The sequence below is a fragment of the Streptomyces sp. SDr-06 genome (assembly GCF_003324565.1).
GTDB lineage: Bacteria > Actinomycetota > Actinomycetes > Streptomycetales > Streptomycetaceae > Streptomyces.
In genome coordinates this window covers 285,626-340,661 of sequence record NZ_QOLA01000002.1, presented here as the reverse complement: position 1 = coordinate 340,661, position 55,036 = coordinate 285,626, and the positions used below count along the sequence as shown (strand labels likewise).

Annotated in this window: 55 protein-coding genes and 1 other RNA gene (1 of these 56 only partly in view); 30 read left to right on the top strand and 26 right to left on the bottom strand. The window is 73.2% G+C overall.

What is annotated here, in order from left to right:
- From panB to DT019_RS05920, 3 genes are all read left to right on the top strand, one after another.
- On the top strand, positions 1 to 335 hold the 3' portion of the coding sequence (panB, locus tag DT019_RS05930; protein WP_114035566.1) for a 3-methyl-2-oxobutanoate hydroxymethyltransferase. The gene continues 544 nt to the left of window position 1, outside the view; 335 of the gene's 879 nt are visible here — the last part of the coding sequence; the start codon falls outside the window, past its left edge; the stop codon is at positions 333 to 335.
- A 157-nt stretch (positions 336 to 492) separates the two neighbouring features.
- A complete protein-coding gene (locus tag DT019_RS05925; RefSeq protein ID WP_114035565.1) occupies positions 493 to 1,530 on the top strand; it encodes an ATP-binding cassette domain-containing protein in 1,038 nt (345 codons plus the stop codon).
- The gene (locus DT019_RS05920) at positions 1,527 to 2,381 is read left to right on the top strand and encodes an ABC transporter permease (RefSeq protein WP_114035564.1); all 855 of its coding nucleotides are present in this window, start codon (positions 1,527 to 1,529) and stop codon (positions 2,379 to 2,381) included. The genes DT019_RS05925 and DT019_RS05920 overlap by 4 nt, the downstream gene beginning before the upstream one ends.
- A 13-nt stretch (positions 2,382 to 2,394) precedes the next feature.
- On the opposite strand, the gene DT019_RS05915 is transcribed toward DT019_RS05920, so the two are convergent.
- Positions 2,395 to 5,694, bottom strand: coding sequence for a BTAD domain-containing putative transcriptional regulator (locus tag DT019_RS05915; protein WP_114036030.1), 3,300 nt, complete (start codon positions 5,692 to 5,694; stop codon positions 2,395 to 2,397).
- A 139-nt stretch (positions 5,695 to 5,833) separates the two neighbouring features.
- On the opposite strand from DT019_RS05915, the gene DT019_RS05910 reads away from it, so the two are divergent.
- A complete protein-coding gene (locus DT019_RS05910) occupies positions 5,834 to 6,637 on the top strand; it encodes a site-2 protease family protein (RefSeq protein ID WP_114035563.1) in 804 nt (267 codons plus the stop codon).
- On the opposite strand, the gene DT019_RS39420 is transcribed toward DT019_RS05910, so the two are convergent.
- Both DT019_RS39420 and npdG read right to left on the bottom strand, forming a co-directional pair.
- Positions 6,621 to 6,797: a hypothetical protein gene (locus DT019_RS39420; RefSeq protein ID WP_189389198.1), complete on the bottom strand. Its 177-nt coding sequence runs from the start codon at positions 6,795 to 6,797 to the stop codon at positions 6,621 to 6,623. The genes DT019_RS05910 and DT019_RS39420 overlap by 17 nt on opposite strands.
- Before the next feature lie 113 nt (positions 6,798 to 6,910).
- On the bottom strand, positions 6,911 to 7,624 hold the full coding sequence (gene npdG / locus DT019_RS05905) for an NADPH-dependent F420 reductase (protein WP_114035562.1): 714 nt from the start codon (positions 7,622 to 7,624) through the stop codon (positions 6,911 to 6,913).
- A 93-nt stretch (positions 7,625 to 7,717) separates the two neighbouring features.
- On the opposite strand from npdG, the gene DT019_RS05900 reads away from it, so the two are divergent.
- Positions 7,718 to 8,320 carry a hypothetical protein gene (locus DT019_RS05900; protein WP_114035561.1) on the top strand — a complete coding sequence of 201 codons (603 nt, stop codon included), beginning with the start codon at positions 7,718 to 7,720 and terminating at the stop codon, positions 8,318 to 8,320.
- A gap of 21 nt (positions 8,321 to 8,341) precedes the next feature.
- On the opposite strand, the gene DT019_RS05895 is transcribed toward DT019_RS05900, so the two are convergent.
- Positions 8,342 to 8,572 (bottom strand): hypothetical protein, encoded by a 231-nt coding sequence (locus DT019_RS05895; RefSeq protein WP_114035560.1) that lies wholly within the window; start codon positions 8,570 to 8,572, stop codon positions 8,342 to 8,344.
- 76 nt (positions 8,573 to 8,648) lie between these two features.
- Between DT019_RS05895 and map the strand changes: the two genes are divergently transcribed.
- A complete protein-coding gene (gene map / locus DT019_RS05890) occupies positions 8,649 to 9,518 on the top strand; it encodes a type I methionyl aminopeptidase (protein WP_114035559.1) in 870 nt (289 codons plus the stop codon).
- 156 nt (positions 9,519 to 9,674) lie between these two features.
- A complete protein-coding gene (locus tag DT019_RS05885) occupies positions 9,675 to 10,334 on the top strand; it encodes a heme oxygenase (biliverdin-producing) (protein ID WP_114035558.1) in 660 nt (219 codons plus the stop codon).
- Here the strand turns inward: DT019_RS05885 and DT019_RS05880 are convergent.
- The gene (locus DT019_RS05880) at positions 10,324 to 11,028 is read right to left on the bottom strand and encodes a PhzF family phenazine biosynthesis protein (protein ID WP_114035557.1); all 705 of its coding nucleotides are present in this window, start codon (positions 11,026 to 11,028) and stop codon (positions 10,324 to 10,326) included. The genes DT019_RS05885 and DT019_RS05880 overlap by 11 nt on opposite strands.
- Before the next feature lie 191 nt (positions 11,029 to 11,219).
- On the opposite strand from DT019_RS05880, the gene efeO reads away from it, so the two are divergent.
- Genes efeO through DT019_RS05860 form a run of 4 tightly spaced genes read left to right on the top strand, consistent with a single transcriptional unit; the run spans position 11,220 to position 15,497 of the window.
- Complete coding sequence (efeO, locus tag DT019_RS05875) at positions 11,220 to 12,365, top strand: iron uptake system protein EfeO (protein ID WP_114035556.1); 1,146 nt, start codon at positions 11,220 to 11,222, stop codon at positions 12,363 to 12,365.
- Between the two features lie 26 nt (positions 12,366 to 12,391).
- The gene (efeB, locus tag DT019_RS05870; RefSeq protein WP_114035555.1) at positions 12,392 to 13,654 is read left to right on the top strand and encodes an iron uptake transporter deferrochelatase/peroxidase subunit; all 1,263 of its coding nucleotides are present in this window, start codon (positions 12,392 to 12,394) and stop codon (positions 13,652 to 13,654) included.
- Between the two features lie 9 nt (positions 13,655 to 13,663).
- Positions 13,664 to 14,638 carry an iron uptake transporter permease EfeU gene (efeU, locus tag DT019_RS05865; protein WP_114035554.1) on the top strand — a complete coding sequence of 325 codons (975 nt, stop codon included), beginning with the start codon at positions 13,664 to 13,666 and terminating at the stop codon, positions 14,636 to 14,638.
- A complete protein-coding gene (locus tag DT019_RS05860) occupies positions 14,526 to 15,497 on the top strand; it encodes a hypothetical protein (protein WP_114035553.1) in 972 nt (323 codons plus the stop codon). The genes efeU and DT019_RS05860 overlap by 113 nt, the downstream gene beginning before the upstream one ends.
- A 220-nt stretch (positions 15,498 to 15,717) precedes the next feature.
- Here DT019_RS05860 and DT019_RS05855 read toward each other — a convergent pair whose 3' ends face one another.
- Entirely contained in the window at positions 15,718 to 16,455 is a 738-nt protein-coding gene (locus tag DT019_RS05855) for a bifunctional DNA primase/polymerase (protein ID WP_114035552.1), read from the bottom strand.
- Positions 16,456 to 16,800: 345 nt separating this feature from the next.
- Between DT019_RS05855 and ddaH the strand changes: the two genes are divergently transcribed.
- Complete coding sequence (gene ddaH / locus DT019_RS05850; protein ID WP_388975216.1) at positions 16,801 to 17,700, top strand: dimethylargininase; 900 nt, start codon at positions 16,801 to 16,803, stop codon at positions 17,698 to 17,700.
- A 14-nt stretch (positions 17,701 to 17,714) separates the two neighbouring features.
- Here the strand turns inward: ddaH and DT019_RS05845 are convergent, their stop codons facing one another.
- A complete protein-coding gene (locus tag DT019_RS05845) occupies positions 17,715 to 18,734 on the bottom strand; it encodes a small ribosomal subunit Rsm22 family protein (protein WP_114035550.1) in 1,020 nt (339 codons plus the stop codon).
- 9 nt (positions 18,735 to 18,743) lie between these two features.
- Positions 18,744 to 20,072 (bottom strand): Bcr/CflA family multidrug efflux MFS transporter, encoded by a 1,329-nt coding sequence (locus DT019_RS05840; RefSeq protein WP_114035549.1) that lies wholly within the window; start codon positions 20,070 to 20,072, stop codon positions 18,744 to 18,746.
- 190 nt (positions 20,073 to 20,262) lie between these two features.
- On the opposite strand from DT019_RS05840, the gene DT019_RS05835 reads away from it, so the two are divergent.
- Positions 20,263 to 21,024, top strand: coding sequence for an SDR family oxidoreductase (locus tag DT019_RS05835; RefSeq protein WP_114035548.1), 762 nt, complete (start codon positions 20,263 to 20,265; stop codon positions 21,022 to 21,024).
- A 90-nt stretch (positions 21,025 to 21,114) separates the two neighbouring features.
- Complete coding sequence (locus DT019_RS05830; protein ID WP_411292688.1) at positions 21,115 to 21,993, top strand: PhzF family phenazine biosynthesis protein; 879 nt, start codon at positions 21,115 to 21,117, stop codon at positions 21,991 to 21,993.
- Positions 21,994 to 22,022: 29 nt separating this feature from the next.
- Here the strand turns inward: DT019_RS05830 and DT019_RS05825 are convergent, their stop codons facing one another.
- The gene (locus tag DT019_RS05825; RefSeq protein WP_114035546.1) at positions 22,023 to 22,346 is read right to left on the bottom strand and encodes a nuclear transport factor 2 family protein; all 324 of its coding nucleotides are present in this window, start codon (positions 22,344 to 22,346) and stop codon (positions 22,023 to 22,025) included.
- Positions 22,347 to 22,482: 136 nt separating this feature from the next.
- On the opposite strand from DT019_RS05825, the gene DT019_RS05820 reads away from it, so the two are divergent.
- Positions 22,483 to 22,815, top strand: coding sequence for a MazG-like family protein (locus DT019_RS05820; protein ID WP_114035545.1), 333 nt, complete (start codon positions 22,483 to 22,485; stop codon positions 22,813 to 22,815).
- A gap of 92 nt (positions 22,816 to 22,907) precedes the next feature.
- On the opposite strand, the gene DT019_RS39090 is transcribed toward DT019_RS05820, so the two are convergent.
- Both DT019_RS39090 and rnpB read right to left on the bottom strand, forming a co-directional pair.
- Entirely contained in the window at positions 22,908 to 23,102 is a 195-nt protein-coding gene (locus DT019_RS39090) for a hypothetical protein (RefSeq protein WP_147267279.1), read from the bottom strand.
- 215 nt (positions 23,103 to 23,317) lie between these two features.
- Positions 23,318 to 23,717: RNase P RNA component class A (rnpB, locus tag DT019_RS05815), an RNA gene on the bottom strand.
- A 108-nt stretch (positions 23,718 to 23,825) separates the two neighbouring features.
- On the opposite strand from rnpB, the gene DT019_RS05810 reads away from it, so the two are divergent.
- The gene (locus DT019_RS05810; protein ID WP_114035544.1) at positions 23,826 to 24,605 is read left to right on the top strand and encodes a MerR family transcriptional regulator; all 780 of its coding nucleotides are present in this window, start codon (positions 23,826 to 23,828) and stop codon (positions 24,603 to 24,605) included.
- Positions 24,602 to 25,210, top strand: a complete 609-nt coding sequence (locus DT019_RS05805; protein WP_114035543.1) for a hypothetical protein — start codon at positions 24,602 to 24,604, stop codon at positions 25,208 to 25,210. Before DT019_RS05810 ends, DT019_RS05805 begins: the two co-directional genes overlap by 4 nt.
- 13 nt (positions 25,211 to 25,223) lie before the next feature.
- Here DT019_RS05805 and DT019_RS05800 read toward each other — a convergent pair whose 3' ends face one another.
- Complete coding sequence (locus DT019_RS05800; protein WP_114035542.1) at positions 25,224 to 26,666, bottom strand: RNB domain-containing ribonuclease; 1,443 nt, start codon at positions 26,664 to 26,666, stop codon at positions 25,224 to 25,226.
- A gap of 159 nt (positions 26,667 to 26,825) precedes the next feature.
- Between DT019_RS05800 and yaaA the strand changes: the two genes are divergently transcribed.
- Together yaaA and eda are read left to right on the top strand one after the other, a co-directional pair.
- Complete coding sequence (gene yaaA, locus DT019_RS05795) at positions 26,826 to 27,626, top strand: peroxide stress protein YaaA (protein ID WP_114035541.1); 801 nt, start codon at positions 26,826 to 26,828, stop codon at positions 27,624 to 27,626.
- 67 nt (positions 27,627 to 27,693) lie between these two features.
- Positions 27,694 to 28,338 (top strand): bifunctional 4-hydroxy-2-oxoglutarate aldolase/2-dehydro-3-deoxy-phosphogluconate aldolase, encoded by a 645-nt coding sequence (eda, locus tag DT019_RS05790; protein WP_114035540.1) that lies wholly within the window; start codon positions 27,694 to 27,696, stop codon positions 28,336 to 28,338.
- A gap of 170 nt (positions 28,339 to 28,508) precedes the next feature.
- Here the strand turns inward: eda and DT019_RS05785 are convergent, their stop codons facing one another.
- Genes DT019_RS05785 through DT019_RS05770 form a run of 4 tightly spaced genes read right to left on the bottom strand, consistent with a single transcriptional unit; the run spans position 28,509 to position 32,533 of the window.
- Positions 28,509 to 29,813, bottom strand: a complete 1,305-nt coding sequence (locus DT019_RS05785) for a bifunctional RNase H/acid phosphatase (protein WP_114035539.1) — start codon at positions 29,811 to 29,813, stop codon at positions 28,509 to 28,511.
- Positions 29,814 to 30,557, bottom strand: coding sequence for a zinc ribbon domain-containing protein (locus DT019_RS05780; protein ID WP_114035538.1), 744 nt, complete (start codon positions 30,555 to 30,557; stop codon positions 29,814 to 29,816).
- Entirely contained in the window at positions 30,554 to 31,414 is an 861-nt protein-coding gene (locus DT019_RS05775) for a Nif3-like dinuclear metal center hexameric protein (protein ID WP_114035537.1), read from the bottom strand. The genes DT019_RS05780 and DT019_RS05775 overlap by 4 nt, the downstream gene beginning before the upstream one ends.
- Positions 31,415 to 31,462: 48 nt before the next feature.
- Positions 31,463 to 32,533 carry an ABC transporter substrate-binding protein gene (locus DT019_RS05770; protein ID WP_114035536.1) on the bottom strand — a complete coding sequence of 357 codons (1,071 nt, stop codon included), beginning with the start codon at positions 32,531 to 32,533 and terminating at the stop codon, positions 31,463 to 31,465.
- A 227-nt stretch (positions 32,534 to 32,760) separates the two neighbouring features.
- Here DT019_RS05770 and DT019_RS05765 point away from each other — a divergent pair, with 227 nt between their 5' ends.
- Both DT019_RS05765 and DT019_RS39415 read left to right on the top strand, forming a co-directional pair.
- Complete coding sequence (locus tag DT019_RS05765) at positions 32,761 to 33,879, top strand: hypothetical protein (protein WP_114035535.1); 1,119 nt, start codon at positions 32,761 to 32,763, stop codon at positions 33,877 to 33,879.
- 55 nt (positions 33,880 to 33,934) lie between these two features.
- The gene (locus tag DT019_RS39415) at positions 33,935 to 34,078 is read left to right on the top strand and encodes a hypothetical protein (RefSeq protein ID WP_189389192.1); all 144 of its coding nucleotides are present in this window, start codon (positions 33,935 to 33,937) and stop codon (positions 34,076 to 34,078) included.
- Between the two features lie 65 nt (positions 34,079 to 34,143).
- Here DT019_RS39415 and DT019_RS05760 read toward each other — a convergent pair whose 3' ends face one another.
- The 3 genes from DT019_RS05760 to DT019_RS05750 are packed head-to-tail and all read right to left on the bottom strand — an operon-like array spanning position 34,144 to position 37,097.
- Positions 34,144 to 35,088, bottom strand: a complete 945-nt coding sequence (locus DT019_RS05760; RefSeq protein WP_114035534.1) for a 3-oxoacyl-ACP reductase — start codon at positions 35,086 to 35,088, stop codon at positions 34,144 to 34,146.
- A gap of 43 nt (positions 35,089 to 35,131) precedes the next feature.
- Entirely contained in the window at positions 35,132 to 36,208 is a 1,077-nt protein-coding gene (locus DT019_RS05755) for a Zn-dependent alcohol dehydrogenase (RefSeq protein ID WP_114035533.1), read from the bottom strand.
- 34 nt (positions 36,209 to 36,242) lie between these two features.
- A complete protein-coding gene (locus tag DT019_RS05750) occupies positions 36,243 to 37,097 on the bottom strand; it encodes a MaoC/PaaZ C-terminal domain-containing protein (RefSeq protein WP_114035532.1) in 855 nt (284 codons plus the stop codon).
- 321 nt (positions 37,098 to 37,418) lie between these two features.
- Here DT019_RS05750 and DT019_RS05745 point away from each other — a divergent pair, with 321 nt between their 5' ends.
- The 4 genes from DT019_RS05745 to DT019_RS05730 are packed head-to-tail and all read left to right on the top strand — an operon-like array spanning position 37,419 to position 40,974.
- Positions 37,419 to 38,324, top strand: a complete 906-nt coding sequence (locus DT019_RS05745) for an ATP-binding cassette domain-containing protein (protein ID WP_114035531.1) — start codon at positions 37,419 to 37,421, stop codon at positions 38,322 to 38,324.
- A complete protein-coding gene (locus DT019_RS05740; RefSeq protein WP_114035530.1) occupies positions 38,324 to 39,049 on the top strand; it encodes an ABC transporter permease in 726 nt (241 codons plus the stop codon). The genes DT019_RS05745 and DT019_RS05740 overlap by 1 nt, the downstream gene beginning before the upstream one ends.
- A 54-nt stretch (positions 39,050 to 39,103) precedes the next feature.
- Positions 39,104 to 40,306 carry a sensor histidine kinase gene (locus DT019_RS05735; protein WP_114036029.1) on the top strand — a complete coding sequence of 401 codons (1,203 nt, stop codon included), beginning with the start codon at positions 39,104 to 39,106 and terminating at the stop codon, positions 40,304 to 40,306.
- A gap of 35 nt (positions 40,307 to 40,341) precedes the next feature.
- The gene (locus DT019_RS05730; RefSeq protein ID WP_114036028.1) at positions 40,342 to 40,974 is read left to right on the top strand and encodes a response regulator transcription factor; all 633 of its coding nucleotides are present in this window, start codon (positions 40,342 to 40,344) and stop codon (positions 40,972 to 40,974) included.
- A 3-nt stretch (positions 40,975 to 40,977) separates the two neighbouring features.
- Here the strand turns inward: DT019_RS05730 and DT019_RS05725 are convergent, their stop codons facing one another.
- From DT019_RS05725 to DT019_RS05715, 3 genes are all read right to left on the bottom strand, one after another.
- A complete protein-coding gene (locus tag DT019_RS05725; protein WP_114036027.1) occupies positions 40,978 to 42,408 on the bottom strand; it encodes an MFS transporter in 1,431 nt (476 codons plus the stop codon).
- 146 nt (positions 42,409 to 42,554) lie between these two features.
- Positions 42,555 to 43,742, bottom strand: coding sequence for a lipid-transfer protein (locus DT019_RS05720; protein WP_114035529.1), 1,188 nt, complete (start codon positions 43,740 to 43,742; stop codon positions 42,555 to 42,557).
- 14 nt (positions 43,743 to 43,756) lie between these two features.
- A complete protein-coding gene (locus tag DT019_RS05715; RefSeq protein ID WP_114035528.1) occupies positions 43,757 to 45,919 on the bottom strand; it encodes an acyl-CoA dehydrogenase in 2,163 nt (720 codons plus the stop codon).
- Positions 45,920 to 46,142: 223 nt separating this feature from the next.
- Here DT019_RS05715 and DT019_RS05710 point away from each other — a divergent pair, with 223 nt between their 5' ends.
- The 4 genes from DT019_RS05710 to DT019_RS05695 all read left to right on the top strand — a co-directional run bounded on the left by DT019_RS05710 (position 46,143) and on the right by DT019_RS05695 (position 49,904).
- Positions 46,143 to 46,736 (top strand): class I SAM-dependent methyltransferase, encoded by a 594-nt coding sequence (locus tag DT019_RS05710; RefSeq protein ID WP_114036026.1) that lies wholly within the window; start codon positions 46,143 to 46,145, stop codon positions 46,734 to 46,736.
- A gap of 105 nt (positions 46,737 to 46,841) precedes the next feature.
- Positions 46,842 to 47,801: an N-acetylmuramoyl-L-alanine amidase gene (locus DT019_RS05705; protein WP_223279318.1), complete on the top strand. Its 960-nt coding sequence runs from the start codon at positions 46,842 to 46,844 to the stop codon at positions 47,799 to 47,801.
- A 144-nt stretch (positions 47,802 to 47,945) separates the two neighbouring features.
- Complete coding sequence (locus DT019_RS05700; protein WP_114035527.1) at positions 47,946 to 48,794, top strand: hypothetical protein; 849 nt, start codon at positions 47,946 to 47,948, stop codon at positions 48,792 to 48,794.
- A gap of 99 nt (positions 48,795 to 48,893) precedes the next feature.
- Positions 48,894 to 49,904, top strand: coding sequence for an LLM class F420-dependent oxidoreductase (locus tag DT019_RS05695; RefSeq protein ID WP_114035526.1), 1,011 nt, complete (start codon positions 48,894 to 48,896; stop codon positions 49,902 to 49,904).
- A 23-nt stretch (positions 49,905 to 49,927) separates the two neighbouring features.
- On the opposite strand, the gene DT019_RS05690 is transcribed toward DT019_RS05695, so the two are convergent.
- The 4 genes from DT019_RS05690 to DT019_RS05675 form a co-directional block, all read right to left on the bottom strand.
- Positions 49,928 to 50,497: a hypothetical protein gene (locus DT019_RS05690; protein WP_114035525.1), complete on the bottom strand. Its 570-nt coding sequence runs from the start codon at positions 50,495 to 50,497 to the stop codon at positions 49,928 to 49,930.
- A 215-nt stretch (positions 50,498 to 50,712) separates the two neighbouring features.
- Positions 50,713 to 51,789 carry a prenyltransferase gene (locus DT019_RS05685; protein WP_114035524.1) on the bottom strand — a complete coding sequence of 359 codons (1,077 nt, stop codon included), beginning with the start codon at positions 51,787 to 51,789 and terminating at the stop codon, positions 50,713 to 50,715.
- The gene (locus DT019_RS05680) at positions 51,786 to 52,529 is read right to left on the bottom strand and encodes a class I SAM-dependent methyltransferase (RefSeq protein ID WP_114035523.1); all 744 of its coding nucleotides are present in this window, start codon (positions 52,527 to 52,529) and stop codon (positions 51,786 to 51,788) included. The genes DT019_RS05685 and DT019_RS05680 overlap by 4 nt, the downstream gene beginning before the upstream one ends.
- Before the next feature lie 156 nt (positions 52,530 to 52,685).
- Positions 52,686 to 54,008, bottom strand: coding sequence for a glycosyltransferase family 4 protein (locus tag DT019_RS05675; protein WP_114035522.1), 1,323 nt, complete (start codon positions 54,006 to 54,008; stop codon positions 52,686 to 52,688).
- A gap of 235 nt (positions 54,009 to 54,243) precedes the next feature.
- On the opposite strand from DT019_RS05675, the gene DT019_RS05670 reads away from it, so the two are divergent.
- Complete coding sequence (locus DT019_RS05670) at positions 54,244 to 54,861, top strand: TetR family transcriptional regulator (RefSeq protein ID WP_114035521.1); 618 nt, start codon at positions 54,244 to 54,246, stop codon at positions 54,859 to 54,861.
- The last annotated feature ends 175 nt before the right edge of the window (positions 54,862 to 55,036 follow it).

Sequence of the window (55,036 nt, the reverse complement as noted above, 5' to 3'; positions counted from 1 at the left end):
GCCGCGGCGACGAGGCTGCGCACCAGCTGCTGCGCGACGCCAAGGCGGTCCAGGACGCGGGCGCCTTCGCCATCGTCCTCGAACTGGTCCCGGCCGAGCTCGCCGCCGAGGTCACCCGCACCCTGCACATCCCGACCGTCGGCATCGGCGCGGGCGCCGAGTGCGACGCACAGGTGCTCGTCTACACGGACATGGTGGGCCTGACCCCGGGCAGGACACCGCGCTTCACCAAGCAGTACATGAACCTGCGGGAGTCGCTCGGGGACGCCGCCAAGGCGTTCGCGGGTGAGGTCGTCGGCGGGGCGTTCCCCGCCGAGGAGCACACCTTCCACTAGCCACTGCGGTCACGACGACAGTCCGCCGACTTCCCCCATCGGCGGGCTGTCCGTCGTCCGCGGGCCCGGCCGCTGTCGGCGGACCGTCCCCGGCCTGTCGGTGCTCTGTCGGTGCTCTGTCGGTGGATTGTCGGTGGCCCCTGGCACCTTGGTGTCCATGACGCGAATCGACAAGAACCCCATGAGCGGCAAGGCCGGCACGGCCGCCGGCATCGCCGTCTCCGTACGGGGGCTGGTGAAGCACTTCGGCGACACCAAGGCGCTGGACGGCGTCGACCTGGACGTCCGCGAAGGCACCGTGCTCGGTGTCCTCGGACCGAACGGCGCCGGCAAGACCACACTCGTACGCTGCCTGTCCACCCTGCTCGTGCCGGACGCGGGCACCGCCACCGTCGCCGGCTACGACGTGGTGAGGCAGCCCCGCCAGCTGCGCCGCACCATCGGCCTGACCGGGCAGTACGCCTCGGTCGACGAGAAGCTCTCCGGCCGCGAGAACCTGTACATGATCGGCCGGCTGCTCGACCTGTCCCGCAAGGACGCGCGGGGGCGCGCCGACGAGCTCCTGGAGCGGTTCTCGCTCACGGACGCCGCCAAGCGGCCCGCGATGACGTACTCGGGCGGCATGCGGCGCCGGCTCGACCTGGCCGCCTCCATGATCGGCCACCCCGCCGTCCTCTACCTGGACGAGCCGACCACCGGCCTGGACCCGCGCACCCGCAACGAGGTGTGGGACGAGGTGCGCCGGATGGTCGCCGAGGGCGCCACGGTGCTGCTCACCACGCAGTACATGGAGGAGGCCGAGCAGCTGGCGGGCGAGCTGACCGTCATCGACCGCGGCAAGGTCATCGCCAACGGCGGGGTCAACGAGCTGAAGGCGAAGGTCGGCGGCCGCACCCTGCAGATCCGCCCGGCCGACCCGGACCAGCTGGGCTCGATGGCGCGGGCCGTCACCGAGGCCGGCCTGGACGGCGTGTCCGGCACCCAGGTCGTCCCCGACGAGGGCGTGCTCAACGTGCCGATCCTCAGCGACGGGCAACTGACCGCCGTGGTCGGCCTGTTGGGGGCGCGCGGCTTCTCCATCGCCCACATAGGCACCCATCTGCCCAGCCTGGACGAGGTGTTCCTGGCCATCACCGGCCAGAAGACCGCGGACTCCCAGGACGCCACCCGTGAGACCGAGGAGGTCGCGGCATGAGCACCACCACCACTGTCGACGCGCCCGTGCAGCCGTCCCCTTCGCGCCCGCGGCCGCCCGCCGGGTCCGACGACGTACGGATCGGGCTGCGCGCCAACCTGCGCCACATCGGCGCCCTGGCGCGCCGCAACATGCTCCAGATCAAGGCCGACCCGGAGTCGATGTTCGACGCCGTCCTGATGCCGATCATCTTCACGCTGCTGTTCGTGTACGTCTTCGGCGGCGCGATGTTCGGCAGCGGCAACCAGGGCGCGTACGTCGACTACCTGATCCCCGGCCTGATGGCGATGATGGGCCTGAACATCGCCATGGCGGTCGGGACCGGCGTCAACGACGACTTCAAGAAGGGGGTGATGGACCGCTTCCGGACGATGCCGATCGCGCGGTCCTCCGTCCTCATCGCCAAGATGCTGGTCGAGGTCGGCCGCATGCTGGTCGCCGTCACGATCCTGCTGACCATGGGGTTCATCCTCGGGCTCACCATCCACACCTCGGTGCTCGCCCTGTTCGCCGCCATCGGCCTGTCGCTCCTGTTCGGCGCCTCGCTGATGTGGATCTTCATCCTGCTGGGACTCACCATGAAGACGGCCCAGGCCGTCCAGGGAGTGGCCATGCTCGTGCTGATGCCGCTGCAGTTCGGCTCGTCCATCTTCGCCAAGCCGACCACCATGCCGGGCTGGCTCCAGTCCTTCACCCACTACAACCCGCTGTCCAACCTGGCCGACGCGGCCCGCGGCCTGATGATCGGCGGCCCGGTGGCCCACTCCGCGCTGATGACGCTGGCCTGGTCCGTGGGGATCACCGTGGTGATGGCTCCCCTGGCCGTCGCCAAGTTCCGCAAGCGCACCTGATCCTGACGGCTCGTCAGTTCTTGCGATCGCGCCGCACGAGGGCGGTGGCCTCCTCCACACGGAGACCACCGCCCTCGGCGTACGCGGCCTCGTACGCCGCGTCGTCGAGGGCGGCGCGGACGACCCGCTCGGCCTCGGCCCGCTCCTCGGCCTGGACGGGCGCCATGAAGTGACCCACCGGGAGCAGCGCGTCGTGCGCGCCGACCAGCCGGGCGGCGTCCCGGAGGTTCTCGTCGCCGCCGAGCCCGGCGATCGCGCGGGCCGCGGTGAGCATGTGCACCGCGAACATCTCGGGCGCGACCATTTTCGAGAGCGGCGCCTGGGCCCGGTCGAGCGCGATCCGCGCCCCGGCGAGCGCTTCGGCGAAGCGGCCCTGCTCGTTGTCCAGCCAGGCGCGCACGCCCACGACGAACCCCTCGAACAGGACGAGGTTGGCGGCGGTGAACTCCGCCAGCATCACCTCGACCTGCTCGCGCGCCTCGTCGATCCGGCCGGTGCGGCCCAGCCACATCGTGAGGAAGAGCCGGGCCGCCGGCCGCGCCTCGATGCCCGCCCGATTCCCCTGGGCGAGGATCTCGCGCAGCATGGCCTCGCCCCGCTCGGCCTCCCCCATCTCCAGCAGCATCGCGGCGAGCCTCGCCCGCAGCAGCGTCACCTGGGCCTGGGCGCCGAGCTGCTCGGCGTACTGGAGGGCGGCGGTGAAGTCCTCCGCGGCCAGGGCGAACTCGCCCCGCTTCTCCCGCGCCTCACCCCGGGCCCCCAGCGCCTCGGCCGCGCCCCAGGCGTCCCCGAGGCGCTGGAACAGCACGAGACTGGCGTCCGCGTCGGCCCTCGCGTCACCGGCCCACTCGGTCCGGTTGGCCAGGATGTTGGCGCGCATCTGGAGCGCGGCGGCCAGCTCCCACTCGTCGCCGAGCTCCTCACAGGTCCGCACGGTCACGTCGAGGACCTCCTGCAACCGGGCGTGGTCCCCGGTGAGCACCACGGGGAAGAACCAGAGCGAGCCCGGCATCCGGCAGGTCTGCGGCAGGCCCGGGCGGTAGGCGGAGGCGATCGCACGGAGCCGTTCGAGGGCCTCGGGGGTGATCCACTGGTCCATCTCGTGGTCCATGGAGGCCAGTTGGACCAGCCGCACCCCGCGCCGCGCCTCCTGGAGCACATCCGGGTCGAGCGGCGGCGGGGCGTCCGTGCAGCGGGTGAGGACCGGCGGCGCGGGCACCACGGGCTCCGCGAACGGGTCGGGCCCCAGGGCCGCCGCCTCCTGCGCCCAGTACCGCGACTCGGTCCGCAGGTCGCGCATGTTCCAGTACCAGAGCAGCGCGTGCACCAGGCAGAGTGCCTCCTGCTCGTCGCCGAGCGCCACACAGCGGCGCAGCGCGGTGCGCAGGTTCTCGGACTCCCGCTCGAAGGTGTCGATCGCGGTCCGCTGCCGCGGGCCGCGCAGGTCGGCGTCGGCGCGGCGGGCGAGTTCGCGGTAGTGGGTGAGGTGGCGGCGCTCGGCGGCGGCCCGGTCGCCCGCGTCGTCGAGCCGTTCCGCGGCGTACTCGGCGACGGTTTCGAGCAGCCGGTAGCGCATCTCGCCGCCCGCGTCGGGCGCGGCCACCACCAGCGACTTGTCGACGAGCGAGCCGAGGACGCCGGCGACGTCCGGGGCCCCGGCTCCCCCGGACGCGCCAACCTCGGCGCACACCTCCTCGGCCGCCGCCAGGTCGCAGCCGCCCGCGAAGACGGAGAGCCGGCCGAGCACCGCGCGTTCGGGCTCCTCCAGGAGCTCCCAGGACCAGTCGACGACTGCTCGCAGGGTCTGCTGGCGGGGCAGTACGGTGCGGCTGCCGCTGGTGAGGAGGCGGAAGCGGTCGTCCAGGCGGTCCGCGATCTGACGTGGCGTCAGCATGCGCAGGCGGGCCGCCGCCAGTTCGATGGCGAGCGGGAGGCCGTCGAGGCGGCGGCAGATCTCGGCGGCGGCCTCCGGGTCGTCCTCGACGCGGAAGCCGGGCCGGGCCGCGGCGCCGCGCTCGGCGAGCAGCCGCACCGCGAAAGGGGCGGGCAGCGGCTCCACGGGGCGCACCAACTCGCCCGGCACGCCCAGGGGTTCACGACTGGTGGCGAGGACGACCAGGCCCGGGCAGCGGGCCAGGAGGTATTCGGCGAGTTCGGCGGCGGCGCCGATCACGTGCTCGCAGTTGTCCAGGAGCAGCAGCATGCGGCGCGGCGCGCAGTGTTCGGCGAGCCGGACCGCGGGGTCGCCCGCGCGCGGGTCGGCGGCCCTGAGCTCCTCGGCACCGGCCGCGTGCAGCACGGTCTTGCGGGCGCCGACGGCGGTGAGCACGGCGGCGGGCACCCCGGCCGGGTCGTCCACGGGCGCGAGTTCGGCCAGCCACACCCCGTCCGGCCAGTTCGGCGCGACGCCCTCGGCGGCCTCCTGCGAGAGCCGGGTCTTGCCGGCCCCGCCGGGCCCGAGCAGGGTGACGAGGCGGGCGGTTTCGAGGTCGGCGCGGATGTCCGCGAGCTCGGCGGTGCGCCCGACGAAGGAGGTGAGGCGGGCCCGCAGATTGCCCGGCACGGGCGGGGCTGCGGGCGCGGTCGGCGCGACGGGGTTCAGCAACTCGGCGTGGATGGCGCGGAGTTCGGGCCCGGGGTCGGCGCCGAGCTCCTCGGCGAGCGTGGCGCGCACGCTCTCGTACGCGGCGAGCGCCTCGGCCGGGCGGCCCGCGGCCCGCAGCGCGCGGATACGCAGGGCGTGCAGCGGTTCGTCGAGCGGGTGGCCCGCGCACAGCGCGCCGAGCTCGGCCAGCGTCTCCTCGGCGCGGCCGAGTGCGACGGCGGCGGCGAGCCGGAGCCGCCGGGCGTCGAGCCTGCGGGCCTCGGCGCGGGCGGCGCGGGGGCCGGGGTCGGGCAGGTCGGCGAGGGCCGGGCCGGCCCACAGCCCGAGCGCGTCGTCGAGCAGCACGGCCGCCTTGGCCGGATCGCCCTCCTCCAGGGCGCGCGCGCCGTCGGCGGTGAGCCGCTCGAAGCGCGGCAGGTCGACGTCGTCGGCCTCGGCGGCGAGACCGTATCCGCCGCTCTCGGCGGAGAAGACGGTGTCGTGCCCGAGGGCCCGGCGCAACCGGCCGACCAGGGCCTGGAGCGCGGCCGGGGCATCCGCGGGCGGCTCGTCGCCCCACACCTCGTCGACGAGGACGCTCACCGGGGCGGCCCGGCCCGGCCGCAGCGCGAGCACCGTCAGGAGCGCGCGCAGCCGCGCACCGCCGAGGGCGACGGGGCTGCCGTCGAGGTGGTGGACCTGGGTGTTGCCGAGAATCCGGTAGCGCACGCCCCCATTCTCATCGACGCGGCGCGGGCCGGGGCCCGCGGCCCGGAACTCCCGCCGGTTGCCGAGACGTTTGACGCTCAGCCCCTGTACGGTCGGGCGCGTCCCGTACGACCGTCCCACCAGCACTGGAGCCCACGGCATGGCCACAGCGACCTCCCGCCACCACGACCGGCGGATCAGCCCGGTCTTCCTCGGGATCGTCGCCGTGATGGCGGTCTCCGGGTGGGCGGTGTGGACGGGTTACGCCTCGTCGCGCGGCCTCGCCGTGTTCCTGTTCGTGACGTCCGCCTGGGTCGTCTCGCTGTGCCTGCACGAGTACGCGCACGCCCGCACCGCGCTGCACGGCGGGGACATCACGGTCGGCGCCAAGGGCTACCTCACGCTGAACCCGCTGAAGTACACCCACGCGCTGCTGTCGATCGTGCTGCCGGTGATCTTCGTGATCCTGGGCGGCATCGGCCTGCCCGGCGGCGCCGTCTTCATCGAGCGGGGCCGGATCCGGGGCCGCTGGAAGCACAGCCTGATCTCGGCGGCGGGCCCGCTCACGAACGTCCTGTTCGCGATCGTGTGCACGGCCCCGTTCTGGCTGCACGCGCTCGACGGGGTGCCCGACGACTTCCGCCACGCGCTGGCGTTCCTCGCCCTGCTCCAGGTGACGGCGGCGCTCCTGAACTTCCTGCCGGTGCCGGGTCTGGACGGGTACGGGATCATCGAGCCGTGGCTGTCGCACTCGGCGCGGCGCCAGGTCGAGCCGTTCGCGCAGATCGGCCTGCTCGCGGTGTTCGCGCTGCTCTGGGTCCCCCAGGTCAACCAGGAGTTCTTCCGGCTGGTCTACGCGCTCCTGGACGCGCTCGGGGTGTCCGACGTGGACGCGGCCACCGGCCGCAGCCTCTACCAGTTCTGGCCGGACCTGCCGAGCCTCTCGCTCACTCCGCAGGGCTAGCGGCGCGGCCCCTGCGCAGGTAGTACCAGGTCATGTTGGACGAGAGCCCGACGAGCAGCACCCAGACGATTCCGAGCCAGCTGCCCTGGACGAAGGAGACCACGGCCGCGACGACGGCGAGGACACAGACGACGAGGGCGTACAGAGCGAGGCGGGGCATGGAGGTCGGCTCCTGTCGGGTACTTCGGCTGCTTCGGTGCTGATGCCGCACGGGTGCGGACGGGCGGGCGCCGCGGCGCCCGCCCGTCCAGTGTCCACCATGCCCCGGCGTCCTCAGACGTCGGTGACGCGCAGCCCCGCGTGTGCCTTGTAGCGACGGTTCACCGAGATGAGGTTGGCGACGAGCGACTCCACCTGGTGAGCATTGCGCAGCCGCCCGGCGAAGACGCCCCGCATGCCGGGGATGCGCCCGGCCAGGGCCTGGACGAGGTCGGTGTCGGCGCGGGCCTCGCCGAGCACCATCACGTCCGTGTCGATCTCCTCGACCGAGGCGTCCTGGAGCAGCACCGCCGACAGGTGGTGGAAGGCCGCCGTCACCCGGGAGTCCGGCAGCAGGGCGGCGGCCTGCTGGGCGGCGCTGCCCTCCTCGGGCTTGAGGGCGTAGGCGCCTTGCTTGTCGAAGCCGAGCGGGTTGACGCAGTCGACGACGAGCTTTCCGGCCAGCTCCTCGCGCAGCGACTCCAGCGTCCTGGCGTGGCCGTCCCACGGCACCGCCACGATCACGATGTCGCTGCGCCGCGCGCACTCGGCGTTGTCGGCGCCCTCGACGCCGAGGCCGAGCTCGTCGGCGGCGGTCCGGGCCCGCTCGGCGGCCCGCGAGCCGATGATCACCTTCTGGCCCGCCCGGGCGAGCCGGTAGGCGAGGCCGCGGCCCTGGTCCCCGGTGCCGCCGAGCACGCCGACCACGAGGCCGGAGACGTCCGGAAGCTCCCGGGGATCCTTCGCGGCGGGCTTGGCGGCGGTACCGGCGTTGTCAGTGGAAGTCATGGGCCGACCTTACTCGGCCGTAGCGGGCCTTCGTTCGGATGACGAAGCCCGGTTCCGCCCCCGGCCCGGCGCGCCGTGGGGCACCCTGCGGGCATGGATGCCGTACGGGTCGCACTGCTGCGGGAAGTGCTCGCCGGGACGGAGTGGCTGCGGGCCACCCGCCGTTTCGCGGGGGTGCTGCGCTCCTCCGTCGTGCCGCACGGCGGGGGGCTGCTCCTGGTCGGCACCGAGCGCTACGAGCCGTGGCACCTGGCCGCCCACCTCACCGACGAGGCGGCCTGGTCGGGGCTGCCGGAGCTGAGCCCGACCCTGGTGCGGCACCGCACCGAGCCGGGCGGGCCGCCGCACCTGTCGGTCGGGCTCGGCCGCCTGGAGGCGGCGCGGCGCGGCGAGACCCTGCTCGTGGTGGCGCCGGAGCGGCCCGCCGACGGCCTGCTCGAACGCGTCCACGACGCGCGCCGGGCGGGGGCCACGGTGCTCGCCCTGGACGGCGGCGACCGCGAGGTGCGGGGCCTGGTCCACGAGTCGCTGACGGTGCCGCCGGACGCGGAGCTCGACCTGGACACCGTGCAGCACCTGGTCAGCGCCGCGGCGGGCGAGAACACCCTGCCCCCGCAGCGCGGCCCGCGCCGCTTCCGCGACCGGCTCGGCCGGCTCGCCGACCAGCTGACGGCGCCGCCGCCGGGCCGCTGGTAGCCGCCCGGGACCGGCCGCCGCTCAGTCCTCGCCGTCCGCGCGGGCGGACTTGTCGTGCCACTTGGGGTCGTTCTCCCACTCCAGGTTCCGCTCCTGCGCGTTCTGCATCGCGTGCTCGGCCTCCTCGCGGGTCGCGTACGGGCCGAAGCGGTCCTTGGCCGGGCACTCGGGGCCCTCCTCGACCTTGTGGTGGACCAGGCAGTAGAACCACTCACCCGGTTTGCCGACCGTGCGCTTCTTGAACAGAGCCATGTGTGCCTCTTCCCTGGGACGATGGCCGGGGCCTCAAGGCCATGCTGCCCCACACCCGCTCGATAGACTCGCCGGCATGTCTGGCCAGCCGAAGTCGCAGTCCCTGCTCGTGCCCGGGGAGATCTCTCCGCCCCGTTCCGTACCGGGTCGTATCCCGCGTCCCGAGTACGTCGGGAAGCCCATGCCCACGCCGTACACCGGCCCCGAGGTGCAGTCCGCCGAAACCATCGAGCTGATGCGGACCGCGGGGCGGATCGCGGCGCAGGCGATGGAGGAGGCGGCCAAGCACATCGCGCCGGGGGTGACCACGGACGAGCTCGACCGGGTCGCCCACGAGTTCATGTGCGACCACGGCGCCTATCCCTCGACGCTCGGCTACCGCGGCTTCCCCAAGTCGCTGTGCTCCTCGGTCAACGAGGTCATCTGCCACGGCATCCCCGACTCGACCGTCCTCAAGGACGGCGACATCGTGAACCTGGACGTCACGGCGTACATCGGCGGCGTGCACGGCGACAACAACGCCACCTACTTCTGCGGCGACGTCGACGAGGAGTCGAAGCTGCTCGTCGAGCGGACCCGGGAGTCCCTGAACCGCGCGATCAAGGCGGTCCGCCCGGGCCGCCAGATCAACATCATCGGCCGGGTCATCGAGTCGTACGCCAAGCGCTTCGGCTACGGCGTCGTCCGGGACTTCACGGGGCACGGGATCAGCACGGCCTTCCACTCCGGCCTGATCGTGCCGCACTACGACGCCCCGCACGCGACCACCGTGATCAAGCCGGGGATGACCTTCACGATCGAGCCGATGCTGACCCTGGGCACCCACGAGTACGACATGTGGGAGGACGGCTGGACGGTCGTCACCAAGGACCGCAGGCGCACGGCCCAGTTCGAGCACACGCTGGTGGTCACGGAGACGGGCGCGGAGATCCTCACCCTGCCGTGACCCCGCCCGGGCGGCGTTTTCCCGGACCACGTGTCCCGCCGGGGCACAGCGGGTACCGTTTTTACCGACAGGACGTCGGGAACCAGTTGACTTAGGTAAGCCTAAGTTGAGACGATCCCGCTGGTTCCCGCACCCCTCGGTCCCCGGAGGCACGCCTTGACGACCGCGACCACGCCGTTCTCCACCCTCATCCGCACTGCCTCGCACGAGCAGCACACGGAGGCGGAGACGACGACGTTCATGGGCGACCTGCTCGGCGGCCGGCTCGGGGTCGACGCGTACGCCCGCTACACCGAGCAGCTCTGGTTCGTCTACCGGGCCCTGGAGGAGGCGGCCCCCGCGCTCGCCCAGGACCCGGTGGCGGGGCCGTTCATCCGGCCGGAGCTTATGCGGACCGCCGCGCTGGAGCGCGACCTGGCCCATCTGCGCGGCGCCGGCTGGCGGCGGGCCACCACCCCGCTGCCCTCGACGGCCGCGTACACCGCCCGCGTCACCGAGTGCGCGCGCACCTGGCCCGCCGGATATGTGGCGCACCACTACACGCGCTATCTGGGCGACCTGTCGGGCGGCCAGATCATCCGCGACAAGGCGGAGCGCACCTGGGGCTTCGCGCGCAAGGGCGACGGCGTCCGGTTCTACGTCTTCGAGCAGATCCCCAACCCGGCCGCGTTCAAGCGGAGTTACCGCGACCTGCTCGACGGGGTGCGCGCGGACGACCTGGAGAAGCAGCGGATCGTCGACGAGTGCAAGCGCGCCTTCGCCCTGAACACGGCCGTGTTCAGGGAGCTGGGCCGGGAGTTCCCGCTCAGCGCCTGACGCCGCCCGTGAGGTCCGGGCGGCCGCCCCGGGTCAGGCTGCGCTCCAGCCGCACCCTGCCCCCGAGCTCGATCGTGTCGTCCGGGCCGGGTGCCGTCAGGAGCTGGGAGCCCGCGCCCTGGGTGATGTTCAGGGCCCGGCCCAGCCGGTGGGTGAGCAGCAGGGCGGCGGCTCCGGTGGCCTCGTCCTCGTCGATGCCGTCGCCGCGCCCGGGGAAGCCGCGCGCCCGCACCCGCCCGGCCGCCTCGTCCTCCCAGGCCCACGCGTACACCCACTCCCCCGGCTCCGGGACCGCGAGCGCCTCGACCTCGGCGGCCGAGGCGTACTGCCGCAGGGTGCGCGGCGGCGCCCACGCGGCGCGTGCGGTGATCCAGCTGAACTCGCCGTCCTGGCGGGCGAAGACGTCCCCCACCGGCAGTTCGAGGACGTCCAGGTCGAGCAGCCAGGAGGTGCCGACCAGGGGGTGCCCGGCGAACGGAAGGCGCAGCCCGGGGGTGTAGATCTCGACGGCGCCGCGCTCGGGGTCGTCCACGAACACGGTCTCGCTGAAGCCGAGTTGACGCGCGAGCTCCTGCCGGGCCGCCCCGTCGGGCACGGCCGCTCCTTCGCGCACCACTCCGAGGGCGTTGCCGTGCCCGCCGTCGGGTCCGCAGAAGACCCGGAGCACGTCGATCAGTACGTCGAGTTCACTCACGCACGCATTGAAGCAGCAGACCGGGCCGCGACTCCGGGCCGGGGTGCGGCCCCCGCCCGGCACGATCCGTGATCCGGCCGTGACCGGTGAGAGCTGAATCACGCGCCCCGCGGGCATCGGTGAGGTAAGGCTCGGTTAAGTTAGGTTCGCCTCAGTCGACCCGTTCGACCCTGACCCAGCGTGGAGCCCGCATGCGACCCGTCCGTACCTCCGTAGTCACCGCCGCCGCTGCCGTGGCGGCCCTGACCGCCGTCACGGGCTGCGCCGAGAAGAGCGACGCCAAGTCCGGCGGCGCCGGGGACGCGGTCCAGGTGACCGCCACCGACAACTCCTGCAAGCTGTCGAAGACCGAGTTCCCCGCCGGGCACGTCAAGTTCGACATCGAGAACAAGGGCTCCAAGGTCACCGAGGTCTACCTCCTCTTCCCCGACGACCGCATCGTCGCCGAGCGCGAGAACATCGGCCCCGGCCTCAAGCAGCAGCTGACCGCCGAGGTCAAGGCCGGTTCGTACGAGGTCGCCTGCAAGCCGGGCATGAAGGGCGACGGCATCCGCCAGAAGGTCACCGTCACCGGCGGCACCGCCGCCCAGCGCAACCCGCGACTCGACGCGGCCGTCGCCGAGTACCGCAAGTACGCGCAGGAGCAGGCCGACGAGACGCTGCCCAAGGTCAAGGTCTTCACCGACGCGGTGCGGGCCGGCGACCTGGAGGCGGCCAAGAAGGCGTTCGCGCCCTCGCGCCTGGGCTGGGAGCGCACCGAGCCGGTCGCGGAGTCCTTCGGCGACATCGACCCGAAGACCGACACCCGCGAGGACGGCCTGGAGAAGGGCCAGAAGTGGACCGGCTGGCACCGCCTGGAGAAGTCGCTCTGGACCGACGGGAAGATCGGCCAGGACGAGAAGGATCTCGCCACCGAGCTGGACAAGGACCTGGCCGACTGGCAGAAGCGGGTCGGCACCGCCGAGATCACCCCGACCTCGATGGCCAACGGCGCCAAGGAGCTCCTCGACGAGGTCGCCACCGGGAAGATCACCGGTGAGGAGGACCGCTACAGCCACACCGACCTGTCCGACTTCAAGGGCAACGTCGAGGGCGCGCAGAAGGCGTACGAGCTGCTCAAGCCGGTCGCCGCGAAGAACGACCCGGCGCTGGCCACCGAGCTGGACAAGCAGTTCGCGGCCCTGAACACGCTGCTCGACAAGTACCGCGCGGACAAGAACTCCTACGACTTCACCGCGTACGACAAGGTCGGCGCCGGCGACCGCAAGCAGCTCTCCGACACGGTGAACGCGCTCGCCGAGCCGCTGTCGAAGCTCGCCGCCGCGGTCACGAAGTAACGGCCGGAGCCAGGAGGAGATCCGTCATGAGCGAAACGACCGAGGTCACCGAGCCCGGCCGGGCCCCCTCGCGCCGCGCGCTGCTCGGCTGGGGCGGAGCGGGGCTCGCGCTGGGCGCGGCCGTGGCCGGCGGCACCGTCGCCGTCGTCAAGGGCGGCGGGAGCGACGCGGTGCCCGCCGCCGACTCGGGGGCGGCCGTGCCCTTCCACGGCGCCCACCAGGCCGGCATCGCCACCGCCGTCCAGGACCGGCTGCACTTCGCCGCGTTCGACGTGACGACCAAGGACCGGGCCGAACTCGTCCGGCTCCTCAAGGACTGGACGGCGGCCGCCGCCGCGATGACCGAGGGCAAGCCGGTCGGCGAGGGCGCCTACGGCGGTCTCGCCGAGGCACCGCCGGACGACACCGGCGAGGCGCTCGGACTCAAGCCGTCCCGGCTCACCCTCACCTTCGGCGTGGGCCCCTCGCTCTTCGCCAAGGACCGCTTCGGCCTGGAGGCCCGGCGGCCCGAGGCCCTGGTCGACATCGAGCAGTTCCCCGGCGACAACCTCGACCCGGCGCGCAGCGGCGGCGACCTGTGCGTGCAGGCCTGCGCGGACGACCCGCAGGTCGCGGTGCACGCGATCCGCAACCTGGCCCGCATCGGCATGGGCAAGGTCGCCATCCGCTGGTCGCAGCTCGGCTTCGGCAAGACGTCCTCGACGACGCCGGACGCGCAGACCCCGCGCAACATGATGGGCTTCAAGGACGGCACCCGGAACGTCTCGGGCACCGACGACAAGGCCCTCGACGAGCATGTGTGGGTCGGCGCCAAGGACGGCGCCGACTGGATGACCGGCGGCTCCTACCTGGTGGCCCGCCGCATCCGGATGCACATCGAGACCTGGGACCGCACCTCGCTCCAGGAGCAGGAGGACGTGTTCGGCCGCGACAAGGGCGAGGGCGCCCCGGTCGGCAAGGCCAAGGAGCGCGACGAGCCCTTCCTGAAGGCGATGAAGCCGACCGCCCACGTCCGCCTCGCGCACCCCGACTCCAACAACGGCGTACGCATCCTGCGCCGCGGCTACTCCTTCACGGACGGCACGGACGGCCTCGGCCGCCTGGACGCGGGCCTGTTCTTCCTGGCCTACCAGCGGGACGTGCGCAAGGGCTTCCTGCCGCTCCAGCGCAGTCTGGCCCGCCACGACGCGCTCAACGAATACATCCAGCACGTGGGTTCGGCGATTTTCGCGGTCCCGCCGGGCGTCCGGGACAAGGACGACTGGTGGGGCCGGGGACTCTTCGGCTGAGAGGAAGACATGTTCGCCAACTATCTGATCGGCCTGCGCGAGGGGCTCGAAGCCAGCCTGGTCGTGTGCATCCTGGTCGCGTACCTGGTGAAGACCGGCCGTCGGGACGCCCTCAAGCCGGTGTGGATCGGCGTGGCGGTGGCCGTCGGCGTGGCGTTCGCGTTCGGCGCGGGGCTGGAGTTCGGGTCCCAGGAGATGACCTTCAAGGCCCAGGAGGCGCTCGGCGGTTCGCTGTCGATCATCGCCGTCGGCCTGGTCACCTGGATGGTGTTCTGGATGCGGCGCACCGCGCGGCACCTGAAGACCGAGCTCCAGGGCAAGCTCGACTCGGCCCTGCGGATGGGCACCGGCGCGCTGGTGGCCACGGCGTTCCTCGCGGTCGGCCGGGAGGGCCTGGAGACCGCGCTGTTCGTGTGGACCTCGGTGCACGCGGCCGGTTCCGAGAACGGCACCTTCCAGCCGATGATCGGCGCCCTGCTCGGCCTCGCCACCGCGGTGTTCCTCGGCTGGCTGTTCTACCGCGGCGCCCTGAAGATCAACCTGGCGAAGTTCTTCACGTGGACCGGCGGGATGCTGGTGGTCGTCGCGGCCGGCGTCCTCGCCTACGGCGTGCACGACCTCCAGGAGGCCGACTTCCTCCCGGGCATCAACTCCCGCGCGTTCGACATCAGTTCGGCCGTCCCGCCGGACAGCTGGTACGGCACGCTCCTCAAGGGCGTCTTCAACTTCCAGCCCGACCCGACCGTCGTCCAGGTCGTGGTCTGGGCCCTGTACCTGATCCCCACGCTCGTGTTCTTCTTCGCCCCGGTAGGGTTCCGGAAGTCCGTGGGGGCTACGAGGGTCGAGGGGCAGAAGGCGGTTCATGAGCAGGGTGAGTCGGCTGACGGCGGGGCTCGCGACGGCGACCGTACTGACGGTGACCGCGAGCGGCTGCGTGACGGTGCACGGGGAGCGGGAAGTCGTACCGTCGGCGACGAAGGCTGAGGCCGCCGAGGCGCTCACCGCGTTCACCGACGCCTACAACAGGGCCGACAAGGCCTACGACCCGGCCCTCGACGCGGGCCGGGTCACCGGCGCGTTCGGCGCCACCACCCAGGCGGGGTTCACCGCGCGCCATGTGACGAGCCCGGGCGGCAACCCGCAGCACACGGACCTGACCCTGACGGACGCCAAGTACACGATCCCCAGACAGGCGGGCTGGCCGCGCTGGTTCGTCGCCGACACCGACTCCAACCGCGACCAGGACGACAAGGGCCCGAACGACACCCGCTGGCTGCTGCTCTTCCTGCGCGGCGGCCCGCAGCAGGGGTGGAAGCTGGCCTACCTGTCCATCCTCGGCGTCAAGGACGTCCCCGCCTTCAAGACGGACCAGGACGGCTGGGCCGAGCCGGTGCGCCCCGACGACCCCTCGCTCGCGGTCGCCCCCAAGGACCTGAGCGCGGACTACGCCTCCTACCTCCAGGACGGCAGACCGCCCGTGTTCGCGGACGGGGAGCACACCAGTGGCTGGCGCGAGGCCCGCCAGAAGAACGCGGTACGGTCCGGCCGGATCAGCCAGTTCCTCGACCAGCCCCTGAACGAGGGCGACTTCGCCCCGCTGGGCCTGCGTACCGCGGACAACGGCGCGCTGATCTTCTTCGCCGCCCGCCACTTCGAGCGCCAGACCGCCGCGAAGGGGGTCCGCCTGGACGTCTCGCCCGACGAGAAGGCCCTGATGTCCGGCGAGGTGAAGTCCTCCCTGACCAGGGAGTGGATCTCCAACGAGCTGGCGCGTGTGCCTGCGCAGGGGCGGGTCGTGCTGGCGAACCGCGTGCAGGGCCTGGTGAGCCTGAAGGGCGAATAGCCCTCACACCCGGCCCTCCCGGAGCGCGCCCTTCGTCTGCACGCCGCAGGTGGCCGATCGCGCAGTTCCCCGCGCCCCTTGGCGGCATTGGTGCTGGCCTGCATGGGCAGCCTCAGCCCGTCATGGGGGTCCCCCCTGGCCCTCAAGGCGTTGGGGGAGTTTGAGGACGAGCGCCGTTCAGGCGCGAACGGGGTCTGGGGCGGAGCCCCAGGGGTGGGGGCTAGCGGCCCAGGGGCCAAGCCACCGCGGGGGAGCCCGCCTCACCCGCGTACCGCGCACACGCGTCCGTCAGCGCCTCGAGCAGCGTGAGCGGATCGGGAAGCCCGTGCTCCGGCCCCCGCGCCCAGCCGACCTCCAGCTCCCCCGGCAGCCGCGCGGGCGGCACGAGGACGTAGCTTCCCCGGCAGTGCCAGCGCAGCCCGGGGTGCTCGTCCATCGTCTCGGGGTGGCAGTCCAGCTCGCAGGGCCACCACTCGTCCTCGTCCTCGGGCGTGCCCCGGGTCGCGGTGAAGAACAGCATCCGCCCGTGGTCCCCGTCCCCGGCGGCCTCGGCGACCGGGCCGACGTCGACGCCCTCGGACAGCAGCCGGGCCAGCGCCGCGCGGCCCGCTTCGAGCGGCACGTCGAGCACGTCGTGGACCATGCCGGTCGCGGTGATGAAGTTGGCCTCCGGCTGCCCGAGCGCCCAGCGCTCGATCTGCGCGCGGTCGGTGGTCGACTGCGTCTGCCAGGCGAAGGAGACGGGGTGGCGGGCGGGCGTGGGACACCCGATCCGCTCACAGGAACACCGGTAGCCGACGGGGTACGCGGCGGGCGCGAGGGGCAGGCCCGCGGCGGCCACGGCCAGAAGCAGCCCGAGCCGGCCCTGGTCCGCGCCCGGAGCGTCCTTGGGCCGCCTGCGCAGCCAGCGGGACAGTTTGCTCTCCTCGCCGCGGGAACGGCCGAACTCAGCGCCCATCTATCCCCTCACCTCACCGTCGACCCCGAGGGACTTGTCGCCACAAGGGACTCGTGTCCACGAGGAACATCGTCCCACCATCCTGCTCCCCGGGTGACCGCACCGGACATCCGGGGTGTGTGACATGACCCGCCCGTGACCAACGGGGGCCTCCGGGTGACCGGTGCGAGGAGGGGGCGCGCACCGGCTCCGGACGGTGCCGAGCGGCACGGACGCGCGGGCCGGTGCGCGAGGCGACGCGGTGGCGTACGGGGTCGAAAGCGGCGGGGGCGCACACATGAACCGAACGAGCCAGTGGAAAAACACCCGGACGGTTCACTGCGCGGACGCCCCGCACGGCGGACCATGGGCTGCACTCGGTTGTGCGCCCGCGCAGCCCAAGTCGCCCGTGAGGAGCCCTCATTGCCTCGTGAACCCCGTGGCCTCCGTACCCCGAGAACCGCCCGACCCCGGCGCTATCTGATGTGCCCACCGGCACACTTCAAGGTCACGTACTCCATCAATCCGTGGATGGACCCCGAGAAGCCGGTCGACCTTCCGCTGGCCCTGGCCCAGTGGGAGGACCTGCGCGACCGCTACCGCTCGCTCGGCCACACCGTCGAGCTGCTCGACCCCCGCCCCGACCTGCCGGACATGGTCTTCGCCGCCAACGGCGCCACCGTGATCGACGGCCGGGTGCTCGGCGCCCGCTTCGCCCACCCCGAACGCGCGGCGGAGGCGGAGGTCCACCTCGACTGGTTCCGTACGCACGGCTTCGACACCGTGCACGAGCCGTCGCACATCAACGAGGGCGAGGGCGACTTCGCGGTCACGTACTCGTACGTGCTGGCCGGGCGCGGCTTCCGGTCCAGCCCGCTGTCGCACGACGAGGCCCAGGAGTTCTTCGGCCGCCCGGTCATCGGCCTCGATCTGGTCGACCCGCGCTACTACCACCTGGACACCGCGCTGTGCGTCCTGGACGACGCGGCCGACGAGATCATGTACTACCCGCCGGCCTTCTCCCCCGGCAGCCGGGCGGTGCTGTCCCGGCTGTTCCCGCACGCGCTGATCGCCGAGGAGCCGGACGCGGCCGCCCTCGGGCTCAACGCGGTCAGCGACGGACACCACGTGCTGCTCCCCCAGGGAGCCATCGGCCTGTTCGACCCGCTGCGGGCCCGTGGCTACGAGCCGATCGGCATGGACCTGGGCGAGCTGCTCAAGGGCGGCGGCAGTGTGAAGTGCTGCACCCAGGAGCTGCGTTCCTGACCAGGAGGCGCTGACTAGGAGGTGGGCGCGGCGGGATGGGGCGGCCAGGGGTCGCCCCATTCGGCGTCCCGGGCCTGCCGGTACAGCGCGCCGTGCCGTTTGCTGACCGTCTCGCGGCGCAGCTGCTCCTCGGCGGTGCACAGGTCGAGCAGCACCTGCCCCTTGCGGATCTGCGGCTTCCGGATGACCCGGGCCGCCGCGGGCTCGGGGAGGAACCTCGTGGCGACGACGTAGCTGAACTTCTCGTCCTCGTACGCCAGTGAGCCGCCCTTGACCTGGCGGTGCAGGGAGGAGCGGCTGACCCGGGCCGAGAAGTGGCACCAGTCGGTGCCGGGCTCGATGGGGCAGGCGGCGCTGTGCGGGCAGGGCGCGGCGATGCGCAGTCCGGCCGCGATCAGCCGGTCGCGGGCCTCGATGATCCGGGTGTAGCCGTCGGGGGTGCCGGGCTCCACGATGACGACGGCGCCGGTCGCGGCGCGGGCCGCCGCGTCCACCAGGGAGCGGCGGTCCTCGGGGGTGAGCTCGTTCAGGACGTAGGAGACGGTGACGAGGTCGGCGTCCTCCAGGGCGAGGGCCGTACCGATGCGGGCGCGCTCCCAGCGGGCGGCGCGCAGGCCGGGGAGCCCGGAGGCCTCGGCGAGTTCGCGGCCGACGGCGAGCGCGGGCTCCGCCCAGTCCAGGACGGTGGTGGCCACGGGGGTCTCCGCGTCCTCCCAGGCCTCGGCGACCGCCCAGCTCGCGGAGCCCGTGCCGCCGCCGATGTCGGTGTGCGTGGCGGGCGTCCACGCCCCGGCCGCGTCCCGGAACGCGTCGAGCGCGGAGCGCACCGCCTCGAACGTGGCGGGCATCCGGTACGCGGCGTAGGCGGCGACGTCGGAGCGGTCGCGCAGCACCGGGGCGTGGGTGGGGACGACACCGCGGTAGTGGCTGATCAGCCGGTCGACGGCTCCCGCGGCCTGTGAGGGCGGCAGCCCGTCGAGCAGTCCGGCCAGGGCCGAGCGCAGGACGTCCGGGGTGGGGAGGGAGTGGTTCACCGGGGGAGTCTACTTTTGCCGCGCCACCGCACCGGCCGTCGCGGCGGCGGCCCCGGCCGCGCGCTGCCAGGGCCGGCACAGCAGCAGGAAGCAGAGCAGGGCGGCGACGGCCGAGGCGAGCTGGACCACGGCCATGGGAACGGCGGTGGCCTCGCCCGCGATGCCGACCAGCGGGGAGGCGACCGCGCCGACCAGGAAGGAGGACGTGCCGAGCAGCGCGGACGCCGAGCCGGCGGCGTTCGGGGTGCGCATCAGGGCCTGGGCGTTGGTGTTGGGCATGGCGAGGCCCATCGCCGACATCAGGACGAAGAGACCGGCCGCGACCGGCGCGAGGCCCACCTCGCCGAACACGCCGGAGGTCATGAGCAGCAGCGCCGTCGCCGCCAGCGCGATGACGGCCAGGCCGAGGCCGAGCACCTTGTCCAGGCTGACCCGGCCGATGAGGAGCTTGCCGTTGATCTGGCCGACGACGACCAGGCCGACGGAGTTCAGCCCGAACAGCAGGGAGAACGTCTGCGGTGAGGCCCCGTAGATCTCCTGCACCACGAAGGGGGAGGCCGAGATGTAGGCGAACAGCGCGGCGAAGGCCAGGCCGCCCGCGAGCATGTAACCGGTGAACACCCGGTCCTTGAGCAGGCCGCCCATGGTGCGCAGGGCCTCCCCGACGCCGCCCGCGTGCCGCCGCTCCGCCGGGAGCGTCTCGTGCAGGAACTTCCACACCACCGCGGTGAGCAGCACACCGACCACGGTCAGCACGGCGAAGACGCCGCGCCAGTCGGTCAGCCGCAGCACCTGTCCGCCGATCAGCGGGGCCACCACGGGGGCAACGCCCGAGATCAGCATCAGGGTGGAGAAGAAGCGGGCCATCTCCACGCCGTCGTAGAGATCGCGCACCACGGCGCGGGCGATCACGATGCCCGCCGCCCCGGCCAGGCCCTGCAACAGCCGGAAGCCGATGAGGAGTTCGACGTTCGGCGCGAAGGCGCAGACCGCGGTGGCCAGGACGTACACCACCATGCCGACGAGGAGGGGGCGGCGGCGTCCCCACTTGTCGCTCATCGGCCCGACCACGAGCTGGCCGAGCGCCATCCCGGCCAGGCACGCGGTGAGGGTGAGCTGCACGGTCGCGGCGGGCGAGCGCAGCGCGTCGGTGACCTCGGGCAGGGCCGGGAGGTACATGTCCATGGAGAGCGGCGGGAGCGCGGTGAGCCCGCCGAGCACGAGCGTGACCAGGAGGCTGGTGCGCCGGACGGCGGCGGTGGCGACGGCGTGCGGGGCCGTCGCGCCGGCCGTGGTCGATATGGGGCCCTGGGTGTCCTGGCCGCCGCGCTCCGGCATCGGTTTCTCTCCTGAAGGTTGAATCGAATAACCATGTTCTCAGCCGGGCCCCGTCGGCGGGACCACTCGGGAGGGACGGGAAAGGAGGAACGGGTCACACCGGGACCCGTCCGCTCACGGGCGGCGCGCCGGCTCCCACATCGCGGACGGGCCGTCTCACGCCCCGGCCGCTCCCGTACGCTCCGGGCCCATGGACATCACCTCGCAAAAGTCTGCCGTCGTGACCGGCGCCGGGTCCGGCATCGGCCGTTGCGTGGCGCTGGCGCTGGCCGGCGCGGGCTGGTCGGTGGCCCTGGCCGGGCGCCGGGCCGCGGCCCTGGAGGAGACCGCGGCACTGCTCGGGGAGGAGGCCCGGGTGCTGTGCGTGCCCACGGACGTGACCTCCCCCCATGAGGTGGCCGCGCTGTTCGCCGCGGCGCGGGCCGCGCACGGGCGGGTGGACCTGCTATTCAACAACGCGGGGACGTTCGGGCCGGGCGGGGTGCCGGTCGAGGACCTGTCGTACGAGGCGTGGCGCTCGGTGGTCGACGTGAATCTGACCGGTGCGTTCCTGTGCGCGCAGGCCGCGTTCCGGACCATGAAGGAGCAGGCGCCGCAGGGCGGCCGGATCATCAACAACGGGTCCATCTCGGCGCACGCGCCGCGGCCGAACTCGGTGGCCTACACCGCGACCAAGCACGCGATGACCGGGCTCACCAAGTCGCTGTCCCTGGACGGGCGGCCGTACCGGATCGCCGTCGGGCAGATCGACATCGGCAACGCGGCGACCGACATGACACAGCGGATGCAGACCGGGATCGTGCAGGCCAACGGCGAGTTGGCGGTGGAGCCGGTGATGGACGCGGGGGACGTGGCGCGCACGGTGCTGCACATGGCGGAGCTCCCGCTGGAGGCGAACGTCCAGTTCGCCACGGTGCTGGCCACGACGATGCCGTACATCGGGCGGGGCTGACCCCGGCCGCCCTCACACCCGCCGCGAACGGCCCGGCCGTCCGCTCCCCCGGGCCGGAATAGCCCGGCCTGGGCGGCAGTTGAGGCGATCATGACGAACGACACGCAGCCCGAGATCCTCCGCTACACCGCCTTCTCGGCCGACCCGCTGGGGGGCAATCCGGCCGGGGTCGTCCTGGACGCCTCGGGGCTCGACGACGCCGCGATGCTGGCGATCGCCGCCGAACTCGCCTACAGCGAGTCGGCGTTCCTGACCGCGCCGCCGGAGGGCCTGGGCGAGCCGGGGCGGGCCTTCACTGTGCGGTACTTCAGCCCGAAGGCCGAGGTGCCGTTCTGCGGGCACGCCACCGTGGCGACGGCGATCGCGCTGGGCGAGCGGATCGGCCCTGCGGAGCTGGTCTTCGCGACCCGCGCGGGCACGGTCCCGGTGACCGTCGCCGAGGACCCGGCGAGCGGCGGCCTGCGGGCCACCCTGACCAGCGTCGAGCCGCACTCCGAGCCCGTCGGCGAGAAGGACCTCGCCGAGGCGCTGGCCGCCCTGGACTGGCCCGCCGGGGACCTCGACGCGGCGATCGTGCCGGGGATCGCCTTCGCCGGGGCCCGCCACCTCGTGCTCGGCGCGGCCACCCGCGAGCGCCTGGCCCGCCTCTCCTACGACTTCGACCGGCTCACGGCGCTGATGGAGCGGCTCGACCTCACCACCGTCCAACTGGTGTGGCGCGCCTCGGAGTCGGTCTTCCACGTCCGCGACCCGTTCCCGGTCGGCGGGGTCGTGGAGGACCCGGCGACGGGGGCCGCGGCTGCCGCGTTCGGCGCGTACGCGCGGGAACTCGGCCTGGTGCCCACCGATTCGGTGCTGACCCTCCACCAGGGCGAGGACCTCGGCCGGCCCGGGGTGCTCACCGTGACGCTGCGCGCGGGCGACCCCCGGGTGCGGGTGAGCGGCGCGGGGGCCCGCATCCCGGCGTGACCCGGTGACCGGGCGGGCTCACACGGGCGTCAGGCCTGCCCGGTCTCGAAGCGGCTGACCTTGCCGCCGTCGACGGTGAAGCGCCAGGAGGTGCGCATCTCGCCCCAGGTGTCGTTGCGGTAGTTGGCGACCAGACCGAGCCCGTCGTGCGTCTGGTTCTCGATGTCCATGTGGCCGCCCGAGGAGAAGATCTCACGCTCGGTCCAGTCGGCGACGTCGCGGTCCGTACCGTCGTCGGACATGGTGGCCCCGGGGGCCAGGGCGGCGGCGAAGGCGTCGCGGTCACCGGAGTTGAGGGCGCCGACGAAGGCGCGGACGGCCGGTTCGGTCAGCTTGTCGAGGGCGATGGTCACGGTCTTTTCTCCCGGTCGGTGCGGGCCGTCCCCTCTCGCGCGGGCGGGCCCGGAGCGTACGAACGATTCATCCCCCAGGACACCCCAGCCGGACCCGGGCCGCCACCGGGGCGCTGCCGGATGGCACGGTGGGCCCATGGACGACACCCCCTGGAACTCCCCCTGGCCCACGGTCACCGCCCTGCACGCCTGGCTGACCGAGCGGAGCCCGCTGCCGCCCGAGCAGCAGACGCTGCTGCGGATGCTGAAGCTGTCGGAGGAGGTGGGCGAGGTCGCCGAGGCCGTCATCGGGGCGACCGGCCAGAACCCCCGCAAGGGCGTCTCGCACAGCTGGCAGGACGTCCAGTCCGAGCTGTGCGACGTGATCGTGACGGCGATGGTCGCGCTGACCACCCTGACCCCGGAGCCGGGCCGCGTCTTCGACGACCATCTCGCCAAGGTGGCCCGGCGCTCCCTCGGCGGCGACTGAGCCCGCCTGGGCCGCGGGCAGCCGCGGACACGGCCGCCGGTCACACCCCGTCCCGGCGCGGCGACCGGGCGGGGCGGCCGGAGTCCGCGTGCTCAGCCGAGCTGTCCGAGCATGCCGGTGACGGAGTTGAGCGCGGTGTGCAGCGAGGGGGCGACCGCGGTGTCGGCGAGATAGAAGCCGAACCCGGCGCAGACCAGCGCGTGGGAGAGCTTGGTGCCACCTTTGTGGCAGAGGAAGAAGGCACCCGCTGCGAGCGCCAGCATCACGGGAAAGTGCAGGGAAGGCACGGCGTTTCACCTCGCGTCCCCGAGTCGACGTGTGCGGTACCGCGGCCGTCTCCAGGGAGCACGGTCCTGCGTCGGTACCGCAGATCACGCTACGACCGCCGGGCGCGTTGCGCCACACGGAGGATGAGCGGGCGGATACCTGGAGTGATACCAGCAGGTCGGAGAAGGTCACCGAGACCTGACACAGAGGAGCCCGTGGTGGGGAAGAGGTGGGGCAGACGAGTCGGGCTGTACGCCGGGTTCTGTGCCCCGGGACCTCGCGGTCGTCGGGGCGACGGCCATCCATCTAGGACCGGCGTTGCCGCCGGCCTCGTGCGGTCTACCCGCGGACTCGGGCAGGCTGCCCTCGAACGTCCGCGCAGGAGCACCGGGGCGCTCCCTCTTGACCTTGCTCCGGGTGGGGTTTACCTAGCCGCCTGAGTCACCTCAGGCGCTGGTGGTCTCTTACACCACCGTTTCACCCTTACCGAGGACCGAGGTCCCCGGCGGTCTGTTTTCTGTGGCACTGTCCCGCGGGTCACCCCGGGTGGCTGTTGGCCACCACCCTGCCTTGTGGAGCCCGGACGTTCCTCGGGAAGATCCGATGGATCTCCACGCGGCCGTCCGCCCGGCTCGTCTGCCGTGCTGACCATGCTACCCGGCGCGCGGCGCCGGAAAGGCCGAGGCCCCGGGCCCGGAGTTCGGCTTGACCCTGCCGCGGCGTCAACGTTTCTAATGACTGCCATGCGGATATCGGAGATCGCCGCGCTGGTAGGGGTGACCACGCGGGCCGTCCGGCACTACCACCACCTCGGCCTGCTGCCCGAACCGGCCCGGCTGGCCAACGGCTACCGGCAGTACACGGTGCGGGACGCGGTCGCGCTCGCCCGGATCCGGCGCCTGACCGAGCTGGGCCTCGGCCTCGACGAGGTGCGGGACGTGATCGCCGACGACGCCGGACACGAACTGGCCGAAGTACTGGCCGGGTTGGACGCGGACCTGGCCCGTCAGGAGGCGGAGATCCGGGCCAGGCGGGCCCGCCTGGCCACCCTGCTGGCGCGGGCCCGGGACGGGCGCCTGACCACCGACGACGAGCTCTCGCCGGAACTGGCCGACCTCTTCGCGGAGTTGGGCGCGCCACCGGCCGCCTCCGCGATGGCCGCCAAGGACCGCGAGCTGCTCAGCCTCCTGGAGACCGCCGCGGCCCCCGAGGAGCGGGCCCGGCTGAGGGCGGCCGTGCGGGCCGTCGCCGCGGCGCCGGGCGCCGCCGAGCGCGCGCACGAGGTGTACGCCCTGCTCGACGACCTGGCGGACGCCGATCCCGCCGACCCCCGGGTGGACACGGCGGCGCGGGCGCTCGCCGACTGCCTTCCGCCCGAGCTGACGGCGGAGATCGCGGCGCACCCGGCACCGGCGGACCAGGGGTTCCTCAAGGCCTTCTTCGCCGACTTCGCGCCCGCGCAGGCGGAGGCGGTGCGGCGGGCGATGCTGCGGGCCACCGAGAAGGGCGGGGCGGGGCGATGACCCACGATCTCCGGCCGGGGGCGGCGCGCCGCCTGCTCGCGCACGAGGGCCGGGTGCTCGCGAGCTTCGGGCTGTGGCTGACCCGGCGACGGCATCAAGTGGGGCCGGTGGACCGGGCGTTCGGCTATGCGGGGGCGCAGGCGGCGACGGTGTACGGGCTCGCGTTCGTCTGCGTCGTCGAGACGGTCGGGGTGTCGTTCCTGGTCCGCGACTGGCCGACGGTGCACGCGGTGCTGCTGGTCCTCGACCTGTACACGGTCGTCTGGATCCTCGGCATGCAGGCCGCGGCCGTGACCCGGCCGCATGTGCTGACCCCGGACGCGCTGCGGCTGCGCCAGGGCGCCCGGGTGGACCTGGTCGTCCCGCTGGACCGGATCGCCCGCGTCCGGCGGGAGCTGAGGTTCCAGGGCGCGGGGGGAGCGGGGCCGCGGGAGAACCTGGAACTGGCCGTCGGCTCCCAGACCTCCCTGACGGTGGAGCTGACCGGGCCCGTCACCCACGTATCGCTCCTGGGACAGCGGCGCGAGGTGACGGTCGTGCGCTTCCACGCGGACGAGTCGGGGGACCTGGCCAGGGCGCTGACCGCGGCGCTCGCCCGGCCGTAGCGACCGGGCCGCCTCACGCCGGGGCGAACAGGACCTTGGCGGTGCCGGGGTCGGCCCGCGTGAGACGGACCCGCACGCGCCCGCCGAGCGGGAGCGGCTCCGTGCCGCCCTCGACCCGGGCCACCACCGCCGGGTCGGTCAAGTGGACGGTGCCGACGGCCGGTTGCTGTTCCTTCACGTCGACGACCGTCGCGTCGAAGAGCTCGCCCACCCGGTCCTTGAGCAGCGCCGCCTCCACGATGTCCACGCACTCGCGCTCGACGGTGTTGGCCCGGCTCGTGCCCCGGGCCATCTCCTTGGGGAGCTCTTCGAGCGCGGCCGCCACCCAGTCGGGCGGGTCCTGGCCCGCGACCGCCGCCAGGCACAGCTCACCGGCGTACCGGTCCACGAGGCGGCGCAGCGGCGCCGTGCAGTGCGTGTACGGGGCGGCCACCGCGGCGTGCACGGCGAGTTCGGGCGCCGCGCCGCCGGTGAACACGGTGTACCCGGCGCCGCGCAGCAGCGTCGTGCACTCCTGGAGGAAGGCCGCGTGGCGCGGCTCGCGCGGGTCGAGCGAGCGCACGACCGCCGCGTACGGGACGTGGTGGGGCCAGTCGATGCCCAGCGCCCGGGCGGAGCGGCGCAGCCGGGCGACCGCGCCGTCCGGGGCGCTGGGCAGGGTGCGCAGGATCCCGGTGCCGGACGCCAGCATCAGCTGGGCTCCGGCCATGCCGGTGAGCAGGGAGATCTGGGCGTTCCAGCCGTCGGCGGCCGGCGGGGCGCGGTAGGTCAGGTCGTAGCGGTGGTCGTGCTCGACGATCTCCTGCTCGGGAACGTTGAGCGAGATGCCGCCGCGGGCGACCTCCTGCCGCTCGCGCAGGGTGCCGATGTCGCGGAGCAGGGCGAGGGACTCGGGCGCGGTGCCGGTGTCGATCTGCCGCTGTACGCCCGCGTAGTCGAGTTTGGCACGGCTGCGGACCAGGGCGCGTCGCACGTCGGTGGCCGTGGTCACGCCGTCCGCGTCCAGGTCGATCCGCCAGAGCAGGGCGGGGCGGGTCCGGTCGGGCAGCAGGCTCGCGGCGCCCTCGGAGAGCAGCGCGGGATGCAGCGGGGTCTTCTCGTCCGGGAAGTAGAGGGTGGTCACGCGGCGGTGGGCCTCGGCGTCCAGGGCGCCGCCGGGGGTGACGAACGCGGCGACGTCCGCGATGGCGTAGTGCACCCGGTAGCCTCCGCCCGCCCGGCGTTCCAGGTGCATCGCCTGGTCGAGGTCGGTGGAGGCGGGCGGGTCGACGGTGAAGAGCTCGATGCCGGTCGCGTCGTACTCGGGCAGGCGCGGATGGCGTGCGGCGCGCTCCGCCTCGGCGATCACGTCGGCCGGGAAGTCCGCGGGGACGTCCAGCGTCGTCCGCAGTGCGGTGAGCGCGGCGCGCAGCGGGGCCTGTGCTGCGCCGGTCACGTGGAGGTGGCGGCGGGGCATGCCATCGAGCCTAGGGGCGGGCCGGGGGCGGGGCATGTTTTCTCCTGCAGGGCTCCGGCCCCCCGGCGCACGAGCACCGGCCGGATCGCGCCCGGCCACCCCGTACGCTGGCGCGAGGGGCCGCACCCCCTCCCCGTACGTACAAGAAGGAGAATCGCCGTGCTGGTGCTGTTGCCGCCCTCCGAAGGAAAGGCCGCGTCGGGGCGCGGGGCGCCCCTGAAGGCGGAGTCGCTGTCCCTGCCGGGGCTCGCTCCGGCGCGCGCGGCCGTCCTCGACGAGCTCGTCGAGCTGTGCGCCGCGGACGAGGAGAAGGCTCGCGAGGTGCTCGGGCTCAGCGAGGGGTTGCGCGGCGAGGTCGCCAAGAACGTCGAGCTGCGGACCGCGGGCACCCGCCCGGCCGGGGAGATCTACACCGGCGTGCTGTACGACGCCCTCGACCTCGCCTCCCTCGACGCGGCCGCCAAGCGCCGTGCCGCGAAGTCGCTGCTCGTCTTCTCGGGGCTGTGGGGCGCCGTCCACACCGGTGACCGGATTCCCTCCTACCGCTGCTCGATGGGCGTGAAGCTGCCGGGCCTCGGGGCGCTCGGGCCGTACTGGCGGGGCGTGATGGACCCGGTCATGACCGAGGCCGCGGGCAAGGGCCTCGTCCTCGATCTGCGCTCCGCCGCGTACGCCGCCGCCTGGAAGCCGAAGGGCGCCGTCGCGGGCCGGACGGCGACGGTCCGGGTGCTGCACTCCCAGATCGTCGACGGCGTGGAGAAGCGCTCGGTCGTCAGCCACTTCAACAAGGCGACGAAGGGCCGCATCGTGCGCGACCTGCTCACCGCGGGCGCCGCCCCCTGCGACCCGGCGGAACTGGTGGAGGCCCTGCGCGGTCTCGGGTACGTGGTGGAGGCGGAGGCCCCCGCCAAGGCGGGCCGCGCCTGGGCGCTGGACGTGGTCGTGACCCAGATCCACTGACCCGCCGCCCGTTGCGACATACGCAACGGGCGTTGCACACTTCACACGCCATCGGCAGGATGGGCGCATGACGCCCGCCGCCGTGCCCTCCCCTGCCGCCTCCGTCCTGGATCTCGCCCCCGTGATCCCCGTCGTGGTCCTCGACGACGCCGCCGACGCCGTGCCGCTCGCGCGGGCCCTGGTGGCGGGCGGGCTCCCGGCGATCGAGGTCACCCTGCGCACGCCCACGGCCCTGGACGCGATCCGGGCCGTGGCGGCAGAGGTGCCGGACGCGGTGATCGGGGCGGGCACGGTGATCACGCCGGGCCACGTCGCCGACGCGGTGGACGCGGGGGCCCGCTTCCTGGTGAGCCCCGGCTGGACCCGCGATCTGCTCGCCGCGATGAAGGCGTCGGGCGTGCCGTTCCTGCCGGGGGTCTCGACGGCGTCGGAGGTCGTGGCGCTGCTCGAAGAAGGCGTCCGCGAGATGAAGTTCTTCCCGGCCGAGGCCGCGGGCGGCACGGCCTACCTCAAGTCCCTGGCATCGCCGCTGCCCGCGGCCCGCTTCTGCCCGACCGGCGGCATCTCCCCGACGTCCGCCCCCGCCTACCTGGCCCTGCCGAACGTGGGCTGCGTGGGCGGCACGTGGATGCTCCCCCCAGACGCCCTGACCACCCGGGACTGGCCAAGAATAGAATCCCTGGCCCGCAAGGCCTCAACCCTGCGCAACTAAGCTGCCGAGCGACAACCCCCTTAGGACCGCGAGAAACCGCGAGCGGGGGGAGCTGAGGGGCGCGAGGAACCGCGCGACCAGCCACCAACGACCCGCACACGCGGAGGGCCTGAAGGGGCGCGGGGAACTGCGCAAGAAGCAACCGCCCCGCACCCCGAAGGAACCCAGAGCTACCGCAGGTGCCCCGTGTCGTTCAAAACCCGCACAGACGCATTGCCATCCCCGTAGTACGCCACCGCCGACAGCGACGCGGCGGACAGTTCCATCCGGAACAGGGACTCCGGCGGCGCCCCCAGGGCCAGCCTGACCAGGGTCTTGATCGGGGTCACATGGGTCACCGCGAGCACCGTGCGCCGGGGGTACGCGGCGATCAGCCGGTCGCGGGCCGCCGCGACCCGGCGGGCCACGGTCGCGAAGCTCTCGCCGCCACCCGTCGGGGCCGCCTTCGCGGAGCCGAGCCACGCGTCCAGGTCGGCCGCGTACCGCTCGCGCACCTCGGCGAAGGTGAGCCCCTCCCACGCCCCGAAGTCCGTTTCGCGCAGGCCCTCTTCGACGTGAATGTCGAGCCCGAGGCGGGCCGCCACGGTCGCGGCGGTCTCGCGGCACCGCCGCAGCGGGGACGAGACGACGACCTCGACGGTGCCGCGCTCCGCGAGGGCGGCGGCGGCCCGCTCGGCCTGGTCGCGCCCGACGGCCGACAACTCGGGGTCACCTCCGCCACTGCCGGAGAACCGCTTCTGGGGCGTGAGCGCCGTCTCGCCGTGCCGGAGCAGCACGAACGTGGCGGGCGCCCCCAGATCGGCGGACGCCCCCCAGCCGACGGTGGGCGCGGCCTCAACCGGCTTGCCCGGTACGGAAGTTGTCCCCGAAGCGGAAGCAGCCGCAGACGCCGCGACCGGCGCACCCACGGGAGCCGAGGCGCTCGACGCCGCGCCCGCGAGCGCCGCCCGCGCCCTGGCCGCGCCCGCCGCGTGGTCCCCGACGACCCGGGCCGCACTCGCGTCGGCCGAGGCGGCGAGGTCGGCCGTGGACGCCGAGGGCTCCCAGCGCCGGCCCCGCCCGCCCGCGTCCATCGCCTCGTTGGCGAGCCGGTCGGCATGCTTGTTGCGCTCGCGCGGGATCCACTCGTACGACACCTGCGCGGACGGCAGGACGCGCGCCGCCTCGGCCGCGAGCGGCCTCATGTCGGGGTGCTTGATCCTCCAGCGGCCCGTCATCTGCTCGACGACGAGCTTGGAGTCCATGCGGACCCGCACCCGCGCCGCCGGGTCGAGCTCGCGCGCGGCCCGCAGGCCCGCGATCAGCCCCTTGTACTCGGCGACGTTGTTGGTGGCGACGCCGATGAACTCGGCGGTCTCGGCGAGCGTCTCGCCGGTCACCGGGTCGAGGACGACCGCTCCGTAACCGGCGGGACCCGGGTTGCCCCGGGAGCCGCCGTCGGCCTCGACGACGAACTCGCGCCCGGCGGACGGCACTTACAGACCCGATTCCGAGGTGCGCACCAGGATGCGGCGGCAGTTCTCGCAGCGCAGGACCGCGTCAGGAGCGGCCGCCTTGACCTCGTTGACCTCGGTGATGTTGAGCTCCAGGCGGCAGCCCTCGCAGCGGCGCTGGTAGAGGCGGGCCGCGCCCACGCCGCCCTGCTGCTCGCGCAGCTTGTCGTAGAGCTTGAGAAGGTCGGCCGGGACGGACCCGGCGACGATCTCGCGCTCCTTGGTCACGGAGGCGGCCTCGGCGTCGAGCTCACCGAGCGCGGCGTCGCGGCGGGCGGTCGCGTCGTCGACCTTGGCCTGCACGGAGGAGACCCGCTCGGTCAGCTCGGCGGCGCGCTCCTGCGCGGACTCGCGGCGCTCCATGACCTCGAGGACGACGTCCTCCAGGTCGGCCTGGCGCTTGGCGAGCGAGGCGATCTCGCGCTGGAGGCTCTCCAGGTCCTTCGGCGAGGAGACGGCGCCGGAGTCGAGACGCTGCTGGTCGCGGGCGGCACGCTGGCGCACCTGGTCCACGTCCTGCTCGGCCTTGGTCTGCTCGCGGGCGGTGTCGCTCTCCTCGGTCTGCGAGGCGACCAGGAGGTCACGCAGCTGGACGAGGTCCTTGTTGAGCGATTCGATCTCGGCGTGCTCGGGCAGCGACTTCCGCTTGTGGGCGAGCTGCGACAGGCGGACGTCCAGCGCCTGTACGTCGAGGAGTCGGATCTGGTCGGCGGGCGCGGCGTTCAGTTGGGGGCTCCATCAATAGAAGGGGAGGTGTGGTGGGCGGACCACGGGTCGGTGACCGTCTTCGAGACGTGGACCCTCAGGTCCCAGCCGTGGCGGTCGGAAATCTCGTCGAGCTGGGCGGCGGCCTGCTCGCACCAGGGCCACTCGGTGGCCCAGTGCGCGGCGTCGACCAGACCGAGTTCCTTGGAGTGCGCTGAGTGCTGCACGGCCTCCGACACCGGGTGGTGGCGCAGGTCGGCGGTGAGGAAGGCGTCGGCCCCCGAGGCGCGCACGGCGTCGAAGAGGCTGTCGCCGGAGCCGCCGCTGACCGCGACGGTCCGCACCAGCGCGTCGGGGTCGCCCGCGACGCGGACGCCCTGCGCGGTGGCGGGCAGCCGGGCGGCGGCGTGCGCGCCGAACGCGCGCAGCGTCATCGGGTGGTCGAGCTCGCAGACCCGGCCGAGCCCGCGACGGCCCGCCGGGTCGGTGGCGTCGGGCACGAGGGGCCCGACGACGCGGAGGTCGAGGGCGCCCGCGAGGGCGTCGCTCACCCCCGGGTCGGCCGTGTCGGCGTTGGTGTGCGCGACGTGCAGGGCGATGTCGTGCTTGATCAGGGTGTGCACCACGCGGCCCTTGAAGTGCCCGGCGGCGACCGTGGTGGTGCCGCGCAGGTAGAGAGGGTGGTGGGTGACGATCAGGTCGGCGCCCAGTTTCAGCGCCTCGTCGGCGATCTCCTGGACGGGGTCGACGGCGAACAGGACCCGGTACACCTCGGCGTCCGGGTCGCCGCAGACGGTGCCGACGGCGTCCCATCCCTCGGCCCGCTCGGGCGGCCAGAGGGCGTCGAGCTCGGCGATGACTTCAGACAGACGGGGCACGGAGACAGGTTACCTGCGCCGCGCACCCCGCCGGTCGGCCGCCGGGGGCTACTTCTTGACGAGGAAGCCGCGCAGGTCGTCCAGGACGGAGTCGGCGGCGGTGACGCCGAGCCCCAGGTACCAGGTCTCGTCCTTGACGTCCTTGGCCTGCCCGGCCTTGACGGCCTTCAGGTTCTTCCACAGCGGGTTCGACTCGGCGCTGTCCCGCTTGGACTTCTTCGGGTCGCCGTAGACCCCCGTGAAGATCCAGTCGGCGTCGGCCTGGTCGATGGTCTCCGGGCCGACCTCGGTCGCCAGGTCGACGGCCTGCTGGTTCTTGGGGCGCGGGATGCCGGCGTCGTCCAGGATCGTGCCGATGAAGGAGGCCTTCGCGTACAGGCGGACCTTGCCCGGCATGTAGCGGAGCATGGTGACGGTCGGCTCGTGCGCGCCGAGGTCGCCGCCGAGCTGCCTGGCCCTCGTCTCGTACGCGGCGAGCTTCGCCTTCGCCTCGGCGGTCCTGTCCAGAGCGGCGGCGTTCAGCAGGTAGTTCTGCTTCCACGGGAAGCCGGGGCGGATCGAGAAGACCGTGGGGGCGATCTTGGAGAGTTCCTTGTACTTGTCGGCGGCGCGCAGCTGGCTGCCCAGGATCAGGTCCGGCTTCAGCGCGGCGATGGCCTCCAGGTTGAGGCTGTTGATCGTGCCGACGCTCTTCGGGTCGCCCGCGTCCTTCTTCAGGTAGCTGGGGATGCCCTCGTCGCCCTCGGTGGGGGCGTAGCCGACGGGCTGCACGCCGAGCGAGACGACGTTGTCGAACTCGCCGACGTCCAGGACGACGACGCGCTCGGGCCGCGCCTTGATCTCGGTGGCGCCCATGGCGTGCTTGACGGTGCGCGGGAACCGGCCGGCCGGGGCGTCGGTCCCCATGGCCGCGGTCTTCTCGGCGGCCGCCGCGAAGTCCTTGCCGCCCTGGGCGACGGACTTCTTGCCGCCCGCGTCCGTCTTCCCCGAGGCCGGGGCGGAGGCTGCGCCGCCGCCGTTCCCGCCGTTCCCGCCGTCTCCGCTTCCGCACGCCGCGAGGGAGAGTCCGGCGGCCACGGCGAGGGCTACGGCGGCGGTGCCGCGGCGGCGTAGGGACATCAGAGGCTCCTGTACAGCGGGAATCGGGACGGCGGACACGCCGGCCGAAAGAATCCGGCCAGCGTGGCTTAGGTACGCCTAACCTTACATAAACCGTTCCTGCACACCGGTCTCCCCGCCCACAGGCGAATCGCCCGACAGCCACCCTTTGGTGTGAAGCGAGTGGTCTCGTGTTGTTCGGCTGGAAGTGCGAAAACTAGCTTCGGTGGCCGGAGGTGAGCCATCTGATGACGGCTTTGGCCATCGAGACCGCTGCCGAGGACGGCGCGGTCAGAGGTACGGGATTCGCGATCACCGCGAATGGTTCGTACGCCGCGAGGCTGGTGCGCGACGCGGGTGCGGGGGCCTGGTTCCCGGAGCGCTGGACGCTCGACGGCCCCGAGCCGTACGCGGTGCCGCTGCCCGGCAACCAGCCGGAGGAGCCGGACGCCGGGGTGCTGCCCATGGCGGACGGCAGGGTGCTCATCCACCGCAGGATCGCCGACCGGCACTCCTTCGCGCTGCTCTACCCCACCGGCCCCGCGACCGGCGAGCTGCAGCTGGGCGCCGTCGACGCGGCGGCGGGCGAGCTCACCCTGCTCCCGCCGTCGCCGGACGGCAGCTGCGCCTACGCGCTCGCGGCGGGCCCGGACGGCACGGCGCTGTGGCTGGTGGCGGGCGGCGCGTTCGGGCCCGAGCTGGTGGCCCGGCTCAAGGGGCGCTGCTCGGGCGGGGTGTGGCTGGACCGGACCGGCCGGATGCTCGCGCTCGACCGGGAGCTGGACGGCCGCACCAAGGCGGTGGCCGTCGACCTGGAGCGCGGTGGCGAGGTCACCGAGCTGCTCCAGATCACCGAGGACAGCGACGACCGGCTGCTGCTCGCGGACGCCGACAGCGGGCTCCTGATGATCCGCTCGAACGCGCCGGGCCAGGACCGGCTCGGCTGGGGCGTGCTCGGCTCGGCGCTCCCGGTGCGCTTCCCCGAATGCCTGCGCCTGGCGGACGCGGCCCTGACGCCGTTCGCCGTACAGCCGGGCCAGGTCCTGATGCCGGAGTCCTGCGCGGTGGCCCTGCGCATCGACGCCGAGGGCGGCACCTGGGTCGGCATCTGGCGTCCGGCGGGCCGCCATCTGCACCAACTCGCGGCCCCGCAGGGGTGGTTGGCGGGCGCGGGCCTGTGGCGACCGGAGGGGGTGCTGAGGCTTCCCTGTGTCACGGAGGCGAGCCCGTGCGCGGTGCTCGACCTGCCCGCGCCGCCGGACCCGCCCGCTTCCCCGCCGCCGCCCGCCAGGCCCGCCGCGGCCAAGCCCGTACCGCTCGGGCAGGCACCCCTGACCGGCCGTCGACAGCTCAAGGGAGATCGTTAGAATCGGCGCCCTGTACGAGGGATACGTGAAGACGACTACGGGGTGACCACAGCTCATGTCCAACCAGACCGACATCCGTCCGCAGGAGACGGGGACCGACAGCGCCGGCAAGCACCGGGGCGGCGCGGCCTCCGAGGACACGGCGGCGCCGGCCCACGGACGCCACCGGCGCGAGGAGACGGCGGGCAGCAACGCCTGACAGCCGTACGGGCCGAGGCCCCCGGGGTGGTCACCCCGGGGGCCTCGGTCGTGCGCGGGCCGCGGTCAGCCGCGCTTGAGCCCGAGCACCTCGGCCGCGGCGAAGGTCTCGCCCGCGGGCCGGTCCGCGTAGTAGGGGGAGAGCAGCCCGTCGAGCTCCTCGTACGAGAAGGCCTCCTTCGCGGTGTCGAACTTGGCGGCCACCCTGGGCCGTTCGACGATCGCGACCATGCCGCCGTGCACCACCAGGAGCTGCCCGTTGACCCTGGCCGCGGCGGGCGAGGCCAGATAGCCGACCAGCGGCGAGACGTGCTCGGGCGCCAGCGGGTCGAGCTCGCCCTCCCCCGGCTCCTGGAACCCCTGGAAGACGTCCTCGGTCATGCGGGTGCGGGCCCGCGGGCAGATCGCGTTGGCGGTGACCCCGTACTTGCCGAGCGCGAGCGCGGTGGAGGTGGTCAGGCCGACGATGCCGCCCTTGGCCGCCGCGTAGTTGGGCTGACCCGCCGAACCGGCCAGGAAGGCCTCCGAGGAGGTGTTGACGATGCGGCCGTACACCGGGCCGCCCGCCGCCTTGGACCGCTCGCGCCAGTGCGCGGCCGCGAAGTGGGTGGTGTTGAAGTGCCCCTTGAGGTGCACATGGATCACCGAGTCCCACTCGGCCTCGCTCATCGAGAAGATCATCCGGTCCCGCAGGATGCCCGCGTTGTTGACCAGGATGTCGAGCTTGCCGTAGGTGTCGATCGCCAACCGGACCAGTTCACCAGCCTGTTGATGATCGGCCACGTCCCCGGTGTGGGCGACGGCCCGCCCGCCCGCGGCCCGGATCTCGGCGGCGACCTCCTCGGCGGGGCCCGTCGACGCCTGGCCCGAGCCGTCGCGTCCGGGCTGCCCGAAGTCGTTGACGACGACCGCCGCGCCGAGCCGGGCGAGTTCGAGCGCCTCGGCCCGGCCGAGCCCCCGCCCGGCCCCGGTGACGATCGCGGACATGTCTTCAAGTGGCAGTGCTGCCATGCCGGTTGGGTCCTCTCGCAAGGGGTGTGCGGACGGGACGGGATCAGATCTCGATGCAGGTGCGCAGGGCCTCGCCGCTGCGCATCTGGTCGAGGGCGTCGTTGATCCCTGCGAGCTGCACCCGGTGGGTGATCAGGCCCTCCAGGTCGATGCGGCCCGCCCGCCACAGCGCGATGGCCCGCTCATAGGAGCGCAGGACGTCGCCGCCGCCGTACATGGACGGCAGGATGCGCTTCTCGTCGAAGAACAGCTCGAACATGTTGACCTGGAAGAAGTCGTCCATGGCGCCCGCGCCGACCACGCACAGGGTGCCGCCGCGCCGGGTGTGCTCGTACGCGGTGCGGGCGGTCGCGGAACGGCCGACCACCTCGAAGACGTAGTCGAAGCCCTCGCCCTGGGTGACGCGCTGCTTGGCGTCGGCGAACGCGTCGGGCGAGACGGCCTCGGTGGCGCCGAACCTGAGCGCCGCCTCACGCCGTGACGCGACCGGGTCGACGGCGACGATCTGGGCCGCGCCCTGCACCCGGGCGCCCTGGATGGTGGAGATGCCGACCCCGCCGCAGCCGATGACCGCGACCGACGAACCCGCCTCCACCTTCGCGGTGTTGATGGCCGCGCCGAGCCCGGTGGTCACCCCGCAGCCGATCAGGGCGGCGATCTCGTACGGCACGTCGTCGGGGATCGGCACCGCGCAGCCCGCCGCGACGACGACCTCCTCGGCGAAGGTGCCGGTGCCCGCGAAGCCGAACACCTCGCCGCCGGCCCGCCGGAAGTTGGGGGTCCCGGCGTTCATGAAGCCCGCGAGGCAGAGCTGGGTCTGGCCGCGCTTGCAGGACGGGCACGCCCCGCACGCGGGCAGCCAGCACATCAGGACCCGGTCGCCCTGCTTGAGGCCCGTCACACCGTCGCCGACGTCGATGACCTCCCCGGCCCCCTCGTGGCCGGGGACGAACGGCGCGGGCTGCGGCAGCACGCCGCTCATCGCCGAGAGGTCGGAGTGACAGAGCCCGGTCGCGCGGACGCGGAGCTTGACCTTCCCCGGCCCGAAGCCGGTCGCCTCCACGTCGTCGAGCACTTCGAGCTTGTCCTGGCCTATCTCGTGCAGTACGGCTGCGCGCATGGTGCGGCTCCCCTCAAGTGCCGGAAAAAAAGGCTCAGTTGTGTTCAACGATCGTGTCGGCGAGGACCGGCGCCTCGTCCCGCTCCACCGCCGTCACCGCCACCTGGATCCGGCCGGGGTCCGACCACATCCGGATGCGCAGGGTCTCGCCCGGGAAGACGACCCCGGTGAAGCGGGTGGCGTAGGAGCGCACCCGGGTCACGTCGCCGCCGAGCAGGGTGTCGACGACGGCCTTGAGCGTCATCCCGTACGTGCACAGGCCGTGCAGGATCGGCCGGTCGAAGCCCGCCAGTTTGGCGAAGTCGGGGTCGGCGTGCAGCGGGTTCCAGTCCCCCGAGAGCCGGTAGAGCAGCGCCTGTTCCTCCCGGACCGGGCGCTCGACCACGTGGTCGGGGTCCCGCTCGGGCCGCGCGGGACGGGCGGAGGGTCCCCGGTCCCCGCCGAAGCCGCCCTCGCCGCGCACGAAGATCTGCGCGTCGCTGGTCCACAGGGGGCCGTCCTGGTCGGCGGCCTCGGTGCGCAGGACCAGGATGGCGGCCTTGCCCTTGTCGTAGACGGCGGCCACCTTGGAGGTCGAGGTGGCCCTGCCCCGTACGGGGATCGGCCGGTGCAGGGTGATGGCCTGCCCGCCGTGCAGCACCGCCGCGAGGTCCACGTCGACGCCGGGCGCGGAGAGCCCGCCGACCACGCCCATGCCGGCGCCCGCGACGGTGGCGAAGGAGGGCAGCACGTGCAGCCGGGACTCCAGGGTGTAGCGCAGCTCGTCCGGGTCGGTGGCCGGGAGCCCCGCCCCGAGCCCCAGGTGGTAGAGCTGTACGTCCTTGTGGTCCCAGGCGATCTCGGTGGACCGGGGCTCGGCGGCGACCGCCTTCGCGGCATCAATGGGCATGAGGATGCTGCTCCTTGAGCGTTGTGCGGGCACGGGAAAAGACCTCGGTGCGGCCGTCCGCACCGTCGGCCGCACCGAGGTCGTACTGGACCGGACCGAGGACTCGTCCGCCTTCTAGAACGCGTTCTAGGCCGATGGCCCCCAGGTATAGCGCACGCCCCGGCCGTTGTGAAGGCTCCTGACGACACGTCAGATCACCGGAAGTGGGCACCCCATGACACGTTCGGCGGGGGTACCCCAGGACATTTGTCCTGCTCGGCTCCGTACAACCGCATCTGGGGCGGACCCGCCCGGCTCCCTAGCGTTGGGGGCATGACGCAGATGACGACACAGAGCGCCGCCGCGGTCCGCTTCAGCGGGGTGGTCAAGTCCTACGGGGCGCTCCGCGCGGTGGACGGGGCCGAGCTGACCATCGGGCGCGGCGAGACCGTGGCGCTGCTCGGCCGCAACGGGGCCGGCAAGTCCACCACCATCAGCCTGCTGCTCGGCCTGAACGAACCCGACGCGGGCGAGGTGCGGATCTTCGGCCGCACCCCGGAACGGGCGGTGCGCGAGGGCCTGATCGGGGCGATGCTCCAGGAGGGCAGCCCGATCCCCCGCGTGACCGTGCGCGAGCTGGTGTTCTTCATCGGCAGCATGTATCCGGAGCCGATGCCGGTCGCCGAGGCGCTGGCGCTCGCCGGGCTCACCGAGTTCGCCGACCGCCGGGTCGACAAGCTGTCCGGCGGCCAGAGCCAGCGGGTGCGGTTCGCCATGGCGCTGGTCGGCAACCCCGAACTGCTCCTGCTCGACGAGCCGACGGCCGCCCTCGACGTGGAGGCCCGCCGCGCGTTCTGGGAGTCGATGCGCACCTACGCGGACCGGGGCAACACGGTGATGTTCTCCACCCACTACCTCGAAGAGGCCGACGACAACGCCGACCGCATCGTCGTCATCGACCGGGGCCGGATCGTCGCCGACGGGCCCGGCGAGACCATCAAGCGCGCGGCGGGCGGCAGCCTGGTCTCCTTCGACCTCGCGGGCATGCCGACCGAGGGGCTCGCCCTGCTGCCGGGCGTGGCCGCGGTCGAGGTCCACGGCGACCGGGCCCGGCTGCGCAGCGACGACTCGGACGCGACCGTGGTCGCGCTCGCCGCGATGGGCGCCGTACGCCGCCTGGAAGTCGCCCCCGCAAGCCTGGAAGACGCCTTCCTCTCCCTCACCGCACGCGAAAGCGAGACCGTCTGATGTTCGAGTACATCAAGCTGGAGATGCGGCGCACGCTCCGTGACGCCTCCTTCGTGACCTTCGGCATCGGCATGCCGGTGCTGATGTACCTGCTCTTCACCAACATCGGCGGGGGCCAGAACAGCGACGCCGACTGGAAGGTCGCGTCCATGGTCGGGATGGCGGCCTACGGGGCGCTGGGCGCGGCGCTCGGCACCGGCACCGGCGTGGCCTCCGACAAGTCGATCGGCTGGCTGCGGCAGCTGCGGATCGCGCCGCTGCCGCCGACCCGGGTGGTGACCGGCCGCGCCATCAGCGGCTCGGTGACCGTGCTGCCCGGCATCCTCGCGGTGCTGCTGTCCGGCGCGCTGATCAACGGGGTGCGCCTGGACGCCTGGCAGTGGACCGCGCTCACGCTGCTCCTGTGGATCGGGGCGCTGCCCTTCACGATGCTCGGCCTCGGCAACGGCTACCGGCTGTCCGCGCAGGCCACCGGTGTGGTCAACGTGGCCTGTCTGATGGGGCTCGCGATCCTCGGCGGCCTGTGGTTCCCGGTCTCGGCCTTCCCCGGCTGGCTGCGGAAGGTCGCCGAGTACACTCCGACCCACCGCTTCGCCGACCTCGGCTGGGCCACCTCGCAGGGTCACGCCCCGGGTGCGGCGACCATCGCACTGATGGCAGCCTGGCTGGTGGTCTTCGGCGCGTACGCCGTGGTCTCCTACCGTCGGTCCGCACGGACCGCGTGAGTGCCGGACGACGAGGCCGGTGAGCTCATGAGTCACCAGTACGGGGAGAACACCATGCCATCACTGCTGCCGAAGCTGCCTCCGCGCGGCGAGAAGGCCGAAGAGTTCCCGGGCCCGCCCGCCAACGGCTACACCTTCCTGCCGTGGCTCCTGATGGGCAGCGGCGCGGCGGTCGAGGTGTCCAAGGGCAGGGTGGCCGAGCCCTGGCTCGGCGGCCTCGGCATCATCGCCTTCGCCGTCCTGTACGCGCACGTCGCCTTCCGCGCCCTGGACAAGGAGCGGCGCGGGCAGCGGACGACGCTCGTCCTGCTCGCCGGGCTCGCCGCCGTCACCTACGCCGTCGGCATCGGCTACGGCGGCGTCTGGCTCCTCTTCTTCCCGCTGCTCTCGCTGGCCTGCGGCGCGGCGGTGCGGGACCGGCGGCTCGGCGTGGTGCTCATCGTGCTCGCCGGTTCGGTGGGGGTGATCTCGGGGGTCAAGACCGGCGACCCCTGGGACAACATGACCATCGCGTACGGCACGTTCCTGTCCGGTCTGGTGATCTCGGCGCTGCTCTCGCTCTCCGAGACGGTCCGCGAACTGCGCGACACCCGGCAGGAGTTGGCCCGTACCGCGGTCGAGAAGGAGCGCCTGCGCTTCTCCCGCGATCTGCACGACCTGCTCGGCCACACCCTGTCCGTGATCGTGGTGAAGTCCGAGGCCGCCCGCCGGATCGCCCCGCGCGACCTGGACGCGGCCCTCGGCCAGGTCGCCGACATCGAGTCGGTCGGCCGCCAGGCCCTCACCGAGATCCGCGAGGCCGTCACCGGCTACCGCGAGGGCAGCCTCGCCACCGAGCTCGACCGGGCCCGCTCGGCGCTGGGCGCCGCCGAAGTCGAGCCGGTGGTACGCCAGTCGGGGCCGCCGCTGCCCGCGCAGGCCGAGGCGCTGCTCGGCTGGGTGGTGCGCGAGGCGGTCACCAACGTCGTGCGCCACAGCGCCGCGACCCGCTGCGAGATCGTCGTCGACGGCACCCCGGAGCGGGTCACCCTGACGGTCACCGACGACGGCAGGGGCGCGCCCGCCGCGCCCGCCCCCAAGCCCCGGATCGGCGGCACCGGACTCAAGGGCCTGACCGAGCGCCTCGCCGCTGCGGGCGGCTCCCTGACGGCGGGCCCCGCGCCCCGCGCGGGCTTCCAGGTGAGGGCCGAACTCCCGGTGGACCCCGAGGACACGGCCCTGGACGCCGAACTGACCACCGCCCGCGGCCACCACTGACACCCGGCCGCGCATACCCTTTCCCCGTGGACGAGATGCCCCAGGATCACCGACCCGCCAAATCCGTGCGTGTGCTGCTCGCCGAGGACCAGGGGATGATGCGCGGCGCGCTCGCCCTGCTGCTCGGCCTCGAAGAGGACATGGAGGTCGTGGCGCAGGTCTCGACGGGCGACAAGATCGTCCCCGAGGCCCTCGTCTCGCGTCCCGACGTGGCGCTCCTCGACATCGAACTGCCGGGCAGGAGCGGCCTGGACGCGGCCGCGGACCTGCGCGAGGAGGTCCCGGAGTGCCGGGTCCTGATCCTCACCACGTTCGGCCGGCCCGGCTATCTGCGCCGCGCGATGGAGGCGGGGGCCGCGGGCTTCCTCGTGAAGGACGGCCCGGTCGAGGATCTCGCGGAGGCGATCCGCCGGGTCCTGCGCGGCGAGACGGTGATCGACCCGGCGCTCGCCGCGGCCGCCCTCAGCGCGGGCCCCAGCCCGCTGACCGCCCGCGAACGCGACGTCCTGAACGCCGCGGTGGACGGGGCGACGGTCTCCGACATCGCGGGCAAGCTGCACCTGTCGGAGTCGACCGTACGCAACTACCTGTCGTCCGCCATCGGCAAGACGGGCACCCGCAACCGCATGGAGGCGGTGCGCTCGGCCCGTCAGCAGGGCTGGCTGTAGGCCTCAGGCCCGGGTGGCGGGGCCCGCCGCCCGGGGCAGCCACAGCAGGGCGAGCAGCACACTGCCGAGCAGCACGACGCCGCCGACGCGGAACGCGAGCGCGTACCCGGCGGTGAGGTTCTCGGCGCTCTGGACCACTCCGGTGCGGGAGGCCGCCACCGTCGAGAGGACGGCCAGGCCCAGCGCGCCGCCCATCGTCCGGGACGTGTTGATGAGGCCCGACACCAGACCGGCCTCGCTCGGCGCGGTCCCCGACGTGGCCAGCGCCGCCAGGGGGGTGGTGGCGAGCCCGGCGCCGGTCATCATCAGCACGCCGGGCACCAGGATCGAGAGCCAGTACGGGTCGTCCGCGCGCATCGTGGACTGCCAGCCGAACCCGGCCGCGGTCACCAGGACGCCCAGCACCGTCAGGTTCCGGGCGCCGGTCCTCGGCATGATGCGCGGCGCCAGCTTCGAGCCGAGGACGACGCTGAGCGAGCTGGGGATGAGCGCGAGACCGGCGCCCAGGGGGCTGTAGTCGAGCACGTTCTGGGCGTACAGGGTCATGAAGAACCAGGTGCAGAACATCGCGGAGCCGCACACGAACATCACCGCGTTCGCGGCGGAGACGGCCCGCAGCCGGAAGAGCCGCAGCGGCATGAGCGGCGCGGCGGTGCGGGCTTCGACCACGAGGAACGCGAGGAGGAGACCCCCTCCGCCGAGGAGCGGAACGAGCGTCCCCACGGCGCCCCAGCCGCCCTGTTCGGTCTGCACGATGCCGTACGAGAGGGTCGCGAGCCCGGCCGTGACGAGGACGGCGCCGGGCAGGTCGAGCCGGTGGCGCTGCCCGGCCCGCGACTCGGTGATCCACAGCGCGGCGCCGAGCAGGACGAGCGCGCCGACGGGCACGTTGATGAGCAGCACCCAGCGCCACGACAGGGCGTCGGTGAGCACGCCGCCGACGAGCCCGCCCGCCGCGCCGCCGCCCGCGCCGACCGCGGCCCAGGTGCCGATCGCCCGGGTGCGGGCGGCGCCCTCCGGGACCGCGGCGGTCAGGATGGTGAGGGTGGCCGGCGCGAGGACCGCCGCCCCCAGGCCCTGGGCGGCCCGGGCCACCAGCAGCTGCCAGCCCTCCTGGGCGAGCCCGCCGCCGAGGCTGGCCGCGGTGAACAGGCCGAGCCCCACGAGGAACATCCGCTTGCGCCCGTACAGGTCACCCGCCCGTCCGCCGAGCAGCATGAACCCGGCGAAGGCGATGGCGTACGCGTTGACCACCCACTGCAACCCGCCGGCGCTCATGCCGAGGCCGGTGCGCATGGAGGGGAGGGCCACGTTGACGACGGACACGTCCAGCACGACGAGGAACTGGCCCGCGCAGGCGGCCAGGACGACGGGCCAGGTGCGGGGGGTTCGGGTGGGGGTGGATATGTGGGTGTCAGCGGACGTGTGGGCCATGCGGGTCATGCTCGCACGGGGTGGGTGCCTGTTACACCCCCCTTTCCAGACCCCCTGGGGCTCCGCCCCAGACCCCGGCCGCGTACGGCCCGCAGGCGAACCGATGCCCCCGGAGGGTCTCGGGCCGGGGCGGGGTGGGGAATGGACTACCGGCGCAGCACCGTCACCACCGCCGCGCCGCCGAGGCCGATGTTGTGGGCGAGGCCCACCCGCGCGCCCGGCACCTGCCGGGCCCCGGCCTCCCCCCGCACCTGCCACACCAGCTCCGCCGCCTGCGCGAGCCCCGTCGCCCCCAGCGGATGCCCCTTCGAGATCAGGCCCCCGGAGGGGTTGACCACCCAGCGGCCCCCGTACGTCGTCGCCCCGGACTCGACCAGCTTCCCCGACTCCCCCACCCCGCACATGCCCAGCGCCTCGTACGTGAGCAGCTCGTTGATCGAGAAGCAGTCGTGCAGCTCGATCACGTCGACGTCCTCGATGGCCAGGCCCGCCCGGGCGAAGGCCGCGCGACCGGCCGAGCGCGACATCGGTGCCCCCACCGCGTCGATGCAGCTCCCCGAGGCGAACGACTCCTCGGTGTCGGTGGCCATCGCCTGGCCCGCGATCTCGACGGCCCGGTCTCCCAGGCCCTTGCGGTCCACGAACCGCTCCGAGACGACCACCGCCGCCGCCGACCCGTCCGACGTGGGCGAGCACTGGAGCTTCGTCAGCGGCCGGTGGATGGTTTTGGCGCCCAGCACCTCCTCCACCGTGTAAGCGTCCTGGAACTGGGCGTTGGGGTTGTCGACCGAGTGCCGGTGGTTCTTGGCGCCGACCGCTGCGAGCTGCGCCGCGGTGGTTCCGTACCGCTCCATGTGTTCCCGCGCCGCGTTGCCGAAGATCTGCGCGGTGGGCGGCGTCATCTCGAAGCCGTGGCGGGCGGCCATGATGCCGTAGTGCCGGGCCACGGGCGAGGTCGCGAAGTCCCCGCCGTCCGAGCCCCCGCCCAGCGCGCCCCGCTTCATCTTCTCGAAGCCGAGCGCGAGGACGCAGTCGCTCACCCCGCCCTCCACGAACTGCCGGGCCAGCATCAGCGCGCTCGCCCCGGTCGCGCAGTTGTTGTTGACGTTGTAGACCGGTATGCCGGTCAACCCCAGTTCGTAGACGGCGCGTTGGCCTGCCGTCGAGGGCTGGAAGCAGTAGCCGACGGGGACCTGCTCGACCTCGTCGTACGCGATGCCCGCGTCGGCCAGGGCCGCGCTCCCGGCCTCCTTGGCCATGTCCCAGTACTGCCAGTCCCGGGATTCCGGCTTCTCGAACCTGGTCATGCCGACACCGACGATGTAACTCTTCACGGCGGGGAAACCCTTCAGTCTCGGGGCAGGCCGAGGATGCGCTCGGCGACGACGTTGAGCTGGACCTGGGTGGTGCCGCCCGCGATGGTCAGGCAGCGGGACATGAGGAAGCCGTGCACGGCCCGCTCCCCGGGCCCTTCGGCGACGGCGCCCTCGGGGCCGAGGAGTTCGAGGGCCAGCTCGGCGACCTTCTGCTGGTGCGGGGTCTGGACGAGCTTGCGGACACTGGCCCCGGCGCCGGGTTCCAGGCCCGAGACCTGCCGCAGGGTGGTGCGCAGCCCGATGCAGGCGAGCGCGTGCGCCTCGGCGGCCAGCGCGCCGATCCGCGCCCGGTACGCCCCGTCGAGCCGACCGGCGCGGGCGATCAGTGCTTCGAGCCCGGTGTCGAAGGCCACCTGGTCGGCCATGTGGACGCGTTCGTTGCCCAGGGTGTTGCGGGCGACCCGCCAGCCGTCGTTCACCTCACCGACGACGGAGTCGGCGGGCAGCAGCGCCCCGTCGAGATACACCTCGTTGAAGAGCGAGTCCCCGGTGATCTCCTTCAGCGGGCGGATGTCGATGCCCTCGGTCCGCGCCATGTCGACCAGGAAGTAGGTGAGTCCCCTGTGCTTGGGGGCCGCCGGGTCGGTGCGGGCGAGCAGGATGCCGTAGTCGGCCCACTGCGCGGCGCTCGTCCACACCTTCTGCCCGGTGACCCGCCAGCGGCCGTCCCCGGTCCGCTCCGCCCTGGTGCGCAGCGAGGCCAGGTCGGAGCCGGCGCCGGGCTCGGAGAAGAGCTGGCACCACAGGAGTTCGCCGCGCAGGGTCGGGCCGAGGAAGCGGTCCTGCTGGGAGCCGGTGCCGTGGGCGAGGAGCGAGGGCACCACCCAGGTGGCGATGCCGAGGTCGCTCACCTTGACCCCGGCGCGTCTCAACTCCTCCTGCACGACCAGCTGTTGGACGGGCCCGGCACCCAGGCCGTAGGGGGCGGGCAGGTGCGGGGCCGCGTATCCGGTGGGCGCGAGGGCACGGCGCACCGCGCCCGGGTCCAGGCCCCGCACGCCCTCGATCACGGCGCGGGCGGGTTCGCGGAAGTTCTCGGCCTCGGGCGGCAGCTCCATGCGCAGCTCCCGGCGGGCGCCCTGCCCGGCCAGCCGCACGGCCCGCAGCCGGTGGGTGTCCGGGGCACCGAGCAGCTGGCGGGCGACCAGGGCGCGGCGCAGATACAGATGGGCGTCGTGCTCCCAGGTGAAGCCGATGCCGCCGAGGATCTGGATGCAGTCCTTGGCGCAGGACCAGGCCGCGTCGAGGGCCGTGGCCGCGGCGAGCGAGGCAGCCAGGCCCCGCACCCCGGCGGGCTCGTCCATGGCGCGGGCCGCGTCCCACACCAGGGCGCGGGCCTGTTCCAGGCGCAGGAGCATGTCGGCGCAGAGGTGCTTGACCGCCTGGAACTGTCCGATGGGCCGGCCGAACTGCTCCCTGACCCTGGCGTGCCCGGCCGCGATCTCCAGGGCCCGGTCCGCCGTGCCGCACGACTCGGCGGCCAGGAGCAGGCAGGCGAGGTCGTAGACGAGGGCGCTGTCCACGTCCAGGACCCGGTCCGCGTCGACCACCACACCCTCGGCCCGCACCTCGGCGGTGGGCCGGGTCGGGTCGGCGCTGTCGTGGGGACGGATTCGCAGCGCCTCGGCGTCCACCGCGCACCACAGCGTCCGGTGGTGCACCTTCGCCGCGAGGACCACCAAGTCGGCCTGCCCCGCGGCCAGTACGGGAGGCGCCGTTCCGTCGAGGAGCAGGCCGCCCTCGCGGCCGACGGCGGTGAGCGTCCCCGCGCCGAACGCCACGGCCGCGGTCCTGCGTCCCGCGGCGAGGTCGGCGACCAGGGCGTCGTGCCGTCCCGCGCGGCGCAGCAGCTCGGCGGCGAGCACACCGGAGAGGTAGGGGCCGGGCAGCAGTCCGCGCCCGGCCTCCTCCAGGACGACGGCGAGCTCGGGCAGCCCGCCCCCGCCGAACTCCTCGCCGAGGTGGATGCCGAGCAGGCCCTGTTCGGCGAGCCCGTCCCAGAACGGCGGCCGGGACCGGGCGGCCTCGGGCGCGTCCAGGAGTTTGCGCACCTCCTCGACGGGCGCGGCCCGCGCCAGCCAGCCGCGCACCGCCTCGGCGAGCTCCCGGTGTTCTTGCGTGATCGCGATGCCCATGGACGCCCTCACCCGTCGCCGGTCCCGGAACGGCGCAAGAGTAGAACACGTTTCAATCTGACGGAAGGTCAGATGGACGTGACCTTCCGGCCCCGCCCGCCCGAAGGTGCGCGGCGGGCGTACGGCAGCATGGACCGCCCACATACGTACGACACAGAGGAGCCGGGCCGTGGCCACTCCCCAGCCTCAGATCCTGGCCGCCTTCGAGGCGGCCAAGGGCTTCATGCCGGTACGGGAAGGCCTGGCGCTGTACGAGGCGGCGGCCTGTGCGGGGGCGCTCGGGCTTCCGCTCCTGGAGGTCGGCACCTACTGCGGGCGCTCCACGATCCTGCTCGCCGCGGCGGCCCGGGAGAGCGGCACCGTCGCGGTCACCGTCGACCACCACCGCGGCAGCGAGGAGCAGCAGGCGGGCTGGGAGTACCACGACCCGACCGTGGTCGACCCGGAGGTGGGCCGGATGGACACGCTGCCCACCTTCCGGCGCACCCTGCACGCGGCCGGTCTTGAGGACCACGTCATCGCGGTGGTGGGGCACTCCCCGCAGGTGGCGCGGGTGTGGGGCGGACAGCTCGGCTTCGTCTTCATCGACGGCGGCCACACCGACGAGCACGCGAACGCCGACTACGAGGGCTGGGCGCCCAAGCTCGCCGAGGGCGCCACCCTGGCCATCCACGACGTCTTCCCCGACCCGGTCGACGAGTTCACCGGCCAGGCGCCGTACCGCGTCTATCTGCGGGCGCTGGCGTCGGGCGCGTTCACCGAGGTCTCGGCGACCGACTCGCTGCGCGTGCTGCGCCGGACCGCCGCCGCGCTGTGACGCCGGGCGCGAGTGGGCCGGGCCCGGCCCACTCGCGCCCGCGACGGGGGTACCGGGTCGCCGCGTCCCCGGCGGGATCACCCGGCCAGGCCCTAGCATCGCAGCGTGTCGTACGACAGCGAGTCATCGAACCCGGACAGCCGGTCGCGCCGTGTGCGCGGCCGGGCCCTCGTCGCTCTCGCCGCCCTCGCGCCGACCGCCCTCGCGGGCTGGCTCGTCTGGCAGGCGATGAGCGGACCCGGCGGCCAGGACGACAAGCCGCCGAAGGTGCTCCCCCTGCCGAGCCGCACCGTGCAGTCGACCCGCCCCGGCGCGGGCACGGCGACGGTCACCGTGACGGCCACCCCCTCCCCGGCCGCGCCCGCGTCGCCGAAGAGCGGGACGGCCGCCGGGCCGCTCTCCGGAAAGACCGTCGTCATCGACCCAGGTCACAATCCGAATAATTTCCAGCACACAAAAGAGATCAACGAGCCCGTCGACATCGGCACGAACAAGAAGGAATGCGACACCACCGGCACCGAGACCAACGACGGTTATACGGAAGCCGAGTTCACGCTCGATGTGTCGCACCGGATCAGGGCGATCCTGGAAAAGCAGGGCGCGAAGGTCGTGTTCACCCAGAACGGCGACCGGACCTTCGGACCGTGCGTGGACGAACGGGCCCGGATCGGCAATCAGGCGCACGCCGACGCCGTCGTGTCGGTGCACGCGGACGGCGCGAACCAGGGCCAGCGCGGCTTCCACGTGATCCTGCCCGCGACGGTGAAGGGCGGCGCCGCCGACACCGCGCCGATCGTGGGGCCTTCGCGTGAACTCGGTGTGCGGATCGCGGGGAAGTTCGTCCTGGACACGGGGATGAACGCCTCCAACTACGTGGGCGACGGCACCGCCCTGGACGTCCGCAGCGACCTCGGCGGGCTCAACCTGTCGACCGTTCCGAAGGTGTTCATCGAGTGCGGCAACATGCGGGATTCCCGGGATTCGGCGCTCCTGAAGAGTGCGGAGTGGCACCAGAAGGCGGCTCAGGGGATCGCCGACGGCATTATGGCGTTCCTGGGCGGGTAGGCTCCCGACCCGCCGTACGGCCCACAGATCCAGACGATAGATTCTTCCGCACAGGGGGAACCACCTAGAGCTTCACGCCGTGTGCACGTACACCGGCGGCAGCGATGACCGCCCCGACGAGACGACATAAAAGAGGACTTTTACGTGAACATCCGCTCCCTCACACGAGGCGACGGCGTGGTGATCGGTGCAGCGGTGGTGCTGTTCATCGCCTCGTTCCTGAATCTCACGTCCGCGCCGAGCTGCTCCGGTCAGTTTTGCCCGAGCGTCGCAGCGCCGAACGCCTGGGACTCGCTCTCGCTCCTGATGAGCATGTTCCTGGCCGGGATCATCGGCGCGGTGCTCGTGGTCGTCGGCCGTTCGCTGCCGCAGCCCAAGAAGGTCGCGGGCCTGGACCTCACGCAGTTCGGTGTGGCGTTCACGATCTTCGCCGCCTGGACCGCGTTCTGGACGATCATCGACGCGCACGGCTCCGGCGCCGGCATGATCCTCGGCCTGATCGCCACGCTGGTGCTCGCCGCGGCCGCCGTGGCCTCGCCGCTGGTCGCCGCCCTCAAGGCGCCGCTGATGGGCGCCCCGAGCCCGGCCGCCCCGCAGCCCTACGGCTACCCGGGCGCGGCCCAGCCCGCCGGTGGCTACGGCTACCCCGGCGCGGCCCAGCCCTACGGCAGCCAGCCGGGCGACCCGAGCTTCGGCGGGCAGCCGCAGGCCCAGGCCCAGCCGTTCGGCGCGCAGGCTCCGGCCGCCGACCTGAACAAGGACAGCCAGGCCCCGGCGTCGGCCGCCCCGGCCGGCGACTTCGCCCCGTTCTGGTTCGCGGTCCCCGTCGCCCGCCCGCTGTACGCGGAGGACGGCTCGCCCACCCCGATCGCCGAACTCGCCCCCGGCACCTGGTACCTGGCCGTCGACCAGCGCGGCCCCGCCCTGGTCGCCCAGACGCAGGACGGCCGCCGCGGCGTCCTCCAGGACACCACGGGCATCCAGCGCGGCTGATCCCTCCGGCACCTCGACGGCCCCCCGCCCCCTTCCGGGCGGGGGGCCGTTGCCCTACAGTCCCCTGACGGTTCGTCAGATCACTGGGAGGGACGCCACATGCGCCTGGGACTCGCACTCGGCTACTGGGGACGCGGACCGAATCCCGCCCACCTCGAACTGGCCCGCGCCGCCGAGGAGTTCGGCTACCACTCGGTGTGGACGGCGGAAGCCTGGGGCTCCGACGCGTTCACGCCGCTGGCCTGGATCGCCGCGCACACCTCCCGCATCCGGCTCGGCACCGCGGTCGCGCAGATGGCCGCGCGCACCCCCACCGCCACCGCCATGCACGCCCTCACCCTGGACCACCTCTCGGGCGGCCGGATGATGCTGGGCCTCGGGCTCTCGGGGCCGCAGGTCGTCGAGGGCTGGTACGGCCGCCCCTTCCCGTCCCGCCCGCTCACCGCGACCCGCGAGTACGTCGAGGTCATCCGCCAGGTGCTGCGCCGCGAGGCCCCGGTCGAACTCGACGGCCGCTTCCACGCGCACCCCTACAACGGCGCGGACGGTACGGGCCTCGGAAAACCCCTCCGGGCCATCACTCACCCCCTGCGTCCGGACCTCCCCGTACTGCTGGGCGCCGAGGGTCCCAAGAACATCGCGCAGACGACCCGCATCGCGGACGGCTGGCTCCCGCTGTACTGGTCGCCGACCCGCACGGACGCGTACGCCGCCGCGCTGACCGGGCTGCGGGACGACTTCCTGGTCGCCCCCATGGTGCGGGCCCACGTGTGCGACGACATCGCCGAGGGCCTGCTCCCGGTGAAGGCGATGCTGGGTTTCTACATCGGCGGCATGGGCCACGCGGCCCGCAACTTCCACGCCGACCTGATGGCCCGGATGGGGTACGCGGACGAGGCCCGGCACATCCAGAGCCTGTTCCTGGCGGGCCGCCGGGACGAGGCGGTGCGCGCCGTGCCGGACGCCTTCGCCGACGAGATCTCCCTGGTGGGGCCCCGCCAACGCATCGCGGAACGGCTGGAGTTGTGGCGCAAGGGCCCGGTGACGGACCTGCTGGTCACATCACCGGACCTCGCGACTCTGCGGACCCTGGCCGACCTCAACGCCTAGGACCGGCCGCCGAGGTGCGGGGCTCAGCCTCCGGAGAGCTGCCCGGCGGAGGGCACCTGGTCCTTGACCGGCGCTCCGGCGCTCTGGCCCGCGTCCTTCACTCCGCCGATCACGTTCTCGAACTTGCCGACGTCGGCGTCGCTCGCGTCGCCCTTGCGCAGCTTGGTGGGCAGGTCCTTGAGGGAGTCGATGCCCGAGGACAGCGGGGCGAGGGCCTTGGAGAGCAGCGGGTCGCCCTTGGCGTTCTCGGTGGCGGCCTTCAGGCGGTTGTACGTGAACGCGCCCGCGAGGCCCGCCTTGACGAGGGCGAAGGTGCGGCCCTTGGCGCCCTTCTTGAACTTGCCCGCCTTGAACGGTTTCACGATCCACTGGTAGGCGGCGCCGGCCGCGAGTCCCGCGTTGGCGACGAAGCGCGTCTTGGCCAGCTTCTGCCGCTCGGCCGACGCGGTCGGCGAGGGGGTGCTCTCGGCCACGGTCAGCGCGGCGGCCTGAGTGGACTTGGTCTCTCCTCCGCAGGCGGTCGTCGACACCAGGACGGCGCAGGAAAGGACGACCGCCACGACTATGCGGCGGATGGGGAACGTACTGGGCACGATGACCTCCGGGGGATGTTTCGGCCTCCCCGGCAGCCTCACCCGGGCCGCGGCACTGCGCCACCCGGGCGACTCCGTACGGGGCGCTTCCGCGAGGGCGGGGGGCCTCGCCCTCGGGCCGGTGGGGCGGGGGGCTTCACCCGCGGGCCGGTGGGGGCCGGTCGCGCAGTTCCCCGCGCCCCTGCCGGCGTGCGGTGACCGCATCCGAGGTCTGGCTAGTCGCAGCAGGACGGGGGCAGGCCCCGGGGGAGGTGGGTGCCGCCGAAGACCGCGGTGGTGGCCTCGTCGCCGCCGAGGGCCGCCACCGCGAGGAGCAGCGAGCCCGCCGTCCACGTCGTGAGCTCCTCCGGCCACACCGCGCGGTTGCCCTCGAAGACGTAACCCGTCCAGTACATGCCCGTCGCCTCGTCGCGCAGGTGCCGGATGGACTGGAGTATGTCGAGGGCCCGGTCGGACTCCCCCATCGCCCAGAGCGCGAGGGCCAGTTCGCAGCTCTCGCCGCCGGTGACCCAGGGGTTGGGCAGCACGCAGCGCACTCCGAGGCCGGGCACCACGAAGTCGTCCCACATCGACTCGATGCGGGCCTTGGCGGCCGCGCCGGTGAGGGCGCCGCCGAGTACCGGGTAGTACCAGTCCATCGAGTAGCGGGACTTGTCGAGGAAGCGCTCGGGGTGGTGCTGGATGGCGTGGGCGAGCGCGCCGGTCGCCAACTCCCAGTCGGGCTGCGGCTCTTCGCGCTGTTCGGCGATGGCGAGCGCGCAGCGCAGCGCGTGGTGCACGGAGGAGCTGCCGGTGAGCAGCGCGTCGGCGACGGCGGCGCCGTCCTCCTCGCGCTTCCAGCCGATCTGCCCGCCGCTCTGCTGGAGGGCGAGGACCCATTCGACGGCCGCGTGGACCGTGGGCCACATGCGGTCGAGGAAGGTGTCGTCGCCGGTGGCCAGATAGTGGTGCCAGACGCCGACCGCGACATAGGCCACGAAGTTGGACTCGCGGCCGCGGTCGGTGACCTTGTCGTGCTCGCCGTCGTGGTAGGCGGCGTACCAGGAGCCGTCCTCGTTCTGGTGCCGGGCGAGCCAGTCGTAGGCGCGCTCGGCGGCGGCGTGTTCGCCCGCCGCGTCCAGCGCCATCGCGGCCTCGGTGTGGTCCCAGGGGTCGAGGTGGTGGCCGCGGAACCAGGGGATGGCTCCGTCGGCGCGCTGCGCGGTGAGCAGGGCGGTGACCGTCCGCCCGGCCTGCCCGGCGGTGAGCACCCCGGGCAGCACGAGGTGTTCGGTGCGCTCCGGCGACGTCACTTGGCGGCGCTCACGGGCAGGTGGGGCTTGGTCGCGTACGCCACGAAGCTCTTGCCGACGACCGGGTTGAGCGCCCGCTCGGCGAGCCGGGTGAGCGTGCTGATGCCGGGCGTCTTCATGATGTCCCAGACCAGCAGCTGGTGGTACGCCTTGACCGGCAGCGCCTTGTCGTTGTCGACCCCGAAGGCGCACTTGAGCCACCAGTACGGCGAGTGCAGCGCGTGCGCGTGGTGGGTGCCGTACGGCTTGAGGCCGGCCTGCTTCATCTTGCCGATGAGCTCGTCCGCCTTGTAGATGCGGATGTGGCCGCCCTCGACCTCGTGGTACTCGTCGGACAGCGCCCAGCACACCTTCTCCGGGCCGTACCGCGGCACGGTGACCGCGATGCGGCCGCCGGGCCTCAGGACCCGGACCATCTCGGCGAGCACGCCCTTGTCGTCGGGGATGTGCTCCATGACCTCGGAGATGATCACGACGTCGAAGGACTCGTCGGGGAACGGCAGGTTGAGCGCGTCGCCCTCCATGGCGGTGGCGGTGGCGCCCTCGGGGGCCTCCCCGGCCTCCTTCATCGCGGCGAACCACTTGGCGACCTCGCGGATCTCCTCGCCGTTCTGGTCGAGGGCCACGACCTGGGCGCCGCGCCGGTAGCACTCGAAGGCGTGCCGGCCCGCGCCGCAGCCCAGGTCGAGCACGCGGTCGCCCGGGGCGAGCGGGAAGCGGGAGAAGTCGACGGTCAGCACGGATGCCTGCTTTCGCGGACGGGGGGATGGGGTCGGCCGGGGTGTCGGGGGTGCCGTGTCACCAGGCACCCCCTTGGGCCGCGGTGCGGCCGGGCGTCTGGGGCGCGGGGCGGCCCGGGGGGACGGACGCGGGGCGCCCGCGGTTCGTGCTCCGGGTCACCTGGCTGCCTTCCGGGCCGTGCGGCCCTGGGCGGCGATCGCCTCGCGGTAGAGCTCGGCGGTGCCCTGGGCGGCGCGGGCCCAGGTGAAGCGTTCCAGGACGCGTTCGCGGCCGGCCGTGCCGAGGCGGGCCCGCAGCGCCGGGTCGCCGAGCAGCCGGGCGAGTCCGGCCGCCAGGGCTCCGGCGTCCCCGGGCGGCACCGCCAGGCAGGTCTCGCCGTCGGTGCCGGCGACCTCCGGGATCGCGCCGCCGGTCGTGGCGAGCAGCGGGGTTGCGGTGGCCATGGCCTCGGCGGCGGGCAGCGAGAAGCCCTCGTACAGCGAGGGGACACAGCTGACCTGCGCGGACCGTACGAGGTCGACGAGCTCGGCGTCGGTGATGCCCTTGACGAACTGGACGGCGTCGCCGAGTGCGTACTTCTCGATGGCCTGGGCGACCGGGCCGTCCTCAGCACGCTTTCCGACCACGACGAGGTGGGCGGCCGGGTGCTCGGTGCGCAGCTTGGCGAGCGCCTCGACGAGGAAGACCAGGCCCTTGAGCGGCACGTCGGCGCTGGAGGTGGTCACGATCCGGCCGGGCACTTCGGCGACGGCGGGGTCGGGCGACCACAGGTTCGTGTCGGCGCCGATGTGCACCACCTGGATGCGGTCCTCGGGCACCCCGAGGTGGTCGACGATCTCGCCCTTGGAGGTGCCCGAGACGGTCAGCACGGAGGGCAGCCGGCGGGCGACCCGCTTCTGCATGCGGGTGAAGCCGTACCAGCGGCGCACCGAGGCACGGCGCTTCCAGTCGGGGGCCGCGTCCAGTTCGAGCCGCCGGTCCACGGTGATGGGGTGGTGGATCGTGGTGACCAGGGGCGCGCCCACGTCGGCGAGCAGCCCGTACCCGAGGGTCTGATTGTCGTGCACCACGTCGAACTCGCCCCGCCGGGCGGCCAGATGGCGCCGGGCGCGCAGCGAGAAGGTGAGCGGCTCGGGGAAGCCGCCGGTGCGCATGGTGGCGACCTCCAGGCGGTCGATCCAGTCCCGGTACTCGTCCTTGGCGGGCGTACGGAACGGGTCGGGCGAGCGGTAGAGGTCCATGCTGGCGAGCTCGGTGAGGGGCACGCCCTCGTCGAGCACGGGGTAGGGCTGGGCGCCGATGACCTCGACGCTGTGGCCGAGCCGGGCGAGTTCGCGCGAGAGGTGGCGCACGTAGACACCCTGGCCGCCGCAGAACGGGTTGCCCTTGTAGGTGAGGAGCGCGATCCGCAGCGGGCGGTCGCCCTCACGGCCCGCTTCCCCGGTGCGGGGGCTTGCCTCTATGGCCTCAGCGGTCACTAGCGGCCCCCTTCATCACTGCGTTTCGCCGGAGCGTAACCGCTCGCGCTAATCTAGAACAAGTTCCAGACTTGATCCTTCTTGAGCGTTCTTTGATCACTCAAGGAGCTTCGAATCTACCGGCAGGTAGCGCGACTGTAAGAGCCGGATCAGGTGATTCGCGCCACGACGGGGCCCCTGCCATGCTGGGCCGCCGAACACCGTGGCAGAGAACCGGACAAACGGAACGGGACACATGACAGCGGAAGTCAAGGCAACCACCGCGGCCGCCCCGCCCCTGACGGAGCGCCAGGAGGCCCGGCGCCGCCGGATCCTGCACGCGAGCGCCCAGCTGGCCAGCCGGGGCGGCTTCGACGCGGTCCAGATGCGCGAGGTGGCCGAGGCCGCGGGGGTCGCGCTCGGCACCCTGTACCGCTACTTCCCGTCCAAGATCCACCTCCTGGTCGCCACCATGCAGGACCAGCTCCAGCACCTGCACGGCACCCTGCGCAAGCATCCGCCGTCCGGCGAGGCGTCGGCGGACCGGGTGGCCGAAACCCTCATGCGCGCCTTCCGCGCGCTCCAGCGCGAGCCGCACCTGGCGGACGCGATGGTGCGGGCCCTCACGTTCGCGGACCGCTCGGTGAGCCCCGAGGTGGACACCGTCTCGCGGCAGACCACGGCGATCATCCTGGACGCGATGGGCCTGGACCACCCGACCCCGGAGCAGCTCTCCGCGGTCCGGGTCATCGAGCACACCTGGCACTCGGCCCTGATCACCTGGCTGTCCGGCCGCGCGTCCATCGCCCAGGTCAAGATCGACATCGAGACGGTGTGCAGACTGATCGACCTGACCGCGCCACCCGAGGCGTAGCGGCCCGGACGGCTCCCTCGGGGCCAGTACCGCCAGGGCGCGGGAAACCGCGCGATCAACCCCCACCGGCCCGCGGGCGAATCCGGGCACATCCCAAGGGAAAATGCGCTCCCCCACGGCTCCCGCGGGAAGCGGCTCAACTCCCAGGTGGGCAGGGGGTTCCGGGGGCTGAAAC

Coding starts and splice junctions, on each gene's coding strand:
- DT019_RS39415 (WP_189389192.1), top strand. CDS start 33,935: ATGTCCAACCAGACCGACATCCGTCCGCAGGAGACGGGGACCGACAGC.
- DT019_RS05855 (WP_114035552.1), bottom strand. CDS start 16,455: ATGGGCGCTGAGTTCGGCCGTTCCCGCGGCGAGGAGAGCAAACTGTCC.
- DT019_RS05730 (WP_114036028.1), top strand. CDS start 40,342: ATGCCCCAGGATCACCGACCCGCCAAATCCGTGCGTGTGCTGCTCGCC.
- DT019_RS05835 (WP_114035548.1), top strand. CDS start 20,263: ATGGACATCACCTCGCAAAAGTCTGCCGTCGTGACCGGCGCCGGGTCC.
- efeB (WP_114035555.1), top strand. CDS start 12,392: ATGAGCGAAACGACCGAGGTCACCGAGCCCGGCCGGGCCCCCTCGCGC.
- DT019_RS05725 (WP_114036027.1), bottom strand. CDS start 42,408: ATGGCCCACACGTCCGCTGACACCCACATATCCACCCCCACCCGAACC.
- DT019_RS05670 (WP_114035521.1), top strand. CDS start 54,244: ATGACAGCGGAAGTCAAGGCAACCACCGCGGCCGCCCCGCCCCTGACG.
- DT019_RS05765 (WP_114035535.1), top strand. CDS start 32,761: ATGACGGCTTTGGCCATCGAGACCGCTGCCGAGGACGGCGCGGTCAGA.
- DT019_RS05695 (WP_114035526.1), top strand. CDS start 48,894: ATGCGCCTGGGACTCGCACTCGGCTACTGGGGACGCGGACCGAATCCC.
- DT019_RS05805 (WP_114035543.1), top strand. CDS start 24,602: ATGACCCACGATCTCCGGCCGGGGGCGGCGCGCCGCCTGCTCGCGCAC.
- DT019_RS05755 (WP_114035533.1), bottom strand. CDS start 36,208: ATGCGCGCAGCCGTACTGCACGAGATAGGCCAGGACAAGCTCGAAGTG.
- DT019_RS05710 (WP_114036026.1), top strand. CDS start 46,143: ATGCCGGTACGGGAAGGCCTGGCGCTGTACGAGGCGGCGGCCTGTGCG.
- DT019_RS05910 (WP_114035563.1), top strand. CDS start 5,834: ATGGCCACAGCGACCTCCCGCCACCACGACCGGCGGATCAGCCCGGTC.
- DT019_RS05760 (WP_114035534.1), bottom strand. CDS start 35,088: ATGGCAGCACTGCCACTTGAAGACATGTCCGCGATCGTCACCGGGGCC.
- DT019_RS05895 (WP_114035560.1), bottom strand. CDS start 8,572: ATGGCTCTGTTCAAGAAGCGCACGGTCGGCAAACCGGGTGAGTGGTTC.
- DT019_RS05735 (WP_114036029.1), top strand. CDS start 39,104: ATGCCATCACTGCTGCCGAAGCTGCCTCCGCGCGGCGAGAAGGCCGAA.
- DT019_RS05920 (WP_114035564.1), top strand. CDS start 1,527: ATGAGCACCACCACCACTGTCGACGCGCCCGTGCAGCCGTCCCCTTCG.
- efeO (WP_114035556.1), top strand. CDS start 11,220: ATGCGACCCGTCCGTACCTCCGTAGTCACCGCCGCCGCTGCCGTGGCG.
- npdG (WP_114035562.1), bottom strand. CDS start 7,624: ATGACTTCCACTGACAACGCCGGTACCGCCGCCAAGCCCGCCGCGAAG.
- map (WP_114035559.1), top strand. CDS start 8,649: ATGTCTGGCCAGCCGAAGTCGCAGTCCCTGCTCGTGCCCGGGGAGATC.
- DT019_RS05800 (WP_114035542.1), bottom strand. CDS start 26,666: ATGCCCCGCCGCCACCTCCACGTGACCGGCGCAGCACAGGCCCCGCTG.
- DT019_RS05810 (WP_114035544.1), top strand. CDS start 23,826: ATGCGGATATCGGAGATCGCCGCGCTGGTAGGGGTGACCACGCGGGCC.
- DT019_RS05745 (WP_114035531.1), top strand. CDS start 37,419: ATGACGACACAGAGCGCCGCCGCGGTCCGCTTCAGCGGGGTGGTCAAG.
- DT019_RS05900 (WP_114035561.1), top strand. CDS start 7,718: ATGGATGCCGTACGGGTCGCACTGCTGCGGGAAGTGCTCGCCGGGACG.
- DT019_RS05770 (WP_114035536.1), bottom strand. CDS start 32,533: ATGTCCCTACGCCGCCGCGGCACCGCCGCCGTAGCCCTCGCCGTGGCC.
- DT019_RS05740 (WP_114035530.1), top strand. CDS start 38,324: ATGTTCGAGTACATCAAGCTGGAGATGCGGCGCACGCTCCGTGACGCC.
- DT019_RS05840 (WP_114035549.1), bottom strand. CDS start 20,072: ATGCCGGAGCGCGGCGGCCAGGACACCCAGGGCCCCATATCGACCACG.
- DT019_RS05925 (WP_114035565.1), top strand. CDS start 493: ATGACGCGAATCGACAAGAACCCCATGAGCGGCAAGGCCGGCACGGCC.
- DT019_RS05715 (WP_114035528.1), bottom strand. CDS start 45,919: ATGGGCATCGCGATCACGCAAGAACACCGGGAGCTCGCCGAGGCGGTG.
- eda (WP_114035540.1), top strand. CDS start 27,694: ATGACGCCCGCCGCCGTGCCCTCCCCTGCCGCCTCCGTCCTGGATCTC.
- DT019_RS05830 (WP_411292688.1), top strand. CDS start 21,115: ATGACGAACGACACGCAGCCCGAGATCCTCCGCTACACCGCCTTCTCG.
- ddaH (WP_388975216.1), top strand. CDS start 16,801: ATGGGCTGCACTCGGTTGTGCGCCCGCGCAGCCCAAGTCGCCCGTGAG.
- DT019_RS05820 (WP_114035545.1), top strand. CDS start 22,483: ATGGACGACACCCCCTGGAACTCCCCCTGGCCCACGGTCACCGCCCTG.
- efeU (WP_114035554.1), top strand. CDS start 13,664: ATGTTCGCCAACTATCTGATCGGCCTGCGCGAGGGGCTCGAAGCCAGC.
- DT019_RS39420 (WP_189389198.1), bottom strand. CDS start 6,797: ATGCCCCGCCTCGCTCTGTACGCCCTCGTCGTCTGTGTCCTCGCCGTC.
- DT019_RS05750 (WP_114035532.1), bottom strand. CDS start 37,097: ATGCCCATTGATGCCGCGAAGGCGGTCGCCGCCGAGCCCCGGTCCACC.